Origin of the sequence: Pseudomonas putida W15Oct28, assembly GCF_000708715.2 — a bacterium.
GTDB classification, from domain to species: Bacteria; Pseudomonadota; Gammaproteobacteria; order Pseudomonadales; family Pseudomonadaceae; genus Aquipseudomonas; species Aquipseudomonas putida_R.
Window position 1 is genome coordinate 57,672 of record NZ_JENB01000023.1, and the last position, 42,618, is coordinate 100,289.

33 protein-coding genes (1 of these 33 cut by a window edge) are annotated in these 42,618 nt (G+C 62.8%); 13 read left to right on the plus strand and 20 right to left on the minus strand.

Annotated elements, in window-relative coordinates; genetic code table 11:
* Positions 1 to 125: the start of a BCCT family transporter gene (locus AK81_RS17215; protein ID WP_241496087.1), read on the minus strand. Its footprint begins 1,822 nt before the window's first position; only the first 125 of its 1,947 coding nucleotides appear in the window; the start codon lies at positions 123 to 125; its stop codon lies off the left edge, out of view.
* Positions 126 to 661: 536 nt separating this feature from the next.
* On the opposite strand from AK81_RS17215, the gene betI reads away from it, so the two are divergent.
* The 7 genes from betI to trxC all read left to right on the plus strand — a co-directional run bounded on the left by betI (position 662) and on the right by trxC (position 11,989).
* On the plus strand, positions 662 to 1,318 hold the full coding sequence (gene betI / locus AK81_RS17220) for a transcriptional regulator BetI (RefSeq protein ID WP_043200655.1): 657 nt from the start codon (positions 662 to 664) through the stop codon (positions 1,316 to 1,318).
* Between the two features lie 39 nt (positions 1,319 to 1,357).
* Positions 1,358 to 2,830, plus strand: coding sequence for a betaine-aldehyde dehydrogenase (gene betB / locus AK81_RS17225; protein ID WP_043200657.1), 1,473 nt, complete (start codon positions 1,358 to 1,360; stop codon positions 2,828 to 2,830).
* Between the two features lie 77 nt (positions 2,831 to 2,907).
* The gene (gene betA / locus AK81_RS17230; protein ID WP_043200658.1) at positions 2,908 to 4,605 is read left to right on the plus strand and encodes a choline dehydrogenase; all 1,698 of its coding nucleotides are present in this window, start codon (positions 2,908 to 2,910) and stop codon (positions 4,603 to 4,605) included.
* Positions 4,606 to 4,831: 226 nt separating this feature from the next.
* Entirely contained in the window at positions 4,832 to 6,574 is a 1,743-nt protein-coding gene (locus tag AK81_RS17235; RefSeq protein WP_043200659.1) for a potassium/proton antiporter, read from the plus strand.
* 35 nt (positions 6,575 to 6,609) lie between these two features.
* Complete coding sequence (gene mscK, locus AK81_RS17240; RefSeq protein ID WP_043200660.1) at positions 6,610 to 9,918, plus strand: mechanosensitive channel MscK; 3,309 nt, start codon at positions 6,610 to 6,612, stop codon at positions 9,916 to 9,918.
* Between the two features lie 45 nt (positions 9,919 to 9,963).
* Positions 9,964 to 11,424: a protein adenylyltransferase SelO gene (gene selO / locus AK81_RS17245; RefSeq protein WP_043200661.1), complete on the plus strand. Its 1,461-nt coding sequence runs from the start codon at positions 9,964 to 9,966 to the stop codon at positions 11,422 to 11,424.
* Between the two features lie 130 nt (positions 11,425 to 11,554).
* The gene (gene trxC, locus AK81_RS17250) at positions 11,555 to 11,989 is read left to right on the plus strand and encodes a thioredoxin TrxC (protein ID WP_043200663.1); all 435 of its coding nucleotides are present in this window, start codon (positions 11,555 to 11,557) and stop codon (positions 11,987 to 11,989) included.
* A gap of 3 nt (positions 11,990 to 11,992) precedes the next feature.
* Here the strand turns inward: trxC and AK81_RS17255 are convergent, their stop codons facing one another.
* The 4 genes from AK81_RS17255 to AK81_RS17270 all read right to left on the minus strand — a co-directional run bounded on the left by AK81_RS17255 (position 11,993) and on the right by AK81_RS17270 (position 14,466).
* Entirely contained in the window at positions 11,993 to 12,349 is a 357-nt protein-coding gene (locus tag AK81_RS17255; protein WP_043200666.1) for a helix-turn-helix domain-containing protein, read from the minus strand.
* Positions 12,339 to 12,647 (minus strand): type II toxin-antitoxin system HigB family toxin, encoded by a 309-nt coding sequence (locus tag AK81_RS17260; protein ID WP_043200668.1) that lies wholly within the window; start codon positions 12,645 to 12,647, stop codon positions 12,339 to 12,341. Before AK81_RS17260 ends, AK81_RS17255 begins: the two co-directional genes overlap by 11 nt.
* Before the next feature lie 69 nt (positions 12,648 to 12,716).
* Positions 12,717 to 13,490 carry a ParA family protein gene (locus AK81_RS17265; RefSeq protein ID WP_016502033.1) on the minus strand — a complete coding sequence of 258 codons (774 nt, stop codon included), beginning with the start codon at positions 13,488 to 13,490 and terminating at the stop codon, positions 12,717 to 12,719.
* Positions 13,491 to 13,566: 76 nt separating this feature from the next.
* The gene (locus tag AK81_RS17270) at positions 13,567 to 14,466 is read right to left on the minus strand and encodes a LysR family transcriptional regulator (RefSeq protein WP_043200671.1); all 900 of its coding nucleotides are present in this window, start codon (positions 14,464 to 14,466) and stop codon (positions 13,567 to 13,569) included.
* A gap of 75 nt (positions 14,467 to 14,541) precedes the next feature.
* On the opposite strand from AK81_RS17270, the gene AK81_RS17275 reads away from it, so the two are divergent.
* A complete protein-coding gene (locus tag AK81_RS17275) occupies positions 14,542 to 15,819 on the plus strand; it encodes an MFS transporter (RefSeq protein ID WP_430298334.1) in 1,278 nt (425 codons plus the stop codon).
* Positions 15,820 to 15,900: 81 nt separating this feature from the next.
* On the opposite strand, the gene AK81_RS17280 is transcribed toward AK81_RS17275, so the two are convergent.
* From AK81_RS17280 to pilM, 11 genes are all read right to left on the minus strand, one after another.
* Positions 15,901 to 16,248 (minus strand): NirD/YgiW/YdeI family stress tolerance protein, encoded by a 348-nt coding sequence (locus tag AK81_RS17280; protein ID WP_043200675.1) that lies wholly within the window; start codon positions 16,246 to 16,248, stop codon positions 15,901 to 15,903.
* Positions 16,249 to 16,364: 116 nt separating this feature from the next.
* Positions 16,365 to 17,429 (minus strand): uroporphyrinogen decarboxylase, encoded by a 1,065-nt coding sequence (gene hemE / locus AK81_RS17285; protein ID WP_043200678.1) that lies wholly within the window; start codon positions 17,427 to 17,429, stop codon positions 16,365 to 16,367.
* A gap of 129 nt (positions 17,430 to 17,558) precedes the next feature.
* Positions 17,559 to 18,977, minus strand: coding sequence for an FAD-dependent oxidoreductase (locus tag AK81_RS17290; RefSeq protein ID WP_016502038.1), 1,419 nt, complete (start codon positions 18,975 to 18,977; stop codon positions 17,559 to 17,561).
* 123 nt (positions 18,978 to 19,100) lie between these two features.
* The gene (gltB, locus tag AK81_RS17295) at positions 19,101 to 23,546 is read right to left on the minus strand and encodes a glutamate synthase large subunit (RefSeq protein WP_043200680.1); all 4,446 of its coding nucleotides are present in this window, start codon (positions 23,544 to 23,546) and stop codon (positions 19,101 to 19,103) included.
* Positions 23,547 to 23,919: 373 nt separating this feature from the next.
* On the minus strand, positions 23,920 to 25,524 hold the full coding sequence (locus AK81_RS17300; protein ID WP_043200681.1) for an SPOR domain-containing protein: 1,605 nt from the start codon (positions 25,522 to 25,524) through the stop codon (positions 23,920 to 23,922).
* A gap of 15 nt (positions 25,525 to 25,539) precedes the next feature.
* Positions 25,540 to 26,637 (minus strand): 3-dehydroquinate synthase, encoded by a 1,098-nt coding sequence (gene aroB / locus AK81_RS17305; protein WP_043200683.1) that lies wholly within the window; start codon positions 26,635 to 26,637, stop codon positions 25,540 to 25,542.
* A gap of 97 nt (positions 26,638 to 26,734) precedes the next feature.
* Positions 26,735 to 27,253: a shikimate kinase AroK gene (gene aroK / locus AK81_RS17310; protein WP_043200686.1), complete on the minus strand. Its 519-nt coding sequence runs from the start codon at positions 27,251 to 27,253 to the stop codon at positions 26,735 to 26,737.
* Positions 27,254 to 27,257: 4 nt separating this feature from the next.
* Complete coding sequence (locus tag AK81_RS17315) at positions 27,258 to 28,526, minus strand: type IV pilus secretin PilQ (RefSeq protein ID WP_081042091.1); 1,269 nt, start codon at positions 28,524 to 28,526, stop codon at positions 27,258 to 27,260.
* On the minus strand, positions 28,450 to 29,451 hold the full coding sequence (locus AK81_RS17320) for a pilus assembly protein PilP (RefSeq protein ID WP_043200721.1): 1,002 nt from the start codon (positions 29,449 to 29,451) through the stop codon (positions 28,450 to 28,452). The genes AK81_RS17315 and AK81_RS17320 overlap by 77 nt, the downstream gene beginning before the upstream one ends.
* A gap of 11 nt (positions 29,452 to 29,462) precedes the next feature.
* Positions 29,463 to 29,999: a PilN domain-containing protein gene (locus AK81_RS17325; protein WP_043200691.1), complete on the minus strand. Its 537-nt coding sequence runs from the start codon at positions 29,997 to 29,999 to the stop codon at positions 29,463 to 29,465.
* Positions 29,996 to 30,877 carry a type IV pilus biogenesis protein PilM gene (pilM, locus tag AK81_RS17330; protein WP_043200693.1) on the minus strand — a complete coding sequence of 294 codons (882 nt, stop codon included), beginning with the start codon at positions 30,875 to 30,877 and terminating at the stop codon, positions 29,996 to 29,998. The genes AK81_RS17325 and pilM overlap by 4 nt, the downstream gene beginning before the upstream one ends.
* A 193-nt stretch (positions 30,878 to 31,070) precedes the next feature.
* Here pilM and AK81_RS17335 point away from each other — a divergent pair, with 193 nt between their 5' ends.
* Positions 31,071 to 33,521 (plus strand): penicillin-binding protein 1A, encoded by a 2,451-nt coding sequence (locus tag AK81_RS17335; RefSeq protein ID WP_430298342.1) that lies wholly within the window; start codon positions 31,071 to 31,073, stop codon positions 33,519 to 33,521.
* Between the two features lie 154 nt (positions 33,522 to 33,675).
* Here AK81_RS17335 and AK81_RS17340 read toward each other — a convergent pair whose 3' ends face one another.
* The 3 genes from AK81_RS17340 to rpmE form a co-directional block, all read right to left on the minus strand.
* The gene (locus tag AK81_RS17340) at positions 33,676 to 34,944 is read right to left on the minus strand and encodes a malic enzyme-like NAD(P)-binding protein (RefSeq protein WP_043200698.1); all 1,269 of its coding nucleotides are present in this window, start codon (positions 34,942 to 34,944) and stop codon (positions 33,676 to 33,678) included.
* A 178-nt stretch (positions 34,945 to 35,122) separates the two neighbouring features.
* Positions 35,123 to 35,944, minus strand: a complete 822-nt coding sequence (locus AK81_RS17345) for a thermonuclease family protein (protein WP_043200700.1) — start codon at positions 35,942 to 35,944, stop codon at positions 35,123 to 35,125.
* Between the two features lie 2 nt (positions 35,945 to 35,946).
* Positions 35,947 to 36,162 carry a 50S ribosomal protein L31 gene (gene rpmE / locus AK81_RS17350; RefSeq protein WP_043200701.1) on the minus strand — a complete coding sequence of 72 codons (216 nt, stop codon included), beginning with the start codon at positions 36,160 to 36,162 and terminating at the stop codon, positions 35,947 to 35,949.
* Positions 36,163 to 36,329: 167 nt separating this feature from the next.
* Here rpmE and AK81_RS17355 point away from each other — a divergent pair, with 167 nt between their 5' ends.
* From AK81_RS17355 to AK81_RS17365, 3 genes are all read left to right on the plus strand, one after another.
* Positions 36,330 to 38,549 (plus strand): primosomal protein N', encoded by a 2,220-nt coding sequence (locus AK81_RS17355; RefSeq protein WP_043200702.1) that lies wholly within the window; start codon positions 36,330 to 36,332, stop codon positions 38,547 to 38,549.
* A gap of 120 nt (positions 38,550 to 38,669) precedes the next feature.
* Positions 38,670 to 40,406 (plus strand): arginine--tRNA ligase, encoded by a 1,737-nt coding sequence (argS, locus tag AK81_RS17360; protein WP_043200704.1) that lies wholly within the window; start codon positions 38,670 to 38,672, stop codon positions 40,404 to 40,406.
* 1 nt (position 40,407) lies between these two features.
* The gene (locus tag AK81_RS17365; protein ID WP_043200705.1) at positions 40,408 to 41,106 is read left to right on the plus strand and encodes an SPOR domain-containing protein; all 699 of its coding nucleotides are present in this window, start codon (positions 40,408 to 40,410) and stop codon (positions 41,104 to 41,106) included.
* 143 nt (positions 41,107 to 41,249) lie between these two features.
* On the opposite strand, the gene AK81_RS17370 is transcribed toward AK81_RS17365, so the two are convergent.
* Complete coding sequence (locus AK81_RS17370; RefSeq protein ID WP_043200706.1) at positions 41,250 to 41,669, minus strand: NINE protein; 420 nt, start codon at positions 41,667 to 41,669, stop codon at positions 41,250 to 41,252.
* 166 nt (positions 41,670 to 41,835) lie between these two features.
* Between AK81_RS17370 and AK81_RS17375 the strand changes: the two genes are divergently transcribed.
* Positions 41,836 to 42,462 (plus strand): C40 family peptidase, encoded by a 627-nt coding sequence (locus AK81_RS17375; RefSeq protein WP_043200707.1) that lies wholly within the window; start codon positions 41,836 to 41,838, stop codon positions 42,460 to 42,462.
* Positions 42,463 to 42,618: the final 156 nt, after the last annotated feature.

Consider the following 42,618-nt stretch of genomic DNA (forward strand, 5'->3'; position numbering starts at 1 on the left):
TAGTACCAGCCAAAGGTGCGCGTCAGCCATTTCTGGGCCACGCCCAGCACTTGGCCGGCGGCATCGGGTACAGCGATCAGCAAGGCAGTCAGAACAAGGATCATCAGCGCGGAGGTGAAGAACACCACGCGGTTGACCCGTACCCTCTCGGCGGGGGGCTTGGTAAGTGAGGCAGAACTCATTGCACGAATGCTCCGGGCAGTACGGCTTTGTGGAGGCTAATCAATCTTTCCCGAGCAATTGGTGGAATATCCCCACTGCGTCAGGTGTTATAAAAGCACCCTGGAAACCGTGATCCCGAATCGATACGTTGCAAAAAAACAGACAGGTGGCCTGCTGAAAATGCCCACGCATCCGCAGAGGTGCGCGCATTCGTCACAGATCACCCCGCCCGCTCCAAGGGCCTGTCGCAGGGCCAGTGGCCGTACGGCAGAATCTGCACTTCGCATCGCTCATGCCCGTCAACGCCTTGTATTCCGGGGGTTACGCGATTTCCTGGGGTGTTAATTCGTGCCTTCTCGACCGCCTGAAAAACTGTCAATGGCACAAATTGTCGCAGAGCTTATTCTTTATTGATTGAACGTTCAATCAAAACAAAATAGACTGGCCTTCGCCGAGTCAGCCGCCCGTCGTCTGCTCGCAGGCCTGAGGAGATAGCAAGATGCCCAAGGTCGGTATGCAACCCATCCGCCGCCAGCAGTTGATCGAAGCCACGTTGCAGGCGGTCGATCAGGTCGGTCTGGGGGACGCCAGCATTGCGCTGATTGCCCGTTTGGCCGGTGTGTCGAACGGCATCATCAGTCACTACTTTCGGGACAAGAACGGCCTGATCGCAGCGACGATGGGGTACATCATGAGCATGCTCAACGAAGGCGTCAGAGCACGCCGTCAGGCCCTGACGGACGACAGCCCGCGCGCTCACCTGAAAGTGATCATCGAGGGCAACTTCGATGCCAGCCAGGTGAACGGCCCGGCAATGAAAACCTGGCTGGCCTTTTGGGCCTCCAGCATGCACCAGCCCGATTTGCACAGGTTGCAGCGGATCAACGACCACCGCTTGTATTCCAACCTGTGCTGCCAGTTCCGCCGCGTCCTGCCGCTCTACCATGCGCGTAAGGCAGCCCGCGGCCTGGCAGCCCTGATCGACGGCCTGTGGCTGCGTGGCGCCCTGTCGGGTGATGCATTCGACACCGGCCAGGCGATACGGATTGCTTACGAATACATGGATCTACAACTGGCTAAACAGCACACCCTGGGTACAAACGACCAGGCCGCTGAACAAGCACGCACGGCCCTTGCCAATCCAGCAGGAGCGTGACGCGCAAGCCAAACCACACACTGCACTTGCGAGGACACTATGGCCCGTTTCGGAACGCAAAAACTCTACATTGATGGCGCTTACGTCGACGCTGGCAGCAATGCCACTTTCGAAGCCATCAACCCGGCTACCGGCGAAGTCCTCGCCCACGTGCAACGTGCCACCGAGGCTGACGTCGAGAAGGCTGTCGAAAGCGCCGAACGTGGCCAGAAAGTCTGGGCTGCGATGACCGCCATGCAGCGTTCGCGCATCCTGCGCCGCGCCGTCGACATCCTGCGCGAGCGCAACGATGAGCTGGCGCAGCTGGAAACCCTGGACACCGGCAAGTCGTACTCCGAGACCCGTTACGTCGACATCGTCACCGGCGCCGACGTGCTGGAATACTATGCAGGCCTGGTACCGGCCATCGAAGGCGAGCAGATCCCGCTGCGCGAATCGTCCTTCGTCTACACCCGCCGCGAGCCGCTGGGCGTGACTGCGGGTATCGGCGCCTGGAACTACCCGATCCAGATCGCCCTGTGGAAATCCGCCCCGGCCCTGGCCGCCGGCAACGCGATGATCTTCAAGCCGTCGGAAGTCACCTCGCTGACCACCCTGAAACTGGCCGAGATCTACACCGAAGCCGGCCTGCCGAATGGCGTATTCAACGTTCTGACCGGCAGCGGCCGCGAAGTCGGCACCTGGCTGACCGAGCACCCGCGCATCGAAAAAGTCTCCTTCACCGGCGGTACCACCACCGGCAAGAAGGTCATGGCCAGCGCCTCCAGCTCCTCGCTGAAGGAAGTCACCATGGAACTGGGCGGCAAGTCGCCACTGATCATCTGCGCCGACGCCGACCTGGACAAGGCCGCCGACATCGCCATGATGGCCAACTTCTACAGCTCGGGCCAGGTGTGCACCAACGGCACCCGCGTGTTCATCCCGGCTGAAATGAAAGCTGCCTTCGAAGCCAAGATCGCCGAGCGCGTTGCCCGCATCCGTGTTGGCAACCCGGAAGACGAAAACACCAACTTCGGCCCGCTGGTCAGCTTCGCCCACATGGAAAACGTGCTGGGCTACATCGCCAAGGGTAAAGAAGAAGGTGCACGCGTACTGTGCGGCGGCGAGCGTCTGACCGAAGGTGACTTCGCCAAGGGCGCCTTCGTGGCCCCGACCGTGTTCACCGACTGCACCGACGACATGACCATCGTCAAAGAAGAGATCTTCGGCCCGGTCATGAGCATTCTGTCCTACGAGACCGAAGAAGAAGTGATCCGTCGTGCCAACGACACCGAGTACGGCCTGGCCGCCGGTGTGTGCACCAACGACATCACCCGCGCTCACCGCATCATCCACAAGCTGGAAGCCGGTATCTGCTGGATCAACGCCTGGGGTGAATCGCCGGCCGAAATGCCGGTCGGTGGCTACAAGCAGTCGGGCGTCGGCCGTGAGAACGGCGTCAGCTCGCTGGCTCAATACACTCGCATCAAGTCGGTCCAGGTCGAGCTGGGCGGCTACAACTCGGTTTTCTAAACCCTGTCTAGCCCCGCCCGTGCCGCTGTGCACGGGCGTTCCCGCTCCCTGATCACCGCCAACACGAGGGTACTTTCATGTCCCAAGAATTCGATTACATCATCGTCGGTGCCGGCTCGGCCGGTAACACCCTGGCTACCCGCCTGACCGAAGACGCCGGCGTCACCGTACTGCTGCTGGAAGCCGGTGGCCCCGACTACCGCTTCGACTTCCGCACCCAGATGCCAGCCGCCCTGGCCTTCCCGCTGCAAGGCCGCCGCTACAACTGGGCCTACGAGACCGACCCGGAGCCGCACATGGACGGCCGCCGCATGGAATGTGGCCGCGGCAAGGGCCTGGGTGGCTCGTCGCTGATCAACGGCATGTGCTACATCCGCGGCAACGCCATGGACTTCGACGGCTGGGCAGAACTGCCAGGCCTGGAAGACTGGACCTACCTCGACTGCCTGCCGTACTTCCGTAAAGCCGAAACCCGCGACATCGGCCCGAACGATTACCACGGTGGCGAAGGCCCGGTCAGCGTTGCCACGCCAAAAGCCGGCAACAACCCGCTGTTCCACGCCATGGTCGACGCCGGCGTACAAGCCGGTTACCCGCGCACTGAAGACCTCAATGGCTACCAGCAGGAAGGCTTCGGCCCGATGGACCGTTCGGTAACCAAGAACGGCCGCCGCTCCAGCACCGCCCGTGGCTACCTGGACCAGGCCAAGAAGCGCCCGAACCTGACCATCGTCACCCACGCCCTGAGCGACCGCGTACTGTTCGACGGCAAGCGCGCCGTTGGCGTGACCTACCTGGTCGGCGACAGCGAAGAGCGCGTTGAAGCCCGTGCCCGCAAGGAAGTGATCGTCAGCTCCGGCGCCATCGCCTCGCCGCAGCTGCTGCAACGCTCCGGCGTCGGTCCGCGTCACCTGCTGGAAAGCCTCGACATCCCGGTTGTACACGACCTGCCGGGCGTTGGCGAAAACCTGCAGGACCACCTTGAGCTGTACCTGCAGTACGCCTGCACCCAGCCGGTATCGCTGTACCCATCGCTGCTGTGGTGGAACCAGCCGGCCATCGGTGCCGAGTGGATGTTCAAGGGCACCGGCATCGGCGCCAGCAACCAGTTCGAGGCTGGCGGCTTCATCCGTTCCCGCCCTGAATTCAAGTGGCCGAACATTCAGTACCACTTCCTGCCGGTTGCGATTAACTACAACGGCTCCAATGGCGTGAAAGAGCACGGTTTCCAGGCGCACATGGGCTCCATGCGCTCGCCTGCCCGTGGTCGCATCCAGACCAAGTCGAAGAACCCGCGCCAGCACCCGAGCATCCTGTTCAACTACATGTCCACCGAGCAGGACTGGCAGGAATTCCGTGACGGCATCCGCCTGACCCGCGAAATCATGGCCCAGCCAGCGCTGGACCCGTACCGTGGCCGCGAAATCAGCCCGGGCGCCGACGTGCAAACCGACGAGCAACTGGACAAGTTCATCCGCGAGCACGCCGAAACCGCCTTCCACCCGTCCTGCTCGTGCAAGATGGGCACCGATGACATGGCAGTGGTCGACGGCGAAGGCCGCGTGCATGGCATGAAGGGCCTGCGTGTGGTCGATGCCTCGATCATGCCGCTGATCATCACCGGCAACCTCAACGCCACCACGATCATGATCGCCGAGAAAATCTCGGACAAGATCCGTGGCCGCAAGCCACTGCCGCGCAGCACTGCCAAGTACTATGTGGCGGGCGATGCACCGGTGAAAGGCAAGCCGATGCGTGAAGTGAAGCAGGCGTAAACCTGCACCGGCCTCTTCGCGGGCATGCCCGCTCCCACAGGGACAGCACAAATCTCAACTATTGTGAGAAACCTGTGGGAGCGGGCGTGCCCGCGAAGAGGCCCGCCCAGGCAACACATGCTGCCAATTCATCAGGTTAGAATCGATTGGCACGCGACCTGCTAGCTTTTGCTGAAAAGTACGCTACCAAGTCCTATTTCCCCGCGCTGTCCCGGAGTACCTGCCTTTGGATGCAAGCACCATCAACAGCCTGTTCTTGATCGGCGCATTGCTGGTGGGCGCAAGTATCCTGGTCAGTTCCCTGTCATCGCGCCTGGGTATCCCCATTCTGGTCATCATCCTCGCCGTCGGCATGGTCGCCGGTGTCGATGGTGGCGGCATCATCTTCAACAACTACCCGACCGCCTACTTGGTGGGCAACCTGGCACTGGCCGTGATCCTGCTCGACGGTGGCCTGCGCACGCGGGTAGCAAGCTTCCGCGTGGCGCTGTGGCCGGCGCTGTCGCTGGCCACGGTCGGGGTAATGATCACCACCGCCCTCACCGGCCTGGTCGCCGCCTGGCTGTTCAACCTGAGCCTGATCCAGGGCCTGCTGATCGGCGCCATCGTCGGCTCAACCGACGCCGCTGCGGTGTTCTCGCTGCTGGGCGGCAAAGGCCTGAACGAGCGGGTTACCGCCACCCTGGAGATCGAGTCGGGCAGCAACGACCCGATGGCGGTGTTCCTCACCGTCACCCTGATCGACATGATCGCCAGTGGCCAGACCGGCCTGCACTGGAGCCTGCTGGGCCACCTGCTGCGCGAGTTCGGCATCGGCGGGCTGCTGGGCCTGGGCGGCGGCTGGCTGATGCTGCAACTGGTCAACCGCATCAACCTGGCCGGTGGCCTGTACCCGATCCTGGTGGTAGCCGGCGGCCTGGTGGTGTTCTCGCTGACCAACGCCCTGCACGGCAGTGGCTTCCTCGCCGTGTACCTGTGCGGCCTGGTGCTGGGCAACAAGCCTATCCGTAGCCGCCATGGCATTTTGCACATGCTCGACGGCATGGCCTGGCTGGCCCAGATCGGCATGTTCCTGGTGCTGGGGCTGCTGGTCACGCCCCACGACCTGCTGCCCATCGCCTTGCCGGCGCTGGGCCTGGCGTTGTGGATGATCCTGGTGGCGCGGCCGCTGTCGGTGGTCGCTGCACTGCTGCCGTTCAAGGCCTTCCATGGCCGCGAAAAGGGCTTTATCGCCTGGGTAGGCTTGCGCGGCGCGGTGCCGATCATTCTGGCGGTGTTCCCGCTGATGGCCGGCCTGCCGGACGCCCAGCTGTTCTTCAACCTGGCCTTCTTCATCGTGCTGGTGTCGCTGCTGGTGCAAGGCACCAGCCTGCCGTGGATGGCCAAACTGCTGAAAGTGACCGTACCGCCAGACCCGGCGCCAATCTCCCGCTCCGCCCTGGAAGTGCACATCACCAGCGAGTGGGAAATGTTCGTCTACCGCCTGGGCGCCGAAAAATGGTGCATCGGCGCCGCCCTGCGCGAGCTGAAAATGCCCGAAGGCACGCGGATTGCCGCCCTGTTCCGTGGCGAGCAGCTGCTGCACCCGTCTGGCAGTACCGTGCTGGAAGTGGGGGACATGCTCTGCGTGATCGGCCACGAGCACAACCTGCCGGCCCTGGGCAAACTGTTCAGCCAAGCGCCACAGCGTGGCCTGGACTTGCGTTTCTTCGGCGACTTCGTGCTCGAAGGCGATGCCGAACTGGGTGCAGTGGCAGCGCTTTACGGCCTGAAACTCGATGGCCTGGACGCGAAAATGCCGCTGGCGCAGTTCATCCGACAGAAGGTCGGAGGCGCTCCAGTAGTAGGGGACCAGGTCGATTGGCATGGCACGATCTGGACCGTGGCAACCATGGACGGGAACAAGATCCAGAAAGTAGGCGTCAGATTCCCCGAAGGAACGCGACCCGGACCAGGATTGTTCCTCTAAACTTCGTTTCTGCCGGATCCACAAGTAGTCTGCCTATGTCCCTGCGCGTGTACCTTCGCACAGCCCTGCTCGGGCTGTGCCTGTCCCTTTCTTTTGCGGCCACCGCGGCAGAAGCCCCGACCACCGCCAGCATCCAGAACAGCCTCGACAAGATCGCCGAGCGCAAACTGCCCGAGGCTGACCAGAAGGCCCTGCAGCAAGTGCTCGAGCAAACGTTGAGCCTGCTTGCCAGCAAGGAAGACAACGAAAGGAAGCTCGCCGCGCTCAAGCAGCAGCTGGCCAGTGCCCCCAAGGAAACCAGCGACAGCCAGAAGGAGCTCGCCAGGCTCAAGGAAAGCAAGGCGCAGCCCGTCGCTCAACGCTATGCCGCCCTCAGCGTGCCACAGCTCGAGCAAATGCTCAGCGAACGCAACACCCTGCAGGGCGAGTTGCAGAAGGCGCTGTCCGAAGCCAACAGCCTGATCATCAATTCGCAAACCCGCCCGGAACGCGCCCAGGCCGAAATCAGCAACAGCCAGGCCCGTACCCAGCAGATCAACAACATCCTCAAAACCGGCAAGGACGGCGGCAAATCGATCAACGCCGACCAGCGCAACCAGCTCAATGCGGAGCTGGCCTCGCTCAACGCGCTGACCCTGCTGCGCCGCCAGGAACTGGCCGGCAACAGCCTGCTGCAAGACCTGGGCAATGCCCGTCATGATTTGCTGATCGAGCGCGCCGCGCGCCTGGAGCAGGAAATCCAGGACCTGCAGACCCTGATCAACGACAAGCGCCTGGCCCAGTCCCAGGAAGCGGTCACCCAGCAGTCGATCGAGGCCCAGAAGGCTGGTGGCAGCAGCCTGCTGGCCACCGAAAGCGCGGTCAACCTCAAGCTTTCCGACTACCTGCTGAAAAGCACCGACCGCCTCAACGAGCTGACCCAGCAGAACCTGCGCACCAAGCAGCAGCTGGACAGCCTGACCCAGGCCGACCAGGCGCTGGACGAGCAGATCAACGTGCTCAAGGGCAGCCTGCTGCTGTCGAAGATCCTCTACAAGCAGAAGCAGACCCTGCCGCACCTGAAAGTCGACCGCGACCTGGCCGACCAGATCGCCGACACCCGGCTGTACCAGTTCGAGGTCAACCAGCAACGCGAGCAGATGAGCAGCCCGGTCACCTACGTCGACAAGTTGCTGGCCGCGCAACCGCAGGAAGACGTGACCCCGCCGCTGCGCAAGGCCTTGCTGGAAGTGGCGATCACCCGCAGTGACCTGCTGGAGCGGCTGAACCGCGAACTGTCGGCGCTGCTCAACGAATCGATCACCCTGCAGCTCAACCAGAAGCAGTTGCTAAGCACCGCACAGGGCCTGCGCACCACCCTTGACGAACAGATGTTCTGGATCCCCAGCAACAAGCCGCTGGACTGGGACTGGCTAAGTTATGTACCCCAGCGCCTGGCCGACCAGGTCGCCAACCTGCCGTGGGGCTCGGGCCTGAAGGAGCTGGCCGACGGCCTGAGCCAGCGCCCGCTGCTGTTCCTGCCGCTGCTGCTGGTGATCGGCGCCCTGTTGTGGCGGCGCAAGTACCTGTACCAACGGTTGGGCAAGGTGCACCAGGACATCGGCCACTTCCGCCGTGACAGCCAGTGGCACACGCCCCAGGCGATCCTCATCAACATCCTGCTGGCGATGCCGGTCAGCCTCGGCCTGGCGCTGTGCAGCTACGCCCTGCAGATCGACGCCCGCGGGCAAAACGCCAACCTCGGCGCCGCCCTCTGGCAACTCGCCCAGGCCTGGCTGGTGTTCTACACCGCCTACCGCATCCTCGCCCCCGGTGGCGTGGCCGAAATCCACTTCCGCTGGCACAAGCCGCAGGTCGAGTTCCTGCGTGGCTGGGTACGCCGCCTGGGTACCGTGGTGCTGGCGCTGGTCGGCGTGGTGGCAGTGGCCGAGCACCAGCCTTCGGCGCTGGCCGACGATGTGCTGGGTATCGGCGTGGTGCTGACCTGCTACGCACTGATGGCCTGGCTGCTCAGCCGCCTGCTGCTCAGCAGCCCCGCGCACCGCGACACCTCGCTGTTCCGCAGGGCCGTGGGGGTGGCGTTCACCGCCCTACCCATCGCCCTGTTCGTCGCCGTGTGCTTCGGCTACTACTACACCGCGCTGAAGCTCACCGACCGGCTGATCTACACCCTGTACCTGCTGCTGTTCTGGCTGGTGATCGAAGCCGCGTTCGTGCGTGGCCTGTCGGTGGCGGCACGGCGCCTGGCCTACCAGCGCGCACTCAGCAAGCGGGCAGCGGCCAAGGAAGGGCTGGATGGCGAAATCATCACCGAAGAGCCGACGCTGGACATCGAGCAGGTCAACCAGCAGTCGCTGCGCCTGATCCGCCTGGCCCTGCTCGGCGGCTTCATCGCCGGCCTGTACTGGGTGTGGGCAGACCTGATCTCGGTGTTCGCCTACCTCAACAACTTCGTCCTGTACGAATACACCAGCGGCACCGGCGCCGCTGCCAGCATGGTGCCGATCAGCCTTGGCGACCTGCTGGGTGCGCTGGTCATCGTCGGCATCACCTTCGCCCTGGCCGGCAACTTGCCGGGCCTGCTGGAAGTGCTGGTGCTGTCACGCCTGAACCTGGCCCAGGGCAGCGCCTACGCCACCACCACGCTGCTGTCGTACACCATTGTCGGCATCGGTATCGTCAGCACCCTGTCGACCCTGGGGGTGAGCTGGGACAAGCTGCAATGGCTGGTGGCCGCGCTGTCGGTAGGCCTGGGCTTCGGCATGCAGGAAATCTTCGCCAACTTCATCTCCGGCATCATGATCCTGTTCGAGCGCCCGGTGCGGATCGGCGACACCATCACCATCGGCAACCTGTCGGGCACGGTGAGCAAGATCCGCATCCGCGCCACCACCATCACCGACTTCGACCGCAAGGACATCATCGTCCCCAACAAGACCTTCATCACCGGCCAGCTGATCAACTGGTCGCTGACCGACACGGTCACCCGGGTGACACTGAAGCTGGGCATCGACTACGGCTCCGACCTGGACCTGGTACGCGACCTGCTGCTCAAGGGCGCGCACGAAAACCCGCGCGTGCTCAAGGACCCGGAGCCAATCGTGTACTTCCTCAATTTCGGTGAAAGCTCGCTGGACCATGAGTTGCGCATGCACGTGCGCGACCTGGGCGACCGCAACCCGACGCTGGACGAGATCAACCGCTACATCAACCGCGAGTTCAAGGCCCACAACATCAAGATCTCGGTACGCCAGGTCGAGGTGTTCCTGATGGACCAGAAGGGCGGCAAACAGCAGCTGATTCCGCTGGAGCAACCTAAACCGGATGGCACTGCACAGGCCTGAGTGGGCTCGAATGCTTTATTCTGTGCTGAATCTCAGGAGCAGCCCGTGAAAGCCCTCGACCAACTCACCTTCGACAACCGCTTCGCCCGCCTGGGCGATGCGTTCTCCACCCAGGTGCTGCCCGAGCCCATTGCGGACCCGCGCCTGGTGGTAGCCAGCGAGTCGGCCATGGCCTTGCTCGACCTCGACCCCGCACAGGCCGACCTGCCGGTGTTCGCCGAGCTGTTCAGCGGCCACAAGCTGTGGGAAGAAGCCGACCCACGCGCGATGGTCTATTCCGGCCACCAGTTCGGCTCGTACAACCCACGGCTGGGCGATGGCCGCGGCCTGCTGCTGGCCGAAGTGCTCAATGACAAAGGTGAGCACTGGGACCTGCACCTCAAGGGCGCCGGCCAGACCCCGTACTCACGCATGGGCGACGGCCGCGCCGTGCTGCGCTCGTCGATCCGCGAATTCCTTGCCTCCGAGGCCCTGCACGCCCTGGGTATCCCAAGCAGTCGGGCGCTGTGCGTGATTGGCTCCAGCACCGCGGTGTGGCGTGAAACCCGCGAAAGCGCCGCCATGCTCACCCGCCTGGCGCAGAGCCATGTACGTTTCGGCCATTTCGAGTACTTCTACTACACCAAGCAGCCCGAGCAGCAGCGCGTGCTGATCGACCATGTACTGGAGCACCACTACCCCGAATGCCGTGATGCCGAGCAGCCCTACCTGGCCATGTTCCGCACCATTGTCGAGCGCAACGCCGAACTGATCGCCCGCTGGCAGGCCTATGGCTTCTGCCACGGGGTGATGAACACCGACAACATGTCGATTTTGGGCATCACCTTCGACTTCGGCCCTTACGCCTTCCTCGACGACTTCGACGCCAACTTCATCTGCAACCACTCCGACGACCGTGGCCGCTACAGCTACGCCAACCAGGTGCCCATCGCCCACTGGAACCTCAGCGCGCTGGCCCAGGCCCTGACCACGGTGATCGAGGTTGAGCCACTGAAGGAAGCGCTGGGGCTGTTCCTGCCGCTGTACCAGGCCCATTACCTGGACCTGATGCGCCGGCGCCTGGGCCTGACCACTGCCGAAGATGGCGACATGGCGCTGGTCGAACGCCTGCTGCAGTCCATGCAGCGGGGTGGCGTGGACTACAGCCTGTTCTTCCGCAAGCTGGGCGAGCAGCCAGTTGCCGAGGCGCTGAGAGTGGTGCGCGACGACTTCATCGACCTGGCCGGCTTCGATGCCTGGGGCGCCGACTACCTGGCCCGCTGTGAACGCGAACCCGATAATGCCGAAGGCCGCCGTGAGCGGATGCATGCAGTGAACCCGCTGTATGTGCTGCGCAACTACCTGGCGCAGAAAGCCATCGAAGCGGCTGAAGCGGGAGATTACAGTGAAGTGCGGCGGCTGCATCAGGTGCTGGCCAGACCCTTTGAGGAACAGCCCGGGATGCAGGCCTACGCCGAGCGGCCGCCGGAATGGGGCAAGCACCTGGAGATCAGCTGCTCTTCATGATTAACGCCCAACCCTGTGGGAGCGGGCTTGCCCGCGAAGCAGGCAACGCGATGGATGGCACCGGCTTCGCCGGTGTTCGCGGGCAAGCCCGCTCCCACAAGGAAAACGTGAATCCAACCCCGGAGATGAAATGTCCGAGCCACTGGTAATCCCCTGCCCCCACTGCAACGGCCTCAACCGCCTGCCCGCCGAGCGCCTGGGTGACGCACCGAAATGCGGCCGCTGCAAACAGGAGGTAGTGTTAAGCACCCCCTTCGAGCTCACCGAAGCCAGCTACGCCAGCCAGATCAAAGGCGACCTGCCGCTGCTGGTCGACATCTGGGCCGACTGGTGCGGCCCGTGCAAATCCTTCGCCCCCACCTTCGAACAGGCGGCCCGCCAACTTGCCGGCCGCTGCCGCCTGGCCAAGCTCGACAGCGAAGCCAACCGCAACCTCGCCGGGCAACTGGGCATCCGCTCGATCCCGAGCCTGCTGCTGTTCAAGAACGGCCGCGAAGTCAGCCGCCAGGCCGGGGCGTTTCCACTCCAGTCGTTGCTGGAGTGGCTGAAAGGCCAAGGAATTTAACTCTCAGGCGTTTGCCAGTAACGACTCATAGGGGATACGAAGGCCATCATGCAGGCGCTTGATCATCGAAAGGCTTAGCCCACGCTTCCCATTCAATACTTCCGATACTCGGCCGCTCGGGCCGATGAATGGCTCAAGATCACGTGGGGTAAGGCCCTGCTGATCCATGCAGAATTTAATGGCCTCGATGGGATTGGCGGGGTTAATGGAATAGTGCTTGTTTTCGTACACTTCGATCAGTGTCACGAGCACCTCCATTTCATCAGCTTCTGGCGTCCCCGCTTCTGCCTGAAAAATGGACTCGAGCCGCTGGAACGCTGCTCGAAGATCGTCGTCATTGCGGATCGGCTTAATATTCACAGACTGTCTCCACGTCAATCTCGTCATATCGCTTGTGCGTACCGACGAACTTCACCCAGGCAATACCGGCCCGATACTGCATCTCGACCACAAGCCGATACTTGTTTCCCCCGATGTTGAAGACCACGCGGTTTTTGCCGCAGATGCTGGCGTTGCCAATCTGATCTTTCACATCCTGCGGCGTTCGCCACATAGCTTTGAGCGCCATATCGTGCCAGCTTTCCAAGGCCGCTTTGGCATCTTCATGCCCAGGCAATTCCCAGAACTTCACCAAGCCGCTTTTGGCAATGACGCGCATCCAAGCAAATCTCCCATTTTGGGAGATTATGCTCGGAACTCGGATACAGTGCAAGCGGCAGGCAGGAGCCTATTCGCTGCGCTCAAGCAAATCATGCAACTCGACAAACTGCTGGGTCAGCTTGTGCCGCGGTTCCAGGTGAATCAGCGGCAGGCTGGCGTGGTGCGATTCGCGCATCTTCACCGAGCTGCCCAGGTACACCGGCAGCACTGGCAGGCCTTCGGCCAGCAGTTCGTCGAGCATCTGCTGCGGCAGGCTGGCACGGGACTGGAACTGGTTGACCACGATACCTTCGACCATCAGGTCTTCGTTGTGGTCTTCCTTGAGGTCTTCGATCTCGGCCAACAGGCCGTACAGGGCCTGGCGCGAAAAGCTGTCGCAGTCGAAGGGGATCAGCACACGATCAGCGGCGATCAACGCGGAAACCGCGTAGAAGTTCAGCGCCGGCGGGGTATCGATGTAGATTCGCTCGTAGTCCTCGTCCAGCTCGTCGAGCAACTTACGCAGCTTGTTGATCTTGTGCTTGGCCTCAAGCTTGGGCTGCAGGTCGGCCAGCTCGGCAGTGGCCGTGACCACGTGCAGGTTGTCGAACGGGGTTTCGTAGATATCGACCTTGTTCTTCTTGCTGAACGGCCCACTGGACAGGCTTTGCTTGAAGAAGTCGGCGATACCCATGGGGATGTCCTCGCCGGTCAGGCCGGTGAGGTACTGGGTCGAGTTCGCCTGGGCATCCAGGTCGATCAACAAGGTCCGATAGCCTTCATTGGCACTGACCGCCGCCAGGTTGCAGGCGATGCTCGACTTGCCCACGCCACCTTTCTGATTGAACACCACGCGCCGCATGATTGACCTCCGTGTTTCAACGATTGCCCGAGTATGTGGCGGCACTGCGGCAATGGCCAGCGCCATTTGGCCTGCATTACCCCTGGCCGACCACCTGCCCCGTCAACAGCTCGGCAAACGCCTTGGCCATCACCGAATTGCCGCGCTCGCGCTGCACCAGCCACACCGCCGACATCGCCCCTTCATCCAGCAGCGTGCGGTACACCACCCCCTCGATGCGCATACGCTGGAACGACGCCGGCAACACCGACACCCCCAGCCCCGCCGACACCAGGCCGATGATGGTCATCGCCTCCCCGGCTTCCTGGGCAAAGTGCGGGCTGAAGCCTGCCTGCCGCGCCAGGCTGAGCAACTGGGCATGCAGGCCGCTGCCATAACTGCGCGGGAAGAACACGAACGGCTCGTGGGCCAGCGCCGCCATGTGCACCCCTTGTTCAGTGCCTTCAGCCAGCGGGTGCGATGCGTTGATCACCGCCACCAGCGGCTCGCGGAACAACTCGGTGGCCACCAACCCTTCCGGCAACGGCATCGGCCGCATCAGCCCCACTTCGATGGATTCGTCGAACACCCCTTCCGCAACATCGCGGCTGCTCATTTCCTTGAGGTTCAGGTGCACCGCCGGGAAGCGCTGGCGAAAGGCATGGATGGCCTTGGGGATCTTCGAGGTGAATGGCGCAGACGATGTGAAGCCGATCTTCATTTCGCCCAGTTCACCCAGCTGCGCCCGCCGGGCCACATCTGCGGCCTTCTCCACCTGCGCCAGCACCTGGCGGGCCTCTTCAAGGAACAGCCGCCCCGCCTCGCTCAGTTCGACCCGACGGTTGGTACGCTCGAACAGCCGGGCCCCCAGTTCCTGTTCCAGGGCCTGGATCTGCTGGCTCAGGGGTGGCTGGGAAATACCCAGTTGCTGGGCGGCACGGCCAAAGTGCAGCTCTTCGGCCACGGCGATGAAGTAACGCAGATGGCGCAGTTCCATGATCAGCTCCGAATGAGTCGAAAAACGTCTTAAATAGGTCGAACAATATATTGGATCTAATCATTAGCCAGCTATATGCTTTTTTCATTGCGCCAGAGATACCCACCCGTGAAAACTGCTGTAGCCCCCCTTCCCGCCGAGCCAGAGCCTGCTCTACTGAACGAAATGTGGATCGAAAAAGGCACCCCCGCCTTCATGAAGACCGTGCTGGCCCTGTTCAGCGGCGGCTTCGCCACCTTCGCCCTGCTGTACTGCGTGCAGCCGATGATGCCGCTGCTGTCGAAAGAATTTGCCATCAACGCGGCCCAGAGCAGCCTGGTGTTGTCGGTGTCCACTGCCATGCTGGCGTTCGGCCTGTTGATCACCGGCCCCATTTCTGACCGCATCGGGCGCAAGCCGGTGATGGTGTTTGCCCTGGTTTGCGCCGCCCTCTCCACCTTGGCCAGCGCGGTGATGCCGAGCTGGGAACTGGTACTGGCAACCCGCGCCCTGGTGGGCCTGTCACTGAGCGGCCTGGCGGCTGTGGCCATGACCTACCTGAGCGAAGAGATCCACCCGCAGCACATCGGCCTGGCCATGGGCCTGTACATCGGCGGCAACGCCATTGGCGGCATGAGCGGACGGCTGATTACCGGCGTGCTGATCGACTTCGTCAGCTGGCACACGGCGATGCTGACCATCGGTGGCCTGGCCCTGGTCGCCGCCCTGGTGTTCTGGAAGGTGCTGCCGGAATCGCGCAACTTCCGCCCGCAGATGATGAGCCCACGCAGCCTGCTGGATGGCTTTATCATGCACTTCAAGGATGCCGGGCTACCGTGGCTGTTCCTCGAAGCCTTCCTGCTGATGGGCGCCTTCGTCACCCTGTTCAACTACATCGGCTACCGCTTGCTGGCCGAGCCTTACCACATGAACCAGGCGCTGGTGGGCTTGCTGTCGGTGGTCTACCTGTCTGGCATCTACAGTTCGGCACAAGTCGGCGCGCTGGCGGACAAGCTGGGCAGGCGCAAGGTGTTCTGGGCCAGTATCGTGGTGATGGCGGTTGGCTTGCTGATGACCCTGGCCAGCCCGCTGGCGATGGTGATCGTGGGCATGCTGGTGTTCACCTTCGGCTTCTTTGGCGCGCACTCGGTGGCCAGCAGCTGGATCGGCCGCCGGGCACTGAAGGCCAAGGGGCAGGCATCGTCGCTGTACCTGTTCAGTTATTACGCAGGGTCGAGCGTGGCCGGTACTGCGGGCGGGGTGTTCTGGCACCAGTGGGGCTGGAACGGGATCGGGCTGTTCATTGGCAGCTTGCTGGCGGTGGCGTTGCTGGTGGCGTTGCACCTGAGCAAGTTACCGCCCAAATCGGTGTGAAGCATTCGCGGGCACGCCCGCTCCCACAGGGTTCGGTGCAGTCCCTGTGGGAGCGGGCGTGCCCGCGAACAGGCCCTCGGATCAGTTGATGATCTCGACAATGTCCACATCCACTTCCCGGCTCATCAGGTGCTTCTCCACCTCACCGGTCAGCTTGACCTTGGTCTTGTCGTTGAACGGCGTCGGCGGCAGGTCTTCGTCATCGATCTCGACGGTAATGGTGCCGGTGTTGTCCTTGAACTCGTACTTGTCGTCGTTGTTGATCTTCTTGGTCACGAAGCCTGTCAGCACCACCGGAGTGTCATCGGCAGCTTCGTTGGCTGCAGCAACCGTGGTGACCGACTGGGCGCCGGGGCCGGTATAGGTCGCAGCCAGTGCGGCGGTGCTGAACAGAGGGGCGAGGATCAGAGCGAGATAATGTGCTTTCATGAGGATCGGGTCCTGTTTGGGTTTCGATGGGACCAGATTAGCGACGTTCGCTGAATTAAAACTTAATGCAACAAAAAGCCCGGCACAGGGCCGGGCTTTTGTTTTCAGCAATCAACTCACTGATGGTACTGCGCCGACAATTCATGCACGGCGTTGATGAACACGCCAGCGTGCTCCGGGTCGACTTCCGGGGTAATGCCATGGCCAAGGTTGAACACGTGGCCGGTACCCTTGCCATAGCTGGCCAGAATGCGTGCCACTTCCTGGCGGATGGCCTCGGGCTTGGCGTACAGCACGGTCGGGTCCATGTTGCCTTGCAGCGCTACCTTGTCACCCACACGGCGGCGGGCGTCGCCGATTTCACAGGTCCAGTCCAGGCCCAATGCGTCGGCACCGGCTTCGGCAATGCTTTCCAGCCACAGGCCGCCGTTCTTGGTGAACAGGATCACCGGCACCTTGCGCCCTTCGTGTTCGCGGATCAGCCCGCTGACGATCTTGCGCATGTAGGCCAGGGAAAACTCCTGATAGGCCGCTGCCGACAGGTTGCCGCCCCAGGTGTCAAAGATCTGAACGGCCTGGGCACCCGCCAGGATCTGGCCGTTGAGGTAGCTGGTGACCGACTGGGCCAGCTTGTCCAGCAGCAGGTGCAGGGCTTGAGGGTTGTCGTAGGCCATGGCCTTGGTCTTGCGGAAATCTTTCGACGAGCCGCCTTCGACCATGTAGGTGGCCAAGGTCCACGGGCTGCCGGAGAAGCCGATCAACGGCACGCGGCCATTGAGCTCACGGCGAATGGTGCTGACCGCGTCCATTACATAGCCCAGGTCTTTCTGCGGGTCGGGGATCGGCAGCGCTTCGATGTCGGCCGGGGTGCTGATGACCTTCTTGAAACGCGGGCCTTCGCCGGTTTCGAAGTACAGGCCCAGGCCCATGGCATCGGGGATGGTGAGGATGTCCGAGAACAGGATCGCCGCGTCCAGCGGGTAGCGTTCCAGCGGCTGCAGGGTGACCTCGCAGGCAAACTGCGGGTTCATGCACAGGCTCATGAAGTCGCCGGCCTTGGCGCGGCTGGCGCGGTACTCTGGCAGGTAGCGGCCGGCCTGGCGCATCATCCACACCGGGGTGACGTCTACGGGTTGCTTGAGCAGTGCACGCAGGAAACGGTCGTTCTTCAGGGCAGTCATGTCGGCATCCGGAAAAATAGTGCGGGCATTTTCTCAGACGCACAAAGAAAAGGCACGGCTGTTTGCCGTGCCTTTTCTCTATGGGTATGTCCTGGATCAATAGATTTTGTATACAAAATCTAAATAACTTCAGACTTCGAGGTAGTCCAGGATGCCTTCGGCAGCGGTCCGGCCTTCGAAAATAGCCGTTACCACCAGGTCCGAACCGCGCACCATGTCGCCACCGGCAAACACTTTCGGGTTGCTGGTCTGGTGCTTGAACTTGCCTTTCTCCGGGGCCACCACACGGCCCTGGCTGTCCAGCTGGATACCATGCTGCTCGAACCACGGTGCCGGGCTCGGGCGGAAGCCGAAGGCGATCACCACGGCATCGGCCGGCAGGATCTCTTCGGAACCCGGGATCGGCTCCGGGCTGCGGCGGCCACGGGCATCCGGCTCGCCGAGACGGGTCTCGACCACCTTCACGCCTTCTACCTTGTCCTCGCCAACAATGGCGATAGGCTGGCGGTTGTAGAGGAACTTCACGCCCTCTTCCTTGGCGTTCTTCACCTCTTTGCGCGAACCCGGCATGTTGGCTTCGTCACGGCGATAGGCGCAAGTGACCGCTTGCGCGCCTTGGCGGATCGACGTGCGGTTGCAGTCCATCGCGGTGTCACCACCGCCCAGCACCACAACCTTCTTGCCCCGCATGTCGACGAAGTCTTCCGGCGACTTCTCGAAGCCCAGGTTGCGGTTGACGTTGGCGATCAGGAAATCCAGCGCGTCATGCACGCCCGGCAGGTCTTCGCCCGGGAAGCCGCCCTTCATGTAGGTGTAGGTACCCATGCCCATGAAAACAGCGTCGTACTCGGCGAGCAGCTGCTCCATGGTGATGTCGGTGCCCACCTCGGTGTTCAGGCGGAACTCGATGCCCATGCCGGTGAACACTTCGCGGCGGTTGCTGAGCACGGTCTTTTCCAGCTTGAACTCGGGGATGCCAAAGGTCAGCAGGCCGCCGATTTCCGGGTTCTTGTCGAACACCACCGGCGTCACACCAGCACGCACCAGCACGTCGGCGCAGCCCAGGCCAGCCGGGCCGGCACCGATAATGGCGACGCGCTTGCCGGTTGGCTTGACCTTGGACATGTCCGGGCGCCAGCCCATGGCGAAGGCGGTGTCGGTGATGTACTTCTCCACCGAACCGATGGTCACCGCGCCGAAGCCGTCGTTCAGGGTGCAGGCACCTTCACACAGACGGTCTTGCGGGCACACGCGGCCGCACACTTCCGGCAGGGTGTTGGTCTGGTGCGACAGTTCGGCCGCAGCCAGAATGTTGCCTTCGGAAACCAGCTTCAACCAGTTGGGGATGAAGTTGTGCACCGGGCACTTCCATTCGCAATACGGATTACCGCAGCCCAGGCAGCGGTGCGCCTGGTCTACGGACTGCTGCGGCTTGAACGGTTCGTAGATTTCCACGAACTCCTTCTTGCGCTGGCGCAGCAGCTTTTTCTTCGGGTCCTTGCGGCCCACTTCGATGAACTGGAAGTCGTTATTCAGACGTTCAGCCATTTTTCAAAACCTCTTTACAGCAGCTGCAAGCTACACGCTGCAAGCCGCAAGACGATCACTTAAGCCGGGCAAACCTCGTACTGCCTTTACGTGCAACTTGAGGCTTGCCACTTGCAGCTGTTTTTACTGCGGGTTGGCACGCGTGCTGGACAACAGTTGCTTCAGGTTGGCTGCCTTCGGCTTCACCAGCCAGAAGCGCCGCACGTAGTCGTCCAGGTTCTCCGAGAGCTCACGCCCCCACTCGCTGCCGGTTTCTTCCACATACTCGCCAAGGACGCGCGCCAGGTGGCTGCGGTAGGCCTCCATCGCTTCACCACTGATACGCTGGATTTCCACCAGCTCGTGGTTGAGCTTGTCGACGAAGCTATTGTCCATGTCGAGCACGTAGGCGAAGCCGCCAGTCATGCCAGAACCGAAGTTGTAACCGGTCTTGCCCAGGACGCAGACAAAGCCGCCGGTCATGTACTCACAGCAGTGATCGCCAGTGCCCTCGACAACAGCGTGGGCGCCGGAGTTACGCACAGCGAAGCGCTCGCCCGCAGTACCTGCGGCAAACAGCTTGCCGCCAGTGGCACCGTACAGGCAGGTGTTGCCGACGATGGCGCTGTGCTGGGTTTCGAACGGGCTGCCGGCTGGCGGCACGATGGTGACCTTGCCACCGGTCATGCCCTTGCCGACGTAGTCGTTGGCATCGCCTTGCAGGTGCAGGTTCAGGCCACCGGCGTTCCACACGCCGAAGCTCTGGCCCGCAGTACCCTTGAAGCGGAAGGTGATCGGGTTGGCGGCCATGCCCTGGTTGCCGTACAGCTTGGCGATTTCGCCAGAGATACGGGCACCGATGGAACGGTCGCAGTTGCAGATGTCGAGGTTGAACTCGCCACCGGCCTGATCGCGGATCGCCGGCAGGGCCATTTCCACCATCTTCTCGGCCAGCTCACCCTTGTCGAACGGTGGGTTCTTGTCGACTTCGCAGAACTGCGGCTTGTCAGCCGGAATGTGCGAGCTGCCCAGCAGCGGCGACAGGTCCAGGTGGTGCTGGCGTTCGGTGTCGCCTGGCAGCATTTCGAGCAGGTCGGTACGGCCGATCAGCTCGCCCAGGCTGCGCACGCCCAGCTTGGCCAGCCACTCACGGGTCTCTTCAGCGACGAAGGTGAAGAAGTTGATCACCATGTCGACGGTGCCGATGTAGTGGTCCTTGCGCAGCTTGTCGTTCTGGGTGGCTACGCCGGTGGCGCAGTTGTTCAGGTGGCAGATGCGCAGGTACTTGCAGCCCAGGGCGATCATTGGCGCGGTGCCGAAGCCGAAGCTTTCGGCGCCGAGGATGGCCGCCTTGATCACGTCCAGGCCGGTTTTCAGGCCGCCGTCGGTCTGTACCCGTACCTTGCCGCGCAGGTCGTTGCCGCGCAGGGTCTGGTGGGTTTCGGCCAGGCCCAGTTCCCACGGGGCGCCGGCGTACTTGATCGAGGTCAGTGGCGAAGCACCGGTACCACCGTCGTAACCCGAGATGGTGATCAGGTCGGCATAGGCCTTGGCGACGCCAGCGGCGATGGTGCCCACGCCGGCTTCTGCCACCAGTTTCACGGACACCAGGGCCTGCGGGTTGACCTGCTTGAGGTCGTAGATCAGCTGGGCCAGGTCTTCGATCGAATAGATGTCATGGTGCGGCGGTGGCGAGATCAGGGTCACGCCCGGTACCGCATAACGCAGCTTGGCGATCAGGCCGTTGACCTTGCCGCCCGGCAGCTGGCCGCCTTCACCCGGCTTGGCGCCCTGGGCAACCTTGATCTGCAGCACTTCGGCGTTGACCAGGTATTCCGGGGTCACACCAAAGCGGCCGGTGGCCACCTGCTTGATCTTGGAGCTGCGGATGGTGCCGTAGCGCGACGGGTCTTCACCGCCTTCACCCGAGTTGGAACGCGCGCCCAGGCGGTTCATCGCCTCGGCCAGCGCTTCGTGCGCCTCTGGCGACAGTGCACCCAGCGAGATACCGGCGGAGTCGAAACGCTTGAGGATGGCCTCCAGCGGCTCGATCTGCTCCAGCGCCAGTGGCTGGTCCGCCACTTTCACCTTCAGCAGGTCGCGGATCATCGATACCGGGCGCTGGTCGACCAGCGTGGTGTATTCCTTGAACTTGGCGTAGTCGCCCTGCTGCACAGCGGCTTGCAGGGTGTTGACCACGTCCGGGTTGTAGGCGTGGTATTCGCCACCGTGGACGAACTTCAGCAGGCCACCTTGCTGGATCGGCTTGCGCGCGCTCCAGGCTTCGGCCGCCAGCAGCTTCTGGTCGCTTTCCAGGTCTTCGAAACGCGCACCCTTGATGCGGCTGGACACGCCCTTGAAGCTCAGGCCAACCACTTCTTCGGACAAGCCGATGGCTTCGAACAGCTGCGCACCGCGGTACGAGGTGATCGTGGAGATACCCATCTTCGACAGGATCTTCAGCAGGCCCTTGGAGATGCCCTTGCGGTAGTACTTGAACACTTCGTCCAGGTCGCCCAGCACTTCGCCGGTGCGGATCAGGTCGGCCAGCACTTCATACGCCAGGTACGGGTAAACGGCCGAGGCACCGAAGCCCAGCAGCACGGCAAAGTGGTGCGGGTCGCGGGCGGTAGCGGTTTCAACCAGGATATTGCTGTCGCAACGCAGACCCTGTTCGGTCAGGCGGTGGTGTACGGCGCCTACAGCCAGCGAAGCGTGCACCGGCAGCTTGCCCGGGGCGATGTAGCGGTCGCTCAGCACCAGCTGGGTCTTGCCAGCGCGCACGGCTTCTTCAGCCTGGTCGGCGATGTTGCGAATGGCCGCTTCCAGGCCGACGCTCTGCTCATAGTTGAGGTCGATCAGCTGGCGGTCGAAACCTTCGCGCTCCAGGTTCATCAGCGAACGCCACTTGGCGGGCGAGATGACCGGCGAGCTGAGGATGACCCGCGAAGCGTGCTCCGGGGACTCCTGGAAGATATTGCGCTCGGCGCCCAGGCAGATCTCCAGCGACATCACGATGGCTTCGCGAAGCGGGTCGATCGGCGGGTTGGTGACCTGGGCGAACTGCTGGCGGAAGAAGTCGAAAGGCGAACGCACACGCTGGGACAGCACGGCCATCGGCGTGTCGTCACCCATCGAACCAACGGCTTCCTGGCCCTGCTCACCCAGCGGGCGCAGCACCTGGTCACGCTCTTCGAAGGTGACCTGGAACATCTTCATGTATTGCTTGAGCTGGTCAGCGTCGTAGCTGGCCGCGCCCTGGTCGTCGGTCAGCGTCGCCTGAATGCGGGTGGCGTGCTGACGCAGCCAGCGCTTGTACGGGTGGCGCGACTTCAGGCGGTTGTCGATGGCGTCGGTGTCGAGGATCTGGCCGGTTTCAGTGTCCACGGCAAGGATCTGCCCTGGGCCGACACGGCCCTTGGCCAGCACTTCCTCAGGCTGGTAGCCCCATACGCCAATTTCCGAGGCGATGGTGATGTAGCCGTTGGTGGTGGTCACCCAGCGCGCCGGGCGCAGGCCGTTGCGGTCGAGCAGGCACACCGCGTGGCGACCTTCGGTCATGACGATACCGGCCGGGCCATCCCACGGCTCCATGTGCATGGAGTTGTATTCGTAGAAGGCGCGCAGGTCGGCGTCCATGGTCTCGACGTTCTGCCAGGCTGGCGGTACCAGCATGCGCACGCCGCGGAACAGGTCGATGCCACCGGTCACCATCAGCTCCAGCATGTTGTCCATGCTCGACGAGTCGGAACCGACGCGGTTGACCAGCGGGCCGAGCTCTTCGAGGTCGGGGATCTGGTCATTGGCGAACTTGGTGCGACGGGCCATGGCCCAGTTGCGGTTGCCGGTGATGGTGTTGATCTCGCCGTTGTGGGCGAGGAAGCGGAACGGCTGCGCCAGCGGCCATTTCGGCAGGGTGTTGGTGGAGAAGCGCTGGTGGAACACGCAGATCGCGGTTTGCAGGCGCTCGTCACCCAGGTCTGGATAAAACGCCGCGAGATCGCGCGGCATCATCAGGCCTTTGTAGATGATGGTCTTGTGCGAGAAGCTGCAGATGTAGTGGTCGCTGTCGTGGGCGTTAGCCACCGACGAACGGCGACGGGCACTGAACAGCTTGATGGCGAACTCCTGGTCGCTCAGGCCTTCACCGCCGATGAACACTTGTTCGATCTGCGGCAGGCGCTCCAGGGCCAGGCGGCCAAGTACGCTGGTGTCGATCGGAACCTTGCGCCAGCCGACCAGTTTCAGGCCAGCGGCGAGGATCTCGCGGTCCATGTTGGCGCGGGCAGCTTCGGCTTTGACCGGGTCCTGGTTGAAGAACACCATGCCGACGGCGTACTGCTTGGGCAGCTCGACGGCGAAGTGATCCTGGGCCACGGCTCGCAGGAACTGATCGGGCTTCTGCATCAACAGACCGCAACCGTCGCCGGTCTTGCCGTCGGCGTTGATACCGCCGCGGTGAGTCATGCAAGTCAGCGCCTGCATGGCGGTTTGCAGAAGGTGGTGGCTCGGTACGCCCGTCATATGGGCGATCAGGCCAAAACCACAGTTGTCCTTGAATTCTTCGGGATGGTACAGACCTGTTTTCATAGACACATTCTCACCAGGTTCACCTCTCAACGGAGGCAAATCTCTTTTTTAACAACCACTTACCATCCACGCCGATCAAACGCCAGCTTTTTTGCGGTGGTCATGGAAAACCATTGTTGCACAGCGACAGCGATGCCCACAAATTTTCATGTCTCACCATTGAAAATTTATGTCGCAATTTTGAATGTTTTTGCGCCATGCGCCGTGATAACGGCTTGGCTCGAGTCTGAAGCGTTTCAGCCATGACTGCAACTAGGGGCTTGTGGCCGGCAGTCTGGGACAGAAAAGCCTGCCGCGTTGATACGCAGCAGGCTATTCGAAAGTCAGTAATCGCTCAGCAACTGGGCGGCGGGGTGATGCCGCCCGGAAGGTATCAGCGGGCCGTGGCCAGCTCTTGTTGGACGCTGCCGACGGTACGTGGCCAAGGTTTACCAGCCTGGACCTTCTCTGGCAAGTTCTTGATTGCCGCAACCGCTGCATCACGGTTGGCGAAGCTGCCGTAGGTGACTACGTACAGTGGCTTGCCCTGCAGGTTTTTCTTGAAGTAGCGATAGTCGCCACCCTGGCTCTTGACGAACGCCTGGGCCGAAGCCTCGGAGCTGGTGCCCAGGATCTGCACCACGTAATTGCCCGGTTTCTGCCCGGCGTACCAGCCGCTGTTGCCGCTGCCACTGGCGGCGGGTTTCTCGGCAGGCTTGGCGGCCGGCTTGGCCACGGCGACCTGGGTAGGCGCAGGAGCAGGCTTGGCAGGTGCAACCGGCTTCACAGGCTGAGTTGCGACAGGTTTTGGCGCAGGCGCAACCGGCTGTACTGGCGCAGTGGCCACAGGCTGTGCAGGCACAGGTGCCGGGCCAGCCGGCACACCTTGCGGCGGCGCGATGGTGGTCACGGTTGGCGGCGGGTTGCCAGGCTGCAGGGCAGTGTCACCCGCCGGGCTGCCTTCTTCACCCTCACCCATGCCCGCGGCCTGGGCCAGCGGTTCGCGCATCACCGGCTGCGACTGGCCAACCAGCGGCAGCGGCATCGGCTGGGAAGAGCCGGAGAACTCGATATTGGCCCCCTGCTTGCCGTCGCCAAGCGGCAACTGGGCCTGGGCGGCCGGCGCCTCAGCGGGTGGCTTGTCGCCTTTCTTGGGCATCAGCACCGCGGCCGCAACAGCGACCACGACCACAGCGGACAGCGCGAGCACATGTTTTTTAGGCATCTTGAACCCCATGGATGGTCGCTTGACCGTCGAGCGGCTGGCGATCATGGCTTCGATCAAAGTGTCACGGGCGACCTGGTTGATGTTGCCAGGCCAGCCGTCGGAGTGTTCATGGATATCGACGATCTGTTCACGGCTGAACACCTCGATGCCCCGGCCAGCCCCTTCCAGGCGCTGCTCCAGGTACTCGCGGGTTTCTTCTTCACTGTAGGGGGCAAGCTCGATGATGTGGAAGCGTTCTTCCTCGACATTGAGCTCGTCCAGCCCGGCAATCAGTGAAGGCTCACCGAACAGGAACACGTGCGGGCGCCCTTCCGGTACCCCCGCCGCCAACTCCAGCAACGCTTGGAGTGCCGACTCGTCGAGTTGTTCCGCATCGTCCACCAGCAAATACACTTCCTGCCCGGTCAGTGCCAGCTGCACCACCTTGGACAGGATCGCCTGCACTTCGGGCTGGGCCACGCCCAGGTCCTGAGCGACCTGGGCAAGCATGCTGGAAGCATCGCTGGCACTGCGGGCAGACACCACCACACTCTGCACAGCCTGCTTGTTGGTGCTGGCCACCAGGGCCTGGCGCAGCAGCGACTTGCCGCTGCCCAGCGGGCCGCTGACCACCAGCATCAGCTGGCTGTAGCGTGCCAGGTGGTGCAGTTGGCCAAGCACGGGCTTGCGCTGGGCCGGGAAAAACTTGAAGCCGGGCACACGGGGCGCGAACGGATCGTGGCTCAACTGGTAATGGTCGAGAAAGGCCTCATCGGCATGCAAACTGGTCATTGCGCTGTCACAACCTCAAAGCTGGGCCACGATCGCGCGGTAATCCGCCGACAGCGTGGCCTGAAGAATCTCTTTCGGATAGTCGTCGGTCACGACGGCCTCGCCCATCTGGCGCAACAGCACCAGACGCAGGCGCCCGTCGATCACTTTCTTGTCGACCGCCATGTGCTCCATGAAATGCGCCGGGGTCATTTCCTGTGGTGGCACCACCGGCAAACCTGCGTCCTGCAACAGGCTGATTCCGCGATCGCGCTCGGCCTGGTCAATCCAGCCAAGGCGCATGGACATTTCCAGGGCCATCACCGTGCCCGCTGCAACGGCTTCGCCGTGCAGCCACACGCCATAGCCCATGTGGGTTTCGATGGCATGCCCGAAGGTATGCCCCAGGTTCAGCGTGGCCCGTACGCCGGACTCGCGCTCGTCGGCACCCACGACTGCGGCCTTGGCCGCGCAGGAGCGGCGGATGGCCTCGGTCAAGGCTGCCGAATCGAGGGTGCGCAAGGCCTGCATGTTGTCTTCGAGCCAGCCGAGAAACGGCTTGTCGCAAATCAGGCCGTACTTGATCACTTCGGCCAGGCCAGCAGACAGTTCGCGCGCCGGCAGGGTCTTGAGGCTGGTGGTATCGATCAGCACCGCATTGGGCTGATAGAAGGCACCGACCATGTTCTTGCCCAGCGGGTGGTTGATACCGGTCTTGCCGCCTACCGAGGAGTCGACCTGGGAAAGCAGGGTGGTCGGCACCTGGATGAAGTCCACACCGCGCTGGTAGCAGGCGGCTGCGAAGCCGGCCATGTCACCGATCACGCCGCCGCCCAGGGCAACCACGGTTGTGCGACGATCATGGCGGGCTTTCAGCAGGCCATCGAAGATCAGCTGCAGGGTTTCCCAGTTCTTGTGGGCTTCGCCATCGGGCAATACCACCGACAGCACCGAGTAGGCACCCAGGGTCTTGCTCAGGCGTTCGAGATACAGGGGCGCGACGGTCTCGTTGGAAACGATGGCGACCTGCCGGCCGGCAATGTGCGGCGCCAGCAGCTCGGGCTGGTCCAGCAGGCCTTCGCCAATGTAGATCGGGTAGCTGCGCTCGCCCAGGTCGACCTTAAGTGTCTGCATGTATCCCCACAATGTACTTGGGCGCGGCGCCGCTCGGGCAACCCACGCGCTAACGTTGAACCTCGCCTCGGCGCTGGTGGCCGAGAATAGTCCCGGGTTAACGGGGCGGCAACTGCTGCAAGCGTTCGAGAATATCGATCACCACCATGCGCGGCGGCCGCTCGTCGGTTTCCACCACCACGTCGGCGATCTCGCGGTAGAGCGGGTCGCGGGCTTCCAGCAGGGCGCGCAGGGTTGCCTCGGGGTTGGCGGTACGCAGCAGCGGGCGATTGCGATCACGCGCGGTACGGCCAACCTGCTGTTCCACCGAAGCGTGCAGGTAGATGACCCGGCCGCCCCGGCGCAATGCCTGGCGGTTGGCTTCGCGCATCACCGCGCCACCGCCGGTCGCCAGGACCACGCCGTCGAGTTGGCACAGTTCGGCGATCATCGCCTGCTCGCGCTCACGGAAACCCGGCTCGCCTTCCTTGTCGAAAATCCACGGGATGTTGGCGCCGCATCGCAGTTCGATTTCCTTGTCGGAATCCTTGAACAGCAGGCGCAGCTCTTTGGCCAATAGGCGTCCGATGGTGCTTTTACCAGCGCCCATGGGCCCCACAAGTATCAAATTTCGCACAGAATCAACGACTCACAGCAATCGCCTGGTCACTCATGATACGCGGAGTCAGGAAGACCAGCAGCTCGGATTTTTTCTCTTGTAATGCATCGCGTCGAAACAGCCGCCCAACATACGGCAGATCGCCTAAAAATGGCACCTTGTCGACCACATTGTTTTGCGAAGTCGAGTACACGCCACCGATCACGATCGTTTCGCCGTCCGCCACGCGAACCTTGGCATTGACCTCGTTCTTGCGGATTGGCGGTACGTTGTTCAAGGCATTGACGTAATCCGGCTCGTCCTTGGTCACCCTGACCGCCATGATCACCTTGTTGTCCGGTGTAATCTGCGGGGTCACCTCCAGCGAAAGCGAGGCCTCGCGGAAGGCAACCGAGGTGGCGCCGCTCTGGCTGGTTTCCTGGTAGGGCACCTCGGTACCCTTGAGAATCCTGGCCGTTTCCTTGTCGGCCGTGACCACCTTGGGCTGCGAGATGATCTCGCCGTTGCCGCTTTTTTCCATGGCACTGAGCTCCAGGTCGAGCAGCACGTCGCCGCGCAGCAAGCCCAGGCCGACACTGCTGCCCGCCCGCTCCACGCCGAAGTCGATGAACAGCTCCTTGCCCGGCCGCAGGTTTTCCCCGTACAGCGGCCCGCCCCAGCGCACCCCCAGGCTTTTCTCGTAGTCGACGTTGGCCTCGACGATACGCGCCTCGATCGCTACCTGGCGCAACGGCACATCCAGCTGCGCAACCAGCTGCCGCAATTCGGCCAGGCGATCGGCGGGCTGGTGCGCCACCAGGGTATTGGTGCGCTCATCTACACCCAGGCTGCCACGAACAGCGAGCGTGCTGTCATCCGCCAGGCTGGTCAGCAACAGCTCAACCAGCCCGGCGGCGCTGGCATGGTGGATGGGTATCAATTCACGGCGTAACGGCTGCAGCTGCGCATCCGGCAACAGGCCCACATGGGCATCGAACGGCTGCGAGGCAAACGCTGGTGCAGGCGCCACCAGCAGCACATTGCCCTCCTGTTGCCGGGCCAGGCCCTTGCTGCGCAGCACCAGGTCAAGGGCCTGGTCCCAAGGCACGTCTTGCAAACGCAAGGTCACGTTGCCCTGCACGTCATCGCTGGCAACCAGGTTGACGCCCGCATAGTCGGCCAGCACCTGCAGCACCGAGCGCACCTCCACATCCTGGAAATTCAACGACAGGGGTTCACCCTGGTAAGGCGTCGCCGACACCAGCGGGATCGGCAGCAGGGCTGCCAATATCCATTTCATCACGTTCTTCATTCGGGTTCGGGGCCTCCTTGCCCACGCGCTTTGCAAGGGTGATGAACGCCGTGCGCTCGTGCCACACCCCCGCCATGAATAGCTGTTCGCGTACTTCGACCTGGCCTTGATCGACCCGCGCCACCACACCGTGGTTACGCCCCAAGCGCTCACCTGCCCGCACGCGGTAGAGCCTGCCAGCCGCCATCAGCAGCGCCTCGTGCGCCACCCCTCGCGACAGGCTGCCGACCATTTCCAGCTGTGCCAGCGGCACGCTGGCCAGCCCGGAGCCAGCCATTCGTGCAGCCCCTGCCGCGAAGGGGTCGACCACAGGCACTGGCGTTGCGGCCTTGGCCGGCATATGCGCAAGCACGTCAGGTGCCGGTACGGGCGCGGTGGCCTGGAAGGCATCAACCCGCAGTTGCAGACGCAATAGCCCGGGCTGACCCTCAATTGCGGCCAGGTTCATGTCACCGCTGCGCAGCAGGCGCGCCTGGCCCAGCCAGTCGCCCAGCCACTGACGCAAGTCCAGGTAACGCCCCACCACCTGCACTTCCAGCGGTACTTTCCGATAGCCTGCCTGTTGCTCGGGTTCTTGTACGTCGAACCGCTCGACCAGCAAGCCGTGCGCATGCCCCGAAGCCGCCAGGCGTTCAAGCAGGTCGCTCATGCCCTCCCCGGCGGCCAAGTGCCAGTGAGCCTCCAGCAACCGCCGCTCGGCAAAAACCAGAGACGCCTGCAGTCGCTCCAGCTCGACCAGCTGCGCCGCACTGGCTGCCTGCTGCCCGTTCAATGTGGCGTGCCTGGCCGCCTCCTGCGCCTGCTGTTGTAGCCCTGCTGGCAGGCGAAGCGCGCAACCCAGGCCGAACACCAGCACAGCGACCAGCACTGGCGCGATACGCCTGATACTTCTGGAACGCTCGACTAGCGCCAGCCAGGCGAAGATCGGCGCTGCATTCACGACCAGAACGCCGGAACGCGCGCAACCAGCAGAAATTCATCGCCACCCGGCATGCTCCTGACGCGCTTGAGCGCCAGATCGAGCAGAACACCTGACCGATCCAGATCGCGCATGAACTGTGCAACCAGGGCGCCGGACGTAGCCAGCCCGGTCACCTGCAGATGGCCGTTTTCCAAGCTGAGGTCGAGTAGCTGGACCCCAACCGGCAGCGCCCCTTCGAGGTCAGCGAACACATCGCCCAGAACACCCTGCTGGGCATGCAAACCCTCCAGCGCTGCCGAACGGGCGATGAGTGCGTCATGCTGTGCACGCACATCAGCCAGCGGTTGCAGTTGCTGGTCCAGCACCTCAAGGGCGGCCTGGTGCTGGGCATTGGCCAGCGCCTGCTGCTGCCCGCGTTGCCGGGCCAACTGGTCAACCAGCGTCACGGCGCACAGTGCCAGAAGTGCGCCGGCAACCAGCAGGTTGCGAAAGCGCCGAAGCGCCGCCTCGCGCTGCCGTTCACGCCAGGGCAACAGGTTAAGCCGCATCATGGGCGCAACCCTCCAAGTGCCAGGGCGCACGCCAGGAGCATCGTGCCATCAATGTGTTCCAGGCCCTTCAGGCCAGGTAAATGCCTGCACGGCGTAGTCAGCTGGCGGCCAAGGTTTTGCAACCAGTCCGGGTCCACCAATGAACTGCTGGTAATCCACAGGCCCTTAGGCAAATGCTCATCGGCAAGCAGCGCGTGCAGTTGCTCCGAAAACTGCCCCATGTTGTTCAGCCCCTGCGCTTGCAGTTCACGACGCTGGTAAGGTCGACCAGGCTGCCAGTCATAAAGCACTGCGCTGTGCGCTTCGATCCGCAGCAATGCCGAACCTTCGAGGCAGCCCTGAGGCAACATGCGGCACAAGGCAATGTTGTCGACCTCGATGGCCTCCAGTTGCAACCCGGCCTCCTCGACAATGGCATCAAGCGACGCCAACGCACTTTGCCGACACGCGGCCACCATCACCTCGGCGCACCCCGGTTGCGTGGGGGACGCCCCCAAGACTTGAAAATCCAGGGCCAGGTCCTCCAACGGAAAAGGAAACAGCCGCTCGGCATCAGCCAGCAATTGCGTCTCAAGTTCTGCCCCGGCCTGCTCCACCGGCAAATGACACCGCTTGCAAATCACCTGGTTGGCCGGCAACGCCAACGCTACCCGACGCTGCCGGAGGCCGCTGCGCAGGTAGGCACCGCGCAGGGCTGCCACCACGGCAGCGGGCTCCGCGACCCAATCCTTGCCTAGGGGTAATTCGAACGGCTCTTGCGCCCATGCAAGCACCCGGCAGCGCCGATTGCGCCGTTGAAGTTGCACAACACGAACAGCGTCAGGGGCAATTTCCACCCCCACGAGTGAACTGGCATCCTTGCCGAAGCGTCCTAACATGCGGCTTCCTTGCTGCCTGCTGCAGCGGTCGGTCGCAACCCCGCGTCAACACTAGGCCCGGCCTGCCCATCGAGGCGACGGGCAGCCTGGCCGGTAACCCGGAGAGGCGAAAAAATGCTTATAATGCCCAGCGCTTTCTGGTCCGCCGGGCCTGCGTGCAACCCACTCTCAACCTGGACACCGAAAAGCCTTGATACGTCTGCTGAAGTTCTTCTGGTGGTCTTCCGTCGCAGTCATTTGCGCGCTCGTACTCGGTGTGAGCGGTGCGTTTCTGTATCTTAGCCCCAGCCTGCCCTCGGTCGAGTCCCTCAGAAGCATCCAGTTGCAGATCCCCCTCAGGGTGTACAGCAGCGACGGCAAACTGATTGCCGAATTCGGCGAAATGCGCCGCTCGCCGATCCGTTTCGCGGAAATTCCGCCACAGTTCATTCAGGCGCTTCTGTCAGCAGAGGACGACAATTTCCTCAATCACTATGGTGTCGACCCCAGCAGCCTGATGCGCGCAGCGACCCAGCTGGTGAAAACCGGGCACATCCAGACCGGCGGCAGCACCATCACCATGCAGGTGGCGAAGAACTTCTTCCTCACCAGCGAGCGCAGCTTCTCGCGCAAGACCAACGAGATCCTGCTGGCCCTGCAGATCGAGCGTGAGCTGACCAAGGACGAAATCCTTGAGCTGTACGTGAACAAGATCTACCTGGGCAACCGCGCCTACGGCATCGATGCCGCCGCGCAGGTGTACTACGGCAAATCGATCCGCGACGTGAGCCTGGCGCAGATGGCGATGATCGCCGGCCTGCCCAAGGCACCGTCACGCTTCAACCCGCTGGCCAACCCGGCGCGCGCCAAGGAGCGCCGCGACTGGATCCTCGGGCGCATGTACAAGCTGGGCAAGATCGACCAGGCCAGCTACCAGACCGCCCTGGCCGAGCCGCTCAATGCCAGCTACCACGTGCCGACGCCTGAGGTGAATGCGCCTTACATTGCCGAGATGGCCCGCGCAGAAATGGTCGGCCGCTACGGCAGCGACGCCTATACCGAAGGCTTCCGCGTCACCACCACGGTGCCCAGCGACATGCAGGAAATGGCCAACAAGGCCATCCTCAAAGGCCTGTCCGATTACGACGAACGCCACGGCTACCGCGGCCCCGAAGCACGCTTCCCGGGCCGCACCCAGGCAGCCTGGCTGCAGGAGCTGGGCAAGCAGCGCATCCTTGGCGGCCTCGAGCCGGCCATCGTCACCCATGTCGATAAAACCGGCCTCCAGGTACTGACCCGAGACGGCCAGCAAGCCGAGGTTGCCTGGGACACCATGAAATGGGCGCGCCCGTTCATCAACAGTAACGCCCAGGGCCGCTCACCGCAGTCGCCGGCCGACGTGGCACAGGTCGGTGACCTGGTGCGCCTGCAGCGCCTGGAAGATGGCAAGTTCAAGTTCAGCCAGGTGCCAGGTGCGCAAAGCGCCCTGGTCACCCTCGACCCTTACAACGGCGCCATTCGCGCGCTGGTTGGCGGCTTCTCGTTCGAGCAGAGCAACTACAACCGCGCCATGCAGGCCAAGCGCCAGCCGGGTTCGAGCTTCAAGCCGTTCATCTATAGCGCCGCACTGGACAGCGGCTACACCGCATCCACCCTGGTCAACGATGCGCCGATCGTGTTCGTCGACGAATCCGTGGACAAAGTGTGGCGCCCGAAGAACGACACCAACACCTTCCTCGGCCCGATCCGCATGCGCGAAGCGCTGTACAAGTCGCGCAATCTGGTATCGATCCGCTTGCTGCAGGCCATGGGTGTAGACCGCACCATCGACTACATCGCCAAGTTCGGCTTCAACAAGCAGGACCTGCCGCGCAACCTGTCGCTGGCCCTCGGCACCGCCACCTTGACCCCGATGGAAATCGCCACCGGCTGGAGCGCCTTTGCCAACGGCGGCTACAAGGTCACCCCGTACCTGATCGACCGCATCGAAAGCCGCAACGGCGAAACCCTGTTCACCGCCAACCCGCCCCGCGTACCGCAAGGTGCCGAGGACCAGGCGGGCCTGGCGGCGCCGGAACAGCCGATCAGCACCGCGGCCATGCCGGGCGAAGCACCGTCCGCCTTCGGCCAGCCGGCACCTGCACTGCAGGCACCTGCAGTAGCCGAACAGATCATCGACGGGCGCACCTCCTACATTCTCACCAGCATGCTGCAGGACGTGATCAAGCGCGGTACCGGCCGCCGGGCGCTGGCCCTGGGCCGCACCGACCTGGCGGGTAAAACGGGTACTACCAACGAGTCCAAGGACGCCTGGTTCTCCGGCTACAACGCCGATTACGTGACCACTGTGTGGGTCGGTTTCGACCAACCGGAAACCCTCGGCCGCCGTGAGTACGGCGGTACGGCGGCGCTGCCGATCTGGATGAGTTTCATGGGCGCGGCGCTGAAGGACAAACCGAATCACGCACCGGCAGAACCGGAAGGCATCCTCAGCCTGCGGGTCGACCCGATCAGCGGCCGCGCTGCCTCGCCGAGCACGCCGAATGCCTACTTCGAGCTGTTCAAGGCCGAAGATTCGCCACCGTCGGTGGACGAACTGGGCAACGGCGCGGCACCGGGCAGCCCGCTGCCAGCGGATGAAGCGGCGCCGATGGATCTGTTCTGAAGCAGGGTGCCTGACTGGGGTTATGTGGGGCTGCTGACATCGAGCGCCACAAGTGCCCTGACGAACACCTTTCAGCCCTGACACATTCCAAAGCCCCAACAAAAAGCCCCGGCTCATACGAACCGGGGCTTTTTCATGACAGCTACAGCGGCAATCAGCCGTTGAACACGTCATCCACGCTGGTCAGCGGGTAGTGCTTCGGATACGGCAGGGTAGCCACGCCGGATTCGATGGCGGCCTTGGCCACTGCGTCGGAAACGACGGTGATCAGGCGTGCGTCCAGCGGCTTCGGAATGATGTACTCACGGCCGAACTCCAGGCCTTCGACACCGTAGGCTTCGCACACTTCTTTCGGCACTGGCAGCTTGGCCAGGTCCTTCAGGGCGATGGCGGCGGCGATCTTCATTTCTTCGTTGATACGCTTGGCACGAACGTCCAGGGCACCACGGAAGATGAACGGGAAGCCCAGAACGTTGTTGACCTGGTTCGGGTAGTCGGAACGACCGGTGGCCATGATCACATCGTTGCGAGTGGCGTGCGCCAGCTCAGGCGAAATTTCCGGGTCCGGGTTCGAGCAGGCGAACACGATCGGGTTGGCAGCCATCGACTTCAGGCCTTCTGCACTCAGCAGGTTCGGGCCGGACAGGCCTACGAACACGTCGGCACCGTCGAGTGCGTCAGCCAGGGTGCGCTTGTCGGTAGCGTGGGCGAACTGAGCCTTGTACTGGTTCAGGTCGTCACGGCCAGCGTGGATTACACCGCTGCGGTCGATCATGTAGATGTTTTCGACCTTGCCACCCATGCTCACCAGCAGCTTCATGCAGGAGATGGCAGCAGCACCGGCACCCAGGCAGACGATCTTGGCGTCTTCGAGCTTCTTGCCAGCGATTTCCAGGGCGTTGATCATGCCGGCCGCGGTAACGATAGCGGTACCGTGCTGGTCATCGTGGAACACCGGAATGTCGCACTGTTCGATCAGGGTGCGCTCGATTTCAAAGCACTCAGGTGCCTTGATGTCTTCGAGGTTGATGCCACCGAAGGTGATCGAGATGCGGCGAACGGTATCGATGAACGCTTGCGGGCTTTCCGATTCGACTTCGATGTCGAACACGTCAATACCAGCGAAACGCTTGAACAGAACACCCTTGCCTTCCATGACCGGCTTGGAAGCCAGTGGGCCGAGGTCACCCAGACCGAGGATGGCGGTGCCATCGGAAATCACCGCAACCAGGTTGCCTTTGCCGGTGTATTTGTAAGCCAGCTCTGGATCACGGCCGATTTCACGCACGGGCTCAGCAACACCTGGGCTGTAGGCCAGGGCGAGGTCACGGGCGGTGGCAGTGGGCTTGGAGAGTTCGACGCTCAGTTTCCCCGGACGAGGTTGAGCGTGGTATTCGAGAGCGGCGGTTTTCAGGTCTGACATGGTGGGCATTCCGCTATTTACTGTTCTGACGGACCGCCGAGGATACGCAAAGAGCCGGGGAGTCACAAGACTGGTCGGTCACTTGTGTCAAGGCCTTTAGCCTACGACTTTACGCTATAACCCACGGGGGCATACGGCTAACAGTGTGTACAATCTAATAGCGAAATGTCTACATCTTTTAGCCTGAAAAACGCTCCAACATGCTCGGATCAGTCAATGGCAGCACCCAGCGTCGCTGCCCAGGCTTCAGGCCGCCCTTGCGGGAACGATCCAGCACCCAGCCACGCGCTTCGACCTGGCGTCCCTTGAGGTTATCGAAGAAGCTGCCGGGGAAGTTGCGTTGCAGACGAGCGGGAACCTGCAGCACCACAGCGTCATCCAGGGTCAGCCAGACCCCGCCACGGTTGCGCTCGATACCCTTGATGCGGCCCCCGATCACAGCGAAACCCGACTGCCTGACATCACCTGCAGGCACCACCGGCGAGCGCCGCCATAAACCATTGCCGGCCTTGCGCGCCGCTTGCTCGGCAAGCTGCTGGCAGCCGCTGAGGCTTACATTGGGGGCAACTGCCACGCGGTAACCCAAACCCTCGCTGAGCAACCGTGCTTCCAGATTGTCGCCACCAAGGCCATAGATATGCGCCAGTGTTCGGCCATATTTGTCTTTAGCCTCAACGCCCGGTACCAGCCCGACTCGCCCTTCACTGGCGTTGACCAAGGCTTGAAGGCGTCGCTTGGCGGCCTCGGCATAGGGCTCGCTGGTGCGCCCTTTGCGGCCGATTTCCGGGGCATTGATGCCGATCAGGCGCACGCTGCGGCCATCGACCAGGCGCAAGGTATCGCCATCCACCACTTGGCGTACCTGCACTTGCTGTGGCTGCTCCGGCAGTGGGCAGAACGCCAGGGCCGGGAAATGCCAGATGACGCCCATAAAAAAAGCGCCCACAAGGGGCGCTTTTTTTTGCAGCAATGCGAAACCCGAGGGGTTCGCCATGCGCATGATTATTTCTTGGCACCGAACATGCCGAAGCGATCGGCGAACTTCTGTACGCGACCACCGGTGTCCAGGACTTTCTGCTTACCGGTGTAGAACGGGTGGCACAGGTTGCAAACGTCGATCGACAGGGTTTTGCCCAGGGTCGAACGGCTTTCGAACTTGTTGCCGCAGCTGCAGGTGACTGCAACTGCTTCATAGTTCGGGTGGATACCTTCTTTCATGGTCGCTTCCTCGAGCTGCGTGCCGCCATCCAACACCAATTGTTGAATACCGCACGTAATTAGGCGGCAAATAATACCAGAGCGCTGCGCTAGTGCAAGTTGTCGCTTGCACCGACCGTCGTCTGCTAGGCTCGCCAGTCTTTGATACGCCCTCCGAGACCTTCCGCGTGCCCGACGTCATCCTGCGCCTTGCCCTGCCCTCCCCGCTGCGTCGCCTGTTCGACTACAAGGCACCCGCGAGCATGGCGCGCCAGGCCTTGACCCCCGGCATGCGCATTCGCGTGCCATTCGGCCGCCGCGAAATGATCGGCGTGCTGGTGGAGGTGTGCACACAGAGCGAGGTGCCCGCCGACAAGCTCAAGCCGGCCAGCGCCCTGCTCGATCCGGTATCGCCAATCCCGCCCTCGCTGTTCAAGCTGTGCCTGTGGACCGCCCAGTACTACCAGCACAGCCTGGGCGATACCCTGAGCTGGGCCCTGCCGACGTTATTGCGCCAGGGTGAACCTGCCGAGATGCGCCAGGAGCGCTTCTGGCACATTGCCCCCGGCGCCCGCCTGGAAGACCCGCGCATCGCCCGCGCGCCGCGCCAGCGCGACGCCCTCAAGACCCTGGCCCAGCACCCGCACGGCGTGGCCCACAGCCTGCTGGCCAAGCTCAACCTGAACAAGGACAGCCTCGATCTGTTGCTGGCCAAGGAGCTGGCACAGATCGAAGTCCGCCGGCACTTGCCGGCGCTACGCCACGAACACTGGCTGGCGCAGCCGGAATTGCCGCTCAACGAAGAGCAGCGCGATGCCTTTGACGCCGTGCGCGAAGGCTTTGGGGGCTTTGGCGCGTTCCTGCTGGCCGGCGTCACCGGCAGCGGCAAGACCGAGGTCTACCTGCAGTTGATTCGGGAAACCCTGGAAGCCGGGAAGCAGGCGCTGGTGCTGATTCCGGAGATCAACCTCGGCCCACAGACCCTGGCGCGCTTCGAGCAACGCTTCAACGCCCGCATCGCCCTGTTGCATTCGGCGGTAAACGACCGCGAGCGCCTGGACGCCTGGCTGGCCGCCCGGGACGGCGAGGCCGACATCATCATCGGCACCCGCTCGGCATTGTTCACGCCGATGAAAAACCCCGGCCTGATCATCATCGACGAGGAGCACGACGGCTCTTATAAACAGCAGGAAGGGCTGCGCTATCACGCCCGCGACCTGGCACTGGTACGCGCCCACCAAGAGAACATCCCGATCCTGCTCGGCTCTGCCACGCCGTCGCTGGAAACCCTGCACAACGCCCTTACCGGTCGCTACCGCCTGCTGCGCATGAACCAGCGCGCCGGTGGCGCACGCCCGCCGCGCATGCTGCGCCTGGATGTGAAAAGCTTGCCACTGGACAGTGGTATCAGCGGCCCGTTGCAACAAGCCATCCGCCAGACCCTGGAGGCAGGCCAGCAAGTGCTGGTGTTCCTCAACCGCCGCGGCTTCGCCCCGACTTTACTGTGCCACGATTGTGGCTGGCTGTCCGAGTGCCCGCGCTGTGATGCACGCATGACCGTGCACCAGCGTTCTGGCGTGCTGCGCTGCCACCACTGCGGCTATGACGAACGCCTGCCGCACCAGTGCCCGCAGTGCAACCACGTGGACCTGCGCCCGGTCGGCGCGGGCACAGAACGTGCCGAAGAACGCTTGAAGGTGCTGTTCCCGGACTACCCGATCCTGCGGGTGGACCGCGACAGCACGGCGCGCAAGGACGCCATGCACAACCTGTTCACCACCATTCAGCGCGGCCAGCCGAGCATCCTGGTCGGTACGCAGATGCTTGCCAAGGGCCACCACTTCCCCCGGGTGACCCTGGTGGCCATCCTCGACGCCGATGGCGGGCTGTTCTCGGGTGATTTTCGCGCCAGTGAGCGCATGGCGCAGCTGATCGTGCAGGTGGCCGGGCGTGCCGGGCGCGCCGAGGAGCCAGGCAAGGTCATCATCCAGACCCACCTGGCCGACCACCCGCTGCTGGTGCAGTTGACCGAGCAGGGCTACTTCGCCTTTGCCGAACAGGCTCTGGACGAACGCCGCGCCGCAGGGCTGCCGCCCTACTCCCACCTGGCCCTGCTGCGTGCCGAAGCGCACAAGCCGGGGCAGGCCGAAGGTTTTCTCGACGAAGCCTGCGCTGCTGCCGAGCGTCTGGTGGCCGAGCAGCGCCTGCCGGGCATCGAACTGCTGGGCCCGGTGCCAGCGCCCATGGAGCGCCGCGCCGGGCGCTTCCGCGCGCAACTGTTGATACAGGCCAATACCCGGGCGCCTTTGCATCGACTGATCAGCGCCTGGTTGCTAGTGTTGGAGCAGATGCCGAGCGGGCGCCAGGTACGCTGGTCGCTGGACGTCGACCCGGTCGACCTGTACTGACGTCCGGGGCTGCTTTGCAGCCCCAAAGGTTGGCAACCCGCTCCCGGCAACGGATAATGCCCAGTTTTTCCACCTGCGCATCCAGGCGCTCACCGCGCTTGCGGTCGAAAAGAGATCCCCATGAAAGACACCATTCGCCAGCTGGTCCAGCAAGCCCTCACCCAACTCGTCACCGACGGTGTGCTGCCTGAAGGGCTGTCGCCGGCGATCCAGGTGGAAAACGCCCGGGACAAGACCCACGGCGACTTCGCCAGCAATATCGCCATGATGCTGGCCAAGCAGGCAGGCATGAAGCCACGCGACCTGGCCGAAAAACTGATCGAAGCCCTGCCGGCCAGCGCCGACATCAGCAAGGTCGAAATCGCCGGCCCCGGCTTCCTCAACTTCTTCCAGAACACCGATGCCCTGGCCAACCGCCTGGACGCCGCCCTGGCCGATGACCACTTGGGCGTGCGCAAGGCCGGCCCGAGCGAAAAGGTCGTCATCGACATGTCGGCGCCGAACCTGGCCAAAGAGATGCACGTCGGCCACCTGCGCTCGACCATCATCGGTGACAGCGTCGCACGCGTGCTGGAATTCCTGGGTGACAACGTCATTCGCCAGAACCACGTCGGCGACTGGGGTACCCAGTTCGGCATGCTGATGGCTTACCTGCAGGAAAACCCGATCACCAGCGACGAGCTGTCCGACCTGGAAAACTTCTACCGGGCGGCGAAGAAGCGCTTCGACGAATCGGAAGAGTTTGCCACGCGCGCCCGTGGCCTGGTGGTCAAGCTGCAAGCTGGCGACCCTGAGTGTCTGGCCCTGTGGACCCGCTTCAAGGACATCTCGCTGTCGCACTGCCAGAAGACCTACGAGTTGCTCAACGTCAAGCTGACCATGGCCGACGTGATGGGCGAAAGCGCCTACAACGACGACCTGGCCAACGTGGTGGCCGACCTCAAGGCCAAGGGCCTGCTGGTCGAGGACCAAGGCGCCCAGTGCGTGTTCCTCGAGGAATTCAAGAACAGCGAAGGCGAACCCCTGCCGGTGATCGTGCAGAAAGCCGACGGCGGCTACCTGTACGCCACCACCGACCTGGCCGCCGTGCGCTACCGCAGCAACGTGCTCCACGCTGACCGCGCCCTGTACTTCGTCGACCAGCGCCAGGCCCTGCACTTCAACCAGGTGTTCGAAGTGGCGCGCCGTGCAGGCTTTGTCGGCCACCCGATGCAGATGGAGCACATGGGCTTCGGCACCATGAACGGCGCCGACGGCCGCCCGTTCAAGACCCGTGATGGCGGCACCGTCAAGCTTATCGACCTGCTCACCGAGGCCAAGGAGCGCGCCTACGCGCTGGTCAAGGAAAAGAACCCGAGCCTGGCCGACGAAGATCTGCGCCACATCGGCGAAGTGGTGGGCATTGGCGCGGTGAAATACGCCGACCTGTCCAAGCACCGCACCAGCGACTACAGCTTCAACTTCGAGCTGATGCTCAACTTCGAAGGCAACACCGCCCCGTACCTGCTGTACGCCTACACCCGCGTAGCCGGCGTGTTCCGCAAGCTGGGCAAGGGCTTTGACGAAGTCGACGGCAAGATCGTGCTGCAGGCCGCCCACGAGCAGGACCTGGCTGCGCGCCTGGCGCAGTTTGGCGAAACCCTCAATAGCGTCGCCGAAAAAGGCACGCCGCACGTGCTGTGCAGCTATCTGTACGACCTGGCCGGCCTGTTCTCCAGCTTCTACGAGAACTGCCCGATCCTCGCCGCCGAAACCCCGGAACAACAGCAAAGCCGCTTGCGCCTGGCCGCCCTGACCGGCCGCACCCTCAAACAAGGTCTGGAACTGCTCGGCCTGGAAACCCTGGAGCGCATGTAAGTTGGCTGCCAAGAAAAAACCCGCCCCAAAACGCGGCGCCAGCCGCCAGACGGCGCCGGCCAAACAGCCGATCCCTGGTTGGGTATGGATGGCCGTCGGCCTCACCGTAGGCGCGTTCATCGTGTTCCTGATGAAGCTCGAACCGGGTGGCGATGACATCAAGCGCACCAAGCCCGAGCAGCAGAAGCCGGAAAAAGTGGCCGAAGCCAGCAAGCCTGCCCAGGCCACCCCACTGCAGCCGGTGAAGCCGAAGTACGACTTCTACACCCTGTTGCCGGAGTCCGAGGTGATCGTGCCGCCAGAAGCGGTTCCGGAGAAGACGCCACCGGTACCGGCCCAGCCGGTGACCCCGGTGACGCCGGCAGAAGCGGCGAAGATCGACACCGCGCGGGCCCAGGCGGCGTTGCTGGGCCAGACCCCGCCACCGCCACCACCGGTGATCAAGCCGGCAGCGACCACCCAGTACTTCCTGCAGGCCGGCTCGTTCCGCAAGCAGGCCGATGCCGACAAGGTCCGCGCGCAGATCATCCTGCTGGGCCAGTCGGTGAAGGTGGAGTCGGGTACGGTGAAGGACGAAACCTGGTACCGCGTCCTGGTCGGGCCGTTCAGCAACCGTGAGCAGCTGACCGGGGCGCAGAAGCAACTGGCCGGGGCCGGCTTCAGCAACCTGTTGCTGCAACAGCGCCAGACCCGTCAGTAACCCGAAAAGGGGACCTGTGGGAGCGGCCTTGCGTCGCGAAAGGGCTGCAAAGCAGCCCCAACACCCTCAGCACAATGGCTGAAACCCTGGGGCCGCTTTGCGGCCCTTTCGCGACACAAGGCCGCTCCTACAAGGGCTTTGCATTACCCCCTCCCCGCATTGCGTTCAGACACTTGGCTGTTCAGCGTCCAGAAGTCATACAGCACCCCCAGCAGGAACAACCCGCCGGTGAAGAAGTAGATGATCGCGGTGATCCACTTGCCCTGATACAGCCGATGCAGGCCAAACACCCCAAGGAAGGTCAGCAGGATCCAGGCGATGTTGTAGTCGATACGACCGGACTGGAACCGCAGGTCTGCTTCACGGTCCATGGCCGGGATCAGGAACAGGTCGATCAACCAGCCAATGCCCAACAGGCCCAAGGTGAAGAACCAGATGGTGCCGGTGATGGGCTTGCCGTAGTAGAAGCGATGCGACCCGGTGAAGCCGAAAATCCACAGCAGGTAACCGATGACCTTGCTGTGAGTGTCGTGATAGGGCGCCCCCTGTTGATAAGTATTCATTCATAGCCCTCGTGGGTTATCCAAAAATTGTCTAAAAAAAAATGTGACTTTCTCGTTTCAGGCCGACGTACGGCAGCTGGGCAATCGACCAACGGATCAAAGATTGATCAAAAAGCTGTTATAAAGTTGCGCGCCCAACACATAACTATTCATAAGAGCTTCATCTATGCCGACTTTATTCAAGACATGGCTGACCCTCTGTCTATTATTGCCCCTGGCCGCCCACGCCACCAATCGTGAGCAACGTCTTCCCAATGGTTTCACCGGCTATACCACCAATGCCTCGGTGAAACACGCGCCGGTCAAGCAGACCACCCTGCGCGCGCGCCCCAGCAATGCCGCCAGCAACCGCGGCTTGCCAGTCGCTGCCATGTCGCCGAAGCAGAGCAGTGATGTGCTCAGCCGTGCGGTGAACGTACTCGGTACTCCTTACGTTTGGGGTGGTAGCAGCCCGAAAAAAGGCTTCGACTGCAGCGGGCTGGTAAAATACGCCTTCAACGATGTGGCAGACGTCGACCTGCCGCGCACCTCCAACGCCATGGCCCAGGGCCACGGCGTCAAGGTGGCCAAGGGTGACCTGAAGCCTGGCGACCTGATCTTCTTCAACATCAAGAGCCGCCGGGTGAACCATGTTGCCATCTACCTGGGCAACGACCGCTTCATCCACGCACCGCGGCGTGGCAAGCGGGTGAGCATCGACAACCTCAGCAAGCCTTACTGGCAGAAGCATTACGTCGTGGCCAAGCGAGTGCTGCCGAAGGAACAGCAGCAGCTGAACCTGGCCAAGCGTTAAGCAGGCCCGGCCTCTTCGCGGTGTACGACCGGAGACATTGTTTACATCGTAAACCGGGGACATGGTTTACACATTTGAGGCTTGGACGCGGTTTGCACCCCGTTCAAGCCTCCCCAGGAGATGGTCACACAGGAACACATCCCAAACATCATCTTC

What these genes read in the sequence shown, in the direction of transcription:
- rpmE (WP_043200701.1), bottom strand. Translation starts at nt 36,162, where the DNA reads ATGAAAGAAGGTATCCACCCGAACTATGAAGCAGTTGCAGTCACCTGC.
- betI (WP_043200655.1), top strand. Translation starts at nt 662, where the DNA reads ATGCCCAAGGTCGGTATGCAACCCATCCGCCGCCAGCAGTTGATCGAA.
- argS (WP_043200704.1), top strand. Translation starts at nt 38,670, where the DNA reads ATGAAAGACACCATTCGCCAGCTGGTCCAGCAAGCCCTCACCCAACTC.
- gltB (WP_043200680.1), bottom strand. Translation starts at nt 23,546, where the DNA reads ATGAAAACAGGTCTGTACCATCCCGAAGAATTCAAGGACAACTGTGGT.
- betA (WP_043200658.1), top strand. Translation starts at nt 2,908, where the DNA reads ATGTCCCAAGAATTCGATTACATCATCGTCGGTGCCGGCTCGGCCGGT.
- AK81_RS17340 (WP_043200698.1), bottom strand. Translation starts at nt 34,944, where the DNA reads ATGTCAGACCTGAAAACCGCCGCTCTCGAATACCACGCTCAACCTCGT.
- betB (WP_043200657.1), top strand. Translation starts at nt 1,358, where the DNA reads ATGGCCCGTTTCGGAACGCAAAAACTCTACATTGATGGCGCTTACGTC.
- AK81_RS17325 (WP_043200691.1), bottom strand. Translation starts at nt 29,999, where the DNA reads ATGATGCGGCTTAACCTGTTGCCCTGGCGTGAACGGCAGCGCGAGGCG.
- AK81_RS17275 (WP_430298334.1), top strand. Translation starts at nt 14,542, where the DNA reads ATGCTTTTTTCATTGCGCCAGAGATACCCACCCGTGAAAACTGCTGTA.
- AK81_RS17280 (WP_043200675.1), bottom strand. Translation starts at nt 16,248, where the DNA reads ATGAAAGCACATTATCTCGCTCTGATCCTCGCCCCTCTGTTCAGCACC.
- AK81_RS17270 (WP_043200671.1), bottom strand. Translation starts at nt 14,466, where the DNA reads ATGGAACTGCGCCATCTGCGTTACTTCATCGCCGTGGCCGAAGAGCTG.
- AK81_RS17345 (WP_043200700.1), bottom strand. Translation starts at nt 35,944, where the DNA reads ATGCGCATGGCGAACCCCTCGGGTTTCGCATTGCTGCAAAAAAAAGCG.
- AK81_RS17315 (WP_081042091.1), bottom strand. Translation starts at nt 28,526, where the DNA reads ATGAAGAACGTGATGAAATGGATATTGGCAGCCCTGCTGCCGATCCCG.
- aroB (WP_043200683.1), bottom strand. Translation starts at nt 26,637, where the DNA reads ATGCAGACACTTAAGGTCGACCTGGGCGAGCGCAGCTACCCGATCTAC.
- pilM (WP_043200693.1), bottom strand. Translation starts at nt 30,877, where the DNA reads ATGTTAGGACGCTTCGGCAAGGATGCCAGTTCACTCGTGGGGGTGGAA.
- AK81_RS17260 (WP_043200668.1), bottom strand. Translation starts at nt 12,647, where the DNA reads ATGCGCGTCATTGCCAAAAGCGGCTTGGTGAAGTTCTGGGAATTGCCT.
- AK81_RS17375 (WP_043200707.1), top strand. Translation starts at nt 41,836, where the DNA reads ATGCCGACTTTATTCAAGACATGGCTGACCCTCTGTCTATTATTGCCC.
- AK81_RS17290 (WP_016502038.1), bottom strand. Translation starts at nt 18,977, where the DNA reads ATGGCTGAACGTCTGAATAACGACTTCCAGTTCATCGAAGTGGGCCGC.
- AK81_RS17300 (WP_043200681.1), bottom strand. Translation starts at nt 25,524, where the DNA reads ATGACCAGTTTGCATGCCGATGAGGCCTTTCTCGACCATTACCAGTTG.
- hemE (WP_043200678.1), bottom strand. Translation starts at nt 17,429, where the DNA reads ATGACTGCCCTGAAGAACGACCGTTTCCTGCGTGCACTGCTCAAGCAA.
- AK81_RS17370 (WP_043200706.1), bottom strand. Translation starts at nt 41,669, where the DNA reads ATGAATACTTATCAACAGGGGGCGCCCTATCACGACACTCACAGCAAG.
- mscK (WP_043200660.1), top strand. Translation starts at nt 6,610, where the DNA reads ATGTCCCTGCGCGTGTACCTTCGCACAGCCCTGCTCGGGCTGTGCCTG.
- trxC (WP_043200663.1), top strand. Translation starts at nt 11,555, where the DNA reads ATGTCCGAGCCACTGGTAATCCCCTGCCCCCACTGCAACGGCCTCAAC.
- AK81_RS17265 (WP_016502033.1), bottom strand. Translation starts at nt 13,490, where the DNA reads ATGCGGCGCGTGGTGTTCAATCAGAAAGGTGGCGTGGGCAAGTCGAGC.